General features: G+C 26.8%; 27 protein-coding genes. 12 read left to right on the top strand and 15 right to left on the bottom strand.

Annotated features, from left to right (window positions below):
- Positions 1-1,121 precede the first annotated feature (1,121 nt).
- Positions 1,122-1,604 carry a tRNA adenosine(34) deaminase TadA gene (gene tadA / locus GFV14_RS00400; RefSeq protein WP_457914654.1) on the top strand — a complete coding sequence of 161 codons (483 nt, stop codon included), beginning with the start codon at positions 1,122-1,124 and terminating at the stop codon, positions 1,602-1,604.
- Between the two features lie 601 nt (positions 1,605-2,205).
- Here tadA and GFV14_RS00395 read toward each other — a convergent pair.
- Entirely contained in the window at positions 2,206-2,337 is a 132-nt protein-coding gene (locus GFV14_RS00395; RefSeq protein ID WP_457914384.1) for a hypothetical protein, read from the bottom strand.
- A 1,774-nt stretch (positions 2,338-4,111) separates the two neighbouring features.
- On the opposite strand from GFV14_RS00395, the gene cptA reads away from it, so the two are divergent.
- Both cptA and queC read left to right on the top strand, forming a co-directional pair.
- Positions 4,112-5,821 (top strand): phosphoethanolamine transferase CptA, encoded by a 1,710-nt coding sequence (cptA, locus tag GFV14_RS00390; protein ID WP_457914383.1) that lies wholly within the window; start codon positions 4,112-4,114, stop codon positions 5,819-5,821.
- 7,430 nt (positions 5,822-13,251) lie between these two features.
- Entirely contained in the window at positions 13,252-13,950 is a 699-nt protein-coding gene (queC, locus tag GFV14_RS00385; RefSeq protein WP_457914382.1) for a 7-cyano-7-deazaguanine synthase QueC, read from the top strand.
- Between the two features lie 2,168 nt (positions 13,951-16,118).
- Here queC and ppiD read toward each other — a convergent pair.
- From ppiD to GFV14_RS00355, 6 genes are all read right to left on the bottom strand, one after another.
- Positions 16,119-17,987 carry a peptidylprolyl isomerase gene (ppiD, locus tag GFV14_RS00380; protein ID WP_457914381.1) on the bottom strand — a complete coding sequence of 623 codons (1,869 nt, stop codon included), beginning with the start codon at positions 17,985-17,987 and terminating at the stop codon, positions 16,119-16,121.
- Positions 17,988-18,169: 182 nt separating this feature from the next.
- Entirely contained in the window at positions 18,170-18,307 is a 138-nt protein-coding gene (locus tag GFV14_RS00375; protein WP_457914380.1) for an HU family DNA-binding protein, read from the bottom strand.
- A gap of 334 nt (positions 18,308-18,641) precedes the next feature.
- The gene (gene lon / locus GFV14_RS00370; protein ID WP_457914379.1) at positions 18,642-21,041 is read right to left on the bottom strand and encodes an endopeptidase La; all 2,400 of its coding nucleotides are present in this window, start codon (positions 21,039-21,041) and stop codon (positions 18,642-18,644) included.
- A gap of 219 nt (positions 21,042-21,260) precedes the next feature.
- Positions 21,261-22,532 carry an ATP-dependent protease ATP-binding subunit ClpX gene (gene clpX / locus GFV14_RS00365; protein ID WP_457914378.1) on the bottom strand — a complete coding sequence of 424 codons (1,272 nt, stop codon included), beginning with the start codon at positions 22,530-22,532 and terminating at the stop codon, positions 21,261-21,263.
- A gap of 116 nt (positions 22,533-22,648) precedes the next feature.
- Positions 22,649-23,269: an ATP-dependent Clp endopeptidase proteolytic subunit ClpP gene (clpP, locus tag GFV14_RS00360; RefSeq protein WP_457914377.1), complete on the bottom strand. Its 621-nt coding sequence runs from the start codon at positions 23,267-23,269 to the stop codon at positions 22,649-22,651.
- Between the two features lie 2,073 nt (positions 23,270-25,342).
- A complete protein-coding gene (locus GFV14_RS00355) occupies positions 25,343-25,687 on the bottom strand; it encodes a BolA/IbaG family iron-sulfur metabolism protein (RefSeq protein WP_457914376.1) in 345 nt (114 codons plus the stop codon).
- 1,278 nt (positions 25,688-26,965) lie between these two features.
- On the opposite strand from GFV14_RS00355, the gene cyoA reads away from it, so the two are divergent.
- The 9 genes from cyoA to dxs all read left to right on the top strand — a co-directional run bounded on the left by cyoA (position 26,966) and on the right by dxs (position 40,153).
- Positions 26,966-27,841 (top strand): ubiquinol oxidase subunit II, encoded by an 876-nt coding sequence (gene cyoA / locus GFV14_RS00350; RefSeq protein ID WP_457914375.1) that lies wholly within the window; start codon positions 26,966-26,968, stop codon positions 27,839-27,841.
- 76 nt (positions 27,842-27,917) lie between these two features.
- Complete coding sequence (gene cyoB, locus GFV14_RS00345; RefSeq protein ID WP_457914374.1) at positions 27,918-29,909, top strand: cytochrome o ubiquinol oxidase subunit I; 1,992 nt, start codon at positions 27,918-27,920, stop codon at positions 29,907-29,909.
- Positions 29,809-30,507, top strand: coding sequence for a cytochrome o ubiquinol oxidase subunit III (gene cyoC / locus GFV14_RS00340; RefSeq protein WP_457914373.1), 699 nt, complete (start codon positions 29,809-29,811; stop codon positions 30,505-30,507). Before cyoB ends, cyoC begins: the two co-directional genes overlap by 101 nt.
- Positions 30,508-30,840 carry a cytochrome o ubiquinol oxidase subunit IV gene (gene cyoD / locus GFV14_RS00335; protein ID WP_457914372.1) on the top strand — a complete coding sequence of 111 codons (333 nt, stop codon included), beginning with the start codon at positions 30,508-30,510 and terminating at the stop codon, positions 30,838-30,840.
- A gap of 12 nt (positions 30,841-30,852) precedes the next feature.
- Positions 30,853-31,728: a heme o synthase gene (cyoE, locus tag GFV14_RS00330; RefSeq protein ID WP_457914371.1), complete on the top strand. Its 876-nt coding sequence runs from the start codon at positions 30,853-30,855 to the stop codon at positions 31,726-31,728.
- A 152-nt stretch (positions 31,729-31,880) separates the two neighbouring features.
- Positions 31,881-33,248, top strand: coding sequence for an MFS transporter (locus GFV14_RS00325; RefSeq protein ID WP_457914370.1), 1,368 nt, complete (start codon positions 31,881-31,883; stop codon positions 33,246-33,248).
- A 3,741-nt stretch (positions 33,249-36,989) separates the two neighbouring features.
- Positions 36,990-37,241 (top strand): exodeoxyribonuclease VII small subunit, encoded by a 252-nt coding sequence (gene xseB, locus GFV14_RS00320; RefSeq protein ID WP_457914369.1) that lies wholly within the window; start codon positions 36,990-36,992, stop codon positions 37,239-37,241.
- A gap of 3 nt (positions 37,242-37,244) precedes the next feature.
- Entirely contained in the window at positions 37,245-38,162 is a 918-nt protein-coding gene (ispA, locus tag GFV14_RS00315; protein ID WP_457914368.1) for a (2E,6E)-farnesyl diphosphate synthase, read from the top strand.
- Between the two features lie 125 nt (positions 38,163-38,287).
- Positions 38,288-40,153: a 1-deoxy-D-xylulose-5-phosphate synthase gene (gene dxs / locus GFV14_RS00310; RefSeq protein ID WP_457914367.1), complete on the top strand. Its 1,866-nt coding sequence runs from the start codon at positions 38,288-38,290 to the stop codon at positions 40,151-40,153.
- A gap of 1,180 nt (positions 40,154-41,333) precedes the next feature.
- On the opposite strand, the gene nusB is transcribed toward dxs, so the two are convergent.
- The 8 genes from nusB to GFV14_RS00270 all read right to left on the bottom strand — a co-directional run bounded on the left by nusB (position 41,334) and on the right by GFV14_RS00270 (position 54,208).
- Positions 41,334-41,759: a transcription antitermination factor NusB gene (gene nusB / locus GFV14_RS00305; RefSeq protein ID WP_457914366.1), complete on the bottom strand. Its 426-nt coding sequence runs from the start codon at positions 41,757-41,759 to the stop codon at positions 41,334-41,336.
- A gap of 31 nt (positions 41,760-41,790) precedes the next feature.
- Positions 41,791-42,261 carry a 6,7-dimethyl-8-ribityllumazine synthase gene (gene ribH / locus GFV14_RS00300; RefSeq protein WP_457914365.1) on the bottom strand — a complete coding sequence of 157 codons (471 nt, stop codon included), beginning with the start codon at positions 42,259-42,261 and terminating at the stop codon, positions 41,791-41,793.
- Positions 42,262-42,365: 104 nt separating this feature from the next.
- Positions 42,366-43,478 carry a bifunctional diaminohydroxyphosphoribosylaminopyrimidine deaminase/5-amino-6-(5-phosphoribosylamino)uracil reductase RibD gene (gene ribD, locus GFV14_RS00295; protein ID WP_457914364.1) on the bottom strand — a complete coding sequence of 371 codons (1,113 nt, stop codon included), beginning with the start codon at positions 43,476-43,478 and terminating at the stop codon, positions 42,366-42,368.
- 1,475 nt (positions 43,479-44,953) lie between these two features.
- Entirely contained in the window at positions 44,954-45,847 is an 894-nt protein-coding gene (gene secF, locus GFV14_RS00290; protein ID WP_457914653.1) for a protein translocase subunit SecF, read from the bottom strand.
- 67 nt (positions 45,848-45,914) lie between these two features.
- Complete coding sequence (gene secD / locus GFV14_RS00285; protein ID WP_457914363.1) at positions 45,915-47,762, bottom strand: protein translocase subunit SecD; 1,848 nt, start codon at positions 47,760-47,762, stop codon at positions 45,915-45,917.
- Between the two features lie 576 nt (positions 47,763-48,338).
- Positions 48,339-49,460 carry a tRNA guanosine(34) transglycosylase Tgt gene (gene tgt / locus GFV14_RS00280; protein ID WP_457914362.1) on the bottom strand — a complete coding sequence of 374 codons (1,122 nt, stop codon included), beginning with the start codon at positions 49,458-49,460 and terminating at the stop codon, positions 48,339-48,341.
- Positions 49,461-49,554: 94 nt separating this feature from the next.
- Positions 49,555-50,625, bottom strand: a complete 1,071-nt coding sequence (gene queA, locus GFV14_RS00275; RefSeq protein WP_457914361.1) for a tRNA preQ1(34) S-adenosylmethionine ribosyltransferase-isomerase QueA — start codon at positions 50,623-50,625, stop codon at positions 49,555-49,557.
- Between the two features lie 2,467 nt (positions 50,626-53,092).
- Entirely contained in the window at positions 53,093-54,208 is a 1,116-nt protein-coding gene (locus GFV14_RS00270) for a porin (protein WP_457914360.1), read from the bottom strand.
- Between the last annotated feature and the right edge of the window lie 3,463 nt (positions 54,209-57,671).

Here is a 57,671-nt window from a genome sequence, read left to right as displayed (position 1 = left end):
ATTATAGTTAACACTTTATTTAACACACCGAAAACTTTATGTTTATATTTGTTTGATATACATTAATTGATTGTCACTTATCTGTCAAGTTATATTGCTACCTTAACAATTACACCTATTTTAAATCTCTATCACATCTTTTCCTAAGCAACAGAAAAATTAAATATTCAATCAATAAACTAAAATAGATATTGATAGACTTTAGCGAAATGCTATATATATTAATTATATTTTTTATTCAATCTAACATAACTATAATGATTTATCTCTTAAAGTTCAGTGATTAATATAAAACGTATAATAACTCGTGCTAACAATGATTATACAAACACTGCCAAACACATATCATTCTAGAATCATGTTCTATATATAACCTATTATTTTATAATGCTTTATACAGATTAATTTCTTGTTCAGTCTAAAAGTATTAGGATTTTTCTATATATTACACTACCGTATTCACTACAAATTAATCAAGTTATACTGCAACATATACTATAATCTATTATTTAATTCCGGAAATTTTTACGAACATTATAGTTATTATAGATACGATTCTTTTTTATACGTTTTGTCCCTCTATATTCACGAACATGTTATTCGCATTTTACTATTGATAATACACAGAGCGTTCATGATATTTATCGCGTTTTACAAAAGTTTTAACTCTATTTCAAACGTTCTTATTCTAATGTTTGAACAGTAATAAATACTACTTTTATAGGAAAATATTTAAAACATATTTTACTAAAAATTACTTGTGAGAATATAAAATAGTATAAATATTTTATAAAGTATACTAATAAAGATATATATTAAATTTTTTATAATAAACAATGTAATATATTAAAAGCATTTTTGATTTTTCTCCGGTCTTTAAATATATTTTACAAAATAAAATGTATGAAACAATTACGTTGAAACATAATATTACATGAACTATTTTACAAAATCTTTCTTTTAAATTTTCATGATAGATATTTATATATATCCTACTGTTAATTTGTACGCGTAATATTTTTATCAAACATAGCGGAATTATTTAAGTACAAATTAAGATTGCACTCACACTGATATTGAGTGATAGTCCATGTAAAATTATATAGTTAGAGGTAAATGTGATACAAGAAAAATTTGATCTATATTGGATGACGCAATCTTTAGAATTAGCACGGCGTGCTCAAGATTCTGGCGAAATCCCAGTTGGGGCATTACTTGTTAACAACAACCAATTAATAGCATCTGGATGGAATTGTTCAATTAAAAATCACGATCCCACCGCTCATGCTGAAATTATAGCTTTACAAAAAGCAGGTGTTGTTTTAAAAAACTACCGTTTTCTACATACTACTCTATATGTTACTTTAGAGCCTTGTATTATGTGTGCAGGAGCAATAATTCATAGCAGAATATGTCGATTAGTATACGGTGCAAAAGACTTTAAAACCGGAGCTTGTGGTTCATTTATTAATATTATAAATCGCCCTGGATTGAATCATTATATTAAAGTAAAAAGCGGTGTATTAGAAAATTCTTGCTCAAAAATACTACGTACTTTTTTTAAGATTCGACGGAGAAAAAAAATACAACATTTATCTAATTAAATTTCTTCAAGTTTTAACAAAATTCACAAATAAAATCTCCTAAAAAAATACTCAGAATCTTTTTAAACATCATTATTTTATCTATTCAGTCACAATAGAAAACATACATTGACAACAGTAAACGAAAAATATTTCAATGTATTAAATTGTTATTTCTTATAATTTAAAATACAGATAATCTTAATAGATGCCAGTATACATATGCAATGTTGTATATTTTCAATCGTTTTAAGGAAAAGCGCTTCTCTCAAAAAAACAATCCCATTAAAAATACTTTAGTACTGCATTCACCTTGCTTAACCAGACGTCGCAGTTCAAAAAAATATACTTTTTTATTTGAAGTTATTATAATGTATTATAAAAAATAAAACGTAATATGTATCTTTTAAAATACAAGATAAAGTAAACATAGCTATTTTATTTAAAAATATAATAGATAATCATTTTCAGTATTTCAAAAAAATTAATAAGCTTACATTATTCCAGAGAGCAATTAGTTTTTTGTAACAACATAGTTTATTTTATACAATATAGTTTAATATATTAAACTCATCCTTTAAACTGTCCACTTAGATATCTGTATGTTTAACACTTTAATAATTCAATAAAACCAAACACATGTTTCTTTACGTAAGTCATTAGCTTTTAATTTACCTTCTTCCAATCTGGTAAATATATAAACATGTATTGCTAACCTTAGCTGATGATCTACGATGTGTGAGAATGGATGCATCAAACCAAAATCAAGTAATCTTTTTTTGAATCAGTAAAAACAAAATTAAATTATTAGTTTTAAAAAACAAATACATTAAAATATATATCCCTGCAAATCAGAAATAAATCATTCTAATAATTTAATATGACTTAATATGTGTACTATATATTATTTTAATATAACTCTACTAACTATCGTTAGTATATAATATTGAGAATAAAGAACCATCTCACTCTTTAAATCTTAAAATATAATAACTGTGTATGTTATAAATTCTAAATTTAAACTGTAATAATTTTATCTGTCACACTAAGATCATGATATAAAGTAAACAACTAATTATGATGAATTTTTAATGATTTTAAATAACTCCATACCATCCTATGACATACTTCATATAAAAATGCAGAAGTAGACTTTAATTTTTTTAAAAAAAATCAAGAAAATAGTAAAGCTAAAAATCAATATCAGTTGTTACTGCAGAAATTATTCTTAATCAATTTAAAACTCTTTTACATATAGTTAATAAACTTTTAAAGACAATTAAACACATCTAAATAATTAAATTACTTATTGATTACTTTTGACTTATTACAACGACAATTCTAAAAAAATCTCTTCACAACATTTTTTAATCTTTAAGAGGAGACGCATATCATAAATGTATTGCATAACATTGGTAATAATCATGCAATGTATTAACATAAAACAAAATTATTTAGAATAGAGAAATTTATCTATTACCAGTCAATTTAAAATACAGAGACTGTCATCAAACATTCACTACACAAAAAACTACTAAATATTATCTTTTACAATCTATATATCTAAAACATATTATAGTCATAATCATTGAAAGGCATAGTGATACTCATATTTTATCTCAAATTAAATGACTAAATCGTAATAATATAAAAGTAAACTTACAGTACATAATAGTCAGATAAAGCGTAAATATGAGCTATAAACTCTACATAATCACAGAGAAATATAGTATCAGTCAGTATTAAGATATTTATCTATACTAATATAATAGCGCAATCTTTAAATGAATTAAATAAAATTCAATCATCATATGTGTAAAAAGAGAATAATAAAATAGCTAGTATTTATGAAATAATCATAATGATAACGCTGCTAAATTATCTTAGCGCTAATACAAATAAACTTAATGAAAGTTTTTATAAATATTTTTAAGGAAACCATCGACTGATGTCTAAAAAACGCAACAAAAATGTTGAATGAATTAAATCAGAATAGAGAATAAAAAATAAGAAGATTAAATCACCCCAAAGTAAAAAAAACATAAATATCTAAAAATATTATAAAATCAAGAGATTTTTCACTAATCAGTAAAATATTTAAGTGAACATTAATATAATCTACATAACCTCATTAGATAATATTAATGATCATATCAGTATCTGCAGCAATAAGTATCAATAATATTTATGCAATTAATAAAATCATATCAGAAAAACAGTCAAAGTATCATCTAATATTTTATCCTTAGATCCATTTGACTCTTAATTATTTTGTTACATATTGAATATTAATATTTCTCACCATATCTTTAATGTTTACGATAATAATTTTTTGTATAACATTGTATTAATTTATATAATATTTATCTTAGAATTATTCAAAAACTAACCAGTTAAATATTAGTTAAGTATGAATTAATAGGAAAATTAATTTATTGAACTTAATTTTAACAATCATATCTAAAAAAATGATTTTCACATTTTTTCTTATTTCTAAATACACCTTAAGAATGCGAGTTCAATAAATTATGCTTCATTCTAATAAAGTAAAAAAAATTAACTGCTCAAGATTGCTTTGGTTACTAATCTACTTTGAATATTTTTCCTCATTACTACAAATCTATATTGTTATAACAGGGAGAAGTAATTATATCGGATTAAGAGATTCATTGTTATACAGCGTACTTTGGCTAGTACCTACCTTATTTTTTCCTAGAAGAACTAAATTAGTTGCTGGAATTATTGGTATTATTCTTTGGTTTTCATCTGTTATTGCTTTAGCTTATTTTGTTGTATATGGACAACAAATATCACAAAGTGTCATGTTTATTATATTTGAAACTAACACAAATGAAGCAAATGAATTTCTCAAGCAGTATCTAAGCTGCAAAGTCATAGTTGTAGTCTTGCTTTATACTCTCGTAGGTATGTTTTTATGGACATTTATAAAACCAGTAACACTCCCTATATCAAAGCGCTTAATGATTTCACTTTTAATATTCATACTACTATTTGGCATTCCTTATTATAAAAAGAGTATTCAACAAAATAAATCTTTGATAGATATCATCTCTTATTTAAATAGTAAGCTAGCTTATTCTGCTCCTTGGCAATTTATAAGTAGTTATTTTTTATACAAACATCAATTAGCGCATATAGAAACACTAATTTATGATAATAATAAAATCCTACCATTAAAAAATTTAATTGATACTAATGGAAACAAGACAAGAACATTTGTGCTAGTTATTGGTGAATCCACTAGTCGAGATAGAATGAGTTTATATGGCTATAAGCGTCCAACAACGCCTAAACTTCAGAAAATTAAACGAAACTATCCAAATAATTTTGCAGTTTTTAATAATGTAATCACTTCTCGTCCTTATACTATTGAAGCACTGCAGCAAATTCTCACATTTTCTTCTAAAGACAATCCCGATATTTTTGATTCACATTTTTCTATTATGAATATGATGAAACAAGCTGGATTTAAAACATTTTGGATTACTAATCAACAAACAATAACTGAAAGAAATACGCTATTAACCGCATTTTCCCAACAAACAGATAAAATATATTATTTAAATAACAATATGGCACAAAGCTCTCGTATTTACGATGACGTTGTTTTTGCTCCATTTAAAGAGGCTCTCTCTGATCCTGCCGAGAAAAAATTTATTGTGATACACTTACTTGGTACTCATATGCGGTATGAATTTCGTTACCCTAAAAATAAAGCTATTTTTAAAGTTAAAGATAGCCAGGTGCCAAGTAACTTAAATAATAATCAAGTCAAAGACTATAATGCGTATGATAATGCTCAACATTATAATGACTATATTATTTCAATACTAATTAATAGCTTTCATTTATCAAAAGAAAATGGCTTCTTAGTTTTTTTTTCTGATCACGGTGAAAATGTCTTTGACTCACCACCTCATGAAACTTTAGGTCGCAGTGAAGATAATCCGACACGCGTAATGTATAATATTCCTTTTTTTGTTTGGCAATCACCCAGCTGGCTGAATAGCCATCACTTCAACTTAAATAATAAAATTAACAGACCTTATAGTATGATAGATTTTATCTATTCATGGTCTGATCTAGCAGGACTTCATTATAACGGTTATATTCCAGAAAAAAGCTTATTCAGTGATGAGTTTCAACCTCAACCAAGATATATCGGTGATCCTGAAAAAAAACTCTCACTAATTTTATATGATGACTTAATGTACTAATAGATGTTATTTTCTTCATTCAATAACTAATGTTGCTCTATTTTTAAATACATTAAATATACGTTTAGGTGCGATATACAATAATTCTAATAAAGAAATTCAAGGAGAATATGTAACAAGCATATATCAACATCTATCTAAAACTCACAATATAAGAAAATTAAAATATAATACATATATAAGAAGAATAGGATACTTCTTCTTTATACATTATTAATATACTCACTAAAATATTTTAATGTGTATATTATATCAATTAAATTTTCCCTGTAAAATTAAATCAATAAAATTATATTTTTACGATTAGTATACATCTAATATCTATTGATCACTGTAGAGAATCTTTATTGTTAACATGTCTGTTAACTTATTGATTTTATAACTTCATATTTCATTAAAGATTATTAATAAAATTTTAGTTATATTCAATAATCATGCATTAGTTATCGAATATAATTTATACATATCATATCTTTTAAAATGCATTAATATTCTCTGATTGATCTAAAATTAAAACTTGAATATACATCTTATTTTTACTTAGGAATGTAATTTAATAAAATTTATTTTTATGAATTATAAAATAAGACATAATATAATTCTATTACAAAAATTTTTTAGTCATACCATTAAAACTGAATATAAATTAATAAACAATACATATAACAATGATATTATAACATTACATCACACTATACATTAATCTACTTGTAATACCTTTATAAAAAACTATTTAGTATTTTGTTCACAATGAACATCATAAATACTAATTTATAAACTCAATCTAGGTATTCAAAATACTGCTCACATCTCTTTAATGTTCAGAAGCATATTTTTATCTAACAAAATATAAAATTGATAATTAATACATAGGAAGAAACTAAAACATATAAATTGTATCGCATGTCACTATTTTCAAAAATTCAACCTGAGGATATGATGAGTACTGTCAAAAAATATTATAGTTATATACATCATCATTTATAATAAATTATTTATGTATTAAGTGATTTTCTATAATCAAAAAAACTATTTAAGCTTCCTTTCTGCCCTATATTCTAATATGTATTATCTTTAAATAAAGAAGTAATAAATATTCATTTGTAATGAATAATGTTATTTAATGCTAAAAACTATTTATTTTATGTCATAATATTTTTATAAGATATATCTTTATTTTTAACAATTTTACGCATGATTGATGGCTAGCATGGTGGTGCTATTTTAATTCTTTCTGATACTATTTTCCAACTATATTCTATAACGTTTAAAATGAATTTAGTTTTATTTGCAACAACTGAATTAACTTTGAACTCCACTATCAAGTTATTAATCTCTATTAAAGAGATAATGTTTTTTTGCTAGCGCTATTATAAGATTTAATAAACACACTAAAATATACGAATATATTTTTTGTAATATTACACATTAAGTTAACGGCAATAATTTTGTATAAAAATTATATCTCAAAAATTTTTTACTATAAATTTAAAATCTTAACAAATTGAAATAAATCAAAAAAAATCTTTAAAAACGATAGATTTCCACGACATTCTGATAGTATAACATTCAATTTCTCTTATAAGATTTGCACCTTGCTTATATAAATATTGTGCAATCCAAGTAATAAAAACTCATTCAATAAACTCTGATCTTTATTCCTATCTTAGATAGGCAATGTTCTTTTCAGTTGTACGAAAGAATCTGCGTATATTTATTGATATATTATCACCAATTATCTTACATCTGTTTAAAATGAATCCTTTTTAGTAAAGTTTAATTTAGCTTCTATAATTAACATTAAGATAAAATAAGAATCTTTTTTATACTAATACTTTTTACCTACACTCTTCTTAACTAAAATAGTATCAATAACTTTAATTATAGAAATGCGTTATATCTTATACTAGGGATGAACTATTATAATGATTACATCTTGAACATAATAAAAAATATGTAAATTATTAAAAATCTACGAAGTCTCATGTTGTGCAGTAATGCATGCTTTTAATTGCACTTGTATTATATAAATGTAACTACATCTATAACATCAATAAAACCCACTATAATTATAAAAGTTTTATAATATTAAACGAAAAAAATTTTATTTCATTTTAATCAAAATAGTCTATTTACGTAGGTGTTAACTTTTCAACAAAAGAGATAATAGTAATAAAATTAATATTAGATTTTTCAGAAATTCAATTTCAGTTAATTGCAGTGTTTGTTGATATTCCAGTCAAGAAATCTAGATAATCACTTTTTATGAAAAATCGTAAAAATCTTGTGTAAAATTATGATAAAATCTAATAAAAGAATCAAAATACTTTAATTAAAGTATTAAATTCTCAGTTTAAAAAAATAATTTATATATACTTATCTATAACTCTTTTATTCATAGACTATATCAATATAGTGTGAAAATCTATAGAAAATTAAGATTAGTCTGCAAAATTTCACATGATAAGAAAATTAGCATAAAACATTTTTGTTATGCTTATATAATATATAAGCATATTATCATAAAATTCTCAAAAAAAAACTAAACTACTAAGTTTAATCATAAAACTTTAAACAACTTAAAACTTTTTCTGATTAGATTAATCTGTCATATATAAACATGTGCATTCCCCACGCTATCATCCAGTCAATATATCAATAGACTGCTAGTATTGAATTCACCTGATATAGATTAATTAAAAGATACAAAACAGTCAAATAATACAGAGTGATATTACTTGTAAAAAAATGAAATAACCATTTACTAATAAAAAAACTTATTTTTACAAAGCAATATAGTTCTAATACTACATACAGACAACAGAAAATAATACAAAATAAACCTTAGCTATGGCGTGATACCTTAGATGTAATTTTAAATTTATTTTATTTATGATTTTAATAAAATGAAGAGGTTATGAGTAATTAATAGATTGTGATGATTATTGAGTTTATTTTTATTAAAAATAATATAAATTACAATACCTCGATACTTATTATATAAAAAGTATCTTAACCATCTATTTATTAAAAATTTTTTACAACCTACTATAACTAACACAAAGAATACAATACTAAAAAATAGCCATAAGTTATATTAAGAAATGATATGATATGAAAACAAGTTATAATTTAAATTATATAAATTAAAAAACATAAAAATAAAATCGTAGCTATTACTTAATGAACTAAATTAATAAACACTAAAAACTCAGTCATAATTTTATCGCATAATAACTTAGATAAAGCTTTCAATTATATTCTGCACTTATGATTACAATAATAAATTTATATCAGTAATAGTCTAATCAGTATTAACCATAACATCTCTAAAAGTAACAGCTAAAAGCAACATTCAACTGCACATCACACATCGAAAATAATATTTTCCTACTTTATTAGATAAAAACCATCATGAGTAAGGCTTTATAAATTTTTAATAAACCTTTATATGAAAATATAAATATTACTCTGACTTCTATTATTATTCAGATTAATTATAACATAATGCTAAAGATCAGTTTAGAGTGTTGTTTATACTACTATATAATATTATATTCGATTAAATCATATTTGGTTTAATAATTTATATACTCATGTTTATATTATTTTTTTCAGTCAACTATTATGAATGAAAAAAATCTTTCATATTCTTTAATAGCATTTAATTTCTCATAAGATTAATCATAGCAAATATACTTATTGTCATTGCTTGTATGTATTTTAAATACATCTACAACATCAGAAAAAATATTTAAATAGATCAAGATACATCATCAGTGTTACTAAAAATAAGACAATACTAGTGTTTTGAAATATATATTAATATGTTTGAATCTGTTTACAGTTTTTTAGGCGGTAAATCTATATAAAACTAAAAACATACTACAGAACATACATTTTACGTAGCAATTCAACTATATAAATACGAACTATAATTGTATAAAAACATAAAATTCTTATCTAAAGCATTTAAAACCACTGAACTTTATGATTCATAAGAAAAAGTTAATAACTACAACGTCATTTTTAAAAATTACTATTATTAACCCGATTATTGTATATTATAATTATTCTAAATATAATAAACATTATATGTAAAATATAAGTTAATTACTAAATTAAATTATACTATAATAGTTTATAATAATATATTATTAATTATCTTCTATACAGTACATAATTTATCATATATTCTTTAAAAAATACTTTTTTATCAAGTAACTCATAAATAGTAAATTATTTACTTCCAGAACAATAAATAGCTATACAATACATAACGAATACTACCATTTAATATTAACTATTAAATATTTTCTTATATTATTTACTACGCAAAATGGCTTATTTTATTTTTTGTCATCATAGTAAATATATTTATATTAACTATTAATATATTGAGTCAATCTTGTATCAACCTTTAATCTATTACCAACCTATTCAGAAATAAAAAATCTAGTTGCATCAATAAAAATAAATAATATACATTAATAATTAAGAGCTTATTTTCGTACTAATAGATTTAAAATTGTGCAAAATAATACATTTGTTCTAATCATCAACTGCAGACAATATTATTAAAAATAATAATTTTCTCTTACTATATATTATACCCTTCATGTAAGTTTTTATTTTTTAATAGAAAGTTGATGCATAATTCTCAGACATTGTTATATTTTTAGGAAAAATAAAATATATACTTATATATGGGATCTGTGTAAGTCTCTTAATCATTCTGCGCTAATTGTTTTTAAAATTTTATTTTCAAATAATATTTCCAACCACTGTAGCTAAAAGAATAACAATTAGTGAAGAGCTATAAGGTGAATTTTGATTGATTTATTAGAAGACCAGTTAATAACTTATATTAATAATAATTATCTTATGCAGTAACACTGTATTAAAGTTTAAATAAGGCAGCGAATACCAATTTTCTAACATTTAAAAATTTATATAACTGTAAATATTTGCTAATAATAAAAATATACTGCACTACTGTGTAGCACAGTAGCTTTTTTATTATTACATATTCAATCTTTGAACTTATTATTTTTATATTTCTCAGTGATGAAATGTGATGTTCTAACTACTATGCACTACTAAATACAGTAAAAATAAATTATAAGTTAAGTGATTATATTTAATAATATTGAATATCACGCAAGTGGTCAAAATTAGAAAAATCATTATGATGAATATATTATAATGCTATTTAATTATTAAAATAATAAAAATTTTATACTTAAAAAAATAAACATTATCAATTTAAAATCACCACTTTTCTGAGAAGAATATCGTATTACAATAATTTTATCTTATTAAGACTCGTGCAGATTAATTAGATTAAGGGTATTACGGAGAAAGGACTTATCATTTTCATGTTATAAACTTTTAATAATGTAATGATGAACTAATAAAATATATTATAAAATAAGTAAAGATATAACTGTCATGCATTGACTATACCTAAAAGAATTAAGTAATATTATGTTAAAATCAAAATTCATAAAACATTTTAATTTTTTAATACATATTAATATTCATAATAATTTATACTGCAAAACTATCATAAAGTCATTAAAAATAATTACTTTTTTAATCTGTTTAAAATAACGTAAGCACAACTCTTAGTATTAGGTAAACAAAGAAAATTTATTCTATATATCAAATATAAATGACATTTCTTAACATTGTTAAATATATATTTCTTAGAACAATTCTACTACCAGCTTGTACAATCTATTAAACACTTTTCTATACAATAAAAAATAATAAATACAAAACTGATAAACTATCAGATTAATCTTTTAAAAATCTTTCTTTACTTTTACATATTTTCGAAATGTTTATTTAGCCTAATGAAATTTCATCAATCTAATACGTAGGTTGATATTAAAATATTAAGTATATTTCATTTTGTACTTTTAATAATTTCAAGAAAATATAATATACACCATGTTGACATATTAACTTCTAGAACTCCTATACTAAAAATAACGCGTGCATAAAATTAATTCTTTTATACAGGCTAGACAACTATCACAGCATGCTTATCTCTCTATAAAATTTTTTTGTTTATCATCAAACGTAATGACATATATTAGATCGCGTATTTTACCATTATACCTTCTTTTACCTACTAAAAAATTATCAATTTCATCAAAATGGAATTTTCTAAACTGATATCTATATTTTTAACACGTGAAGTATTTTAAGAACCATTAAAATACTATTAAATTTTCGATTCTATCGAAAAAAATAAACTAGTTATATTTAAATATTTACTGTAACAAGACAATTTTTATTTTAGATATTATCTTTTCTTACAACTTACAATTGTAACATACATAGACACTTGCTAAGCAAGTGTCTATGTGATACTTAGATATAAGGGTAGAATTACTAAAATATTATTAAAAATATTATGAGATGCTATTACAATCTAACAAGATGTATTAAATCATTACTTTTAAAAACGATTTTAAATAAGAACTAGTAAATACTCAACAACAAAATTTTTATCTATAACTCTAACCAATAGATAGTCAATAGAACTTTATAGAATACAGTAAAATAAAAAAATTAACTAACTTATCATAATAGTTGATTAATAAATAGCATTAACAGTAATTCTAATAATCTTTAAAAAAAATCACAATAACAATAATGTTTCAAAACAATTTTACTAAAATAAAGGTAGCTATTCACTAAAAAAATCAGCAAAATTGTAAAATATTACTTAATAGATACATTAAGTAATATTTTTAATCATTCTATTTTATATACTCATAATATTTAAAGTTACATTATATATATTATACAAAATTTGATATTTAAGTAATAAAGTTGCATAATTACATTAATTGATGCAAAATAAATAGTAAATATTTAATCAGTAAATAATATAAATAATTTTGAGTACATTTATGATCATTGCAGTTATCTTTAAAAAGACATATTATTAAAAATAAAGAATATAATTACATATCTCATTGTGCTTTTAAATCTAGATATTACATACTGTATGCCGTAAATACTATAAATAAAATTTCACAAAAGAAAGAATAAAATTGTATGTATTTTAATGCATGTCACATCAAGCAATCACACTCTTCTATTGTGAATTGAGAGATTCAATCTCTAGGAGAATAACATAACTTTTATAAGATTTATTATCATAATACTGTGTCTTATTTCTCAATCTGACTTATCTAAAATTCTAATTTTACACCTACCTATACTAATCATAATATATGATTAACAAACTCTATTTAAAGTTTTATTTTTAAGTTAAAATCTTCACTACATAAAATAATTTATTAAAACATAATAAAACCGAATAATTTTCTATTAATTTTTAATTTTAATCGCTAATATTAATAATTCTAAAATAATAAATGTAAAATTTAAATAAAATACAAGTGATAGTTATGAAACGTGCTATTGTTATTTTCAGTGGCGGACAAGACTCAACTACCTGCTTAATCAAAGCTATACAAGATTATGACGAAGTCCATTGCATCACCTTTGATTACGGCCAACGTCATCGTCTTGAGATTGAAATTTCCAAAAAACTAAGTTTTTTACTAGGTGCAACAGTACACAAAATCTTAGATGTTAAACTGCTAAATGAATTAGCCCTCAGTAGCTTGACACGTGATAATATTCTTGTGCCTAACTTTACTGAAAATAAAGTAAGTAATTTGCCAAATACTTTTGTGCCTGGTAGAAATATTCTATTCCTCACTCTTGCCTCCATCTATGCCTATCAAGTACAATCGGAATCTATTATTACTGGAGTTTGTGAAACTGATTTTTCAGGTTACCCTGATTGCAGAAATGAATTTATTACTTCACTCAATCTTGCTATTAATCTTGGATTATCAAAAAATATTTGTTTTGAAACACCATTAATGTGGATCAACAAAGCGGAAATATGGGCTCTCGCTGATTACTATGGACATTTAGAAACAATCCGTGAACAAACATTAACTTGCTATAACGGAATTCAAGGTGATGGCTGTAAAAAATGCGATGCTTGTTACTTACGCCTTAAAGGCTTATATCAATATTTGAATAATAAAGATGCAGTTTTATGCTCTTTAAAAAAAATTACTCATCTTAATTAATGTTCACTGTAAGCATGATTTATTCTATGATAATATAGTAAAAATTTTTACAATTCTTTTTAGAATATAATTTTTAGTTGAATTAACTATTTCACTGAGCATCGTGTTTATAATAAAAGAACATTACCATAAAAAATTTATATCTAAATACTGATATGTAGATTTTTCATTAAATTTTAAAATATAGCTATAAAGACATTACCATTAATATACTACCAAATTTTCATGATATATTTAGTCATATAATATTTTATATTAAAATCATCTTTTTATAAAATTACATCATGTATTGTGTTTAATATATATAAATCTACATAAAGTAGTAATTTTAGTAGTAAGATTATTTTTGCCTTCATATCAAGAACATAAGATTAAATCACTAAATAATATATTTATAGTTCATTCAAAACAATGTAAAACTAATTAATTATATTATATATTACAGCATAAATTAAACTGCTTAATCTAAGAACATGAGAAGATTATATCTTCATTAGATTTGACATAGTTACATCTATATACTATTATTAGTAATAGTTTAATTTTTAAAAAAATACCACTCTATGCTATATTGTCTGTAAAGTTAAATTCATCAATGTAAAAATCATCACTGTATGAATACACTACCACAGAGCACTTTCCAGTAATCAAGTATCATAGAAAATAACAACCACATGACATCACTTTTAATATAACCTTCAAGTTAATTAATTCTAATATATTTATAATTTCTGTTCCCAGCATATGCTTAACTCTAATCTTAAAACGCTTTTTCATGTATTTAAAGCTGTTAATCTTTCTCATATCATTCTAAATAGAATTTATGATGCATCGTTTATAAATATCAATTTTATCACTTAAATTTTTATTTATATTGATACAAATCTTCTAAGAAGCAATGCTTTATTTATAATAATATAATAAAATCAGAATATTTGAACAGCTATTTAATGTTTTTCTATAAAATTGTAAAGTAGTAAACAAACATTAAGAAATTAAAATTGAATCTTTCAATATTTTCACAGTTTTTTCTATATTCCACACTATTTTCATAATATAAAAATAATTCTATCTTGTTACATAACCTTGCACTCTAAATATGATGCAAACTCTCCTGAAATTTTACTCTTACAACTAATAGGTGCTCATGAATGTTTTCTATAAAAATAACTTTTAAGAATACATCACTATTAAGGTGCTTCATTATCTATAAAACTACCGTGTTCAGCAAAATGATATGATCTAAAGCTTTAATATCAATAATAATATATAATGTAACTACAAAATTATTTGATTCATATTATAAATACGTATCAATTTCTTAATACTTGTTTTATCAATAACAAAAAGAGTGATCTTGTTAGTTAAAACTAACACTAAACAAATCTTATTAATCAGATTTTTTAATTCTTCTTTTAGTAGGTTTTGCGTTATTTTTGAATATTTTATCTTTTTTAAAGTTTAAAATAATAATATCTAGTTCTTCTTTTAAGAATCCTGTTATAAATCCTACATACAGATCACTGATAAATATTTATAATATATATAACAATATACTCAATAGTATATATATCCTCTTTTCAGAAGGAATATACTTTCATTCTAAGAAAAATATAAAAATAATTATATTGCAAGAAAATCCCACTAGACTCTAAATAAATTACTATCGTGAATAAATAAATCTCCTTCATATATTTATAAGAAGCTTAGAAATTAAAATTATTTTTTTCAAAAAATACAAGAATAAATAACGTGCACGTACAATATATTTTTTAACATATTAACAATATTACCTTTCACGATATTCAATAATAATCTTATTTATTTTATATCCTGAATAGCATTAAATTCATTAGAACACTTCTTGTTGAAACTAAATCAATGAACCTTAATTTCATTAAACAGCAATGTTACACTTATATTATTTTGGTACATGAACTAAAATCTTTAATGCAGAATAAGATATTACGAAAACAATTTATACACTATCAAACCTAATTTATTTTATTATTATTTATGTAATAATAATGATCCTTTATAAATGTATTTATCATATCACTAAATTGATAACTGACAAACTGTCTATAAACAAAAAAAAGACGACCATACAAAAGTGATTTTAATAAACTAATTGTTATCATATGCATTATAAAATGCTTGTTAATCTACTACTCCAGTCTAAATACTTTAATCTTTGCATTATTACGCAAAGTTAATAGCATTGCTTCATTAATTGATGTATTTATTATCTCTTGATACTTTCTAGTTAATTTAATTAACTCTTTTCCAGACGCTTTTCCTGGAATAACTCTATCAAGCTGAATAATAACCAAGTTATCTCTTTCATCCATTATTGTCATATAAGTAGGTTGACCCACTTGAGGTGTTTTCATACCCATTGCAGCTGAAATAACAAATGTTTGAGGTGCAAGACGAGAAACAATTTCAGGTGATGAAAATTGAACATCAGTAGTATTTAACATCTTCTTATCAGGATCTTCTTTTAATGCTTCAACTATTTTTTTTCCTTGCAACTTTAATGCTAATATTGCTTTCTGGCGTTTAATTAATCTTTCAACTTTAGATTTAACTATTTCTAATGATTCCTGCTGTGCTGGTTTGAATGCAACTACACGAACAACAAATGCACGATTACCTTCAACATTTATTACATCAGAATTAATGCCAGTTGAACCATATTGGTTAATTAAACGTTCACTAAAAATTTCATTTAATACTTTTTGAAAATTCAATGCAATTGGTGGTGTGTTTTTATCAAACCAATCTGTGGTAATAACTTGTAAACCAAAAGCCTTTTCAATAAAAACTAAATCTTTATTATTATGTGTTATTTCATTACTAATATTTTCCTGTAATTTATAGAATTGATTATTTTTTTTCTCTTCAGATAAAATGTTTTTTATACTATTTTTCACAGAATCAAAAGATTTGATACTAGCTGGTTTGATATCATCTAAACGAAAAATAATAAAATTTGAACCAAATTTAATCGGCTTTGACAGCTGTCCTTTTTCTGAAAGGTTAGCAATAGAGATTTCAGAAAATATTGATTCATCTTCTATCCAACCAATCAATCCTTCATGAGCGGCACTAAATTTATCAGTTGATTTTTGAGTTGCTAATTTTCTAAAATCAGCACCATTTTTTAATTTATTAGAAATTTCTTTGGCTTCTTCTTTAGAAGATACTTGAATCATTCTATAAGATTTTTTCTCCACTGTAGTATAGTTTTTCTGATGATTTTTATAATAAACCTTTAGTTCTTCATCAGTCACTATTACTTCTGGAAGAGCATTAATATTTATGTCAATGTAACTAACTCGCACTTTTTCAGGAGACATAAAGTGGCGATGATTAGCAATATAGTAAGCTTTTACATCTTCTTCTGTCACTACTTGTTTAGCTTGAACATCTTCTAAAAAAAATGTTGCAGTACGAATTTCTCGTTTTTGTAAGAATAATTCAGTATAAGCTTTTAGCTCAGAAGGTAAAGAAAAATCACTTTTCGTAAATAATTGAGATAATTGTTCACGTACTAAATAATTGCGTACTTGTTCTGCGAGATTAGCTGCGTTGATATTATACTGCTTTAATCTTTGACGATACTTATTAGAATTAAAATGTTGATCTTTCTGAAAGATAGGCATTGAAAAAATGACTTTTTCTATCTCTTCATCACTCACAAACAAACGCAAGTCATAAGCATACTGATTAATTAACTCACTATTAATTAGTTTATCTAATACTTGACGACGTAATAACGTCATATTATTCTTATTTTCAGAAAATTCTAAAAACTTATCACCCAAATATTCTTTTAAAGATTGGCATTCCTGAGAAAAAGCTTGTTCTAATTGGCTCCGACTAATTGTCTGTCCATTGACTTGTGCGGCATCATTGCTTGAACCGCTGATAATATAACTTGCAATACCTGTCAGAACGAATGGAAAGATAGTAATAACCAGTATAAATATGTTAAAATAACTTTTCGACTTTGTACATAAATTACCTATCATAAAAAAAGCCTTTCTCTGTTTTTATTGCATGCATTCTAATAATACTAGAATATTACTTCTAATGAAAAGCGCACCATATTTATGATGCGCACCTTTATATATTAGCTACTAAAAATATTGAGTCAGTATAATCTTTGTGAAAAAACTAAAAATAAGACTGAGTTAACGATTAACCACATCTTTTAAACTTTTTCCTGAACGAAAAAAGAAATTGTTGCCAAAGAAATTAAAATTTTTTCACCTATTTCTAGATTACGTCCTATACGAGCAGCACGTTCACGAACTATAAAAACACTGAATCCAAACGAATTTACCTTCACTTAGTGAATTTTTTACGGAAGAAATACATACATCAATAACACGTCATCTGTAACTTTAGAAATATTTACTTCTGACGCTATTAGATTAATCAATTAAGATTTATTCACTTTTATAATCTCCATATTATTTTGATAATAATCTTAATTCAGTTATGAAACTAATTAATGATGAAATCATGATATTAATTCTTCATTCTCATGATAAAAAACAGAATATATCTAAAATACCATTAATATCATTTTGAAATTAACTATAAAGAACTAACAACTTATAAAGTAACTGCTAGTATTATATTTATGCAATTTTTTAATTCAGCATGCTCTTTGGACTTATTTACTCAACTATCATATCAAAAGGTGGGTTTTGTAAAGCTATGGAAAGTACTTCTTCAATTGTTTTTACTGGATGAATTTGCAAATTAGTAATAATATCTTCTGGAATTTCTTCTAAATCGCGTTTGTTTTCAAATGGAATTAATACTGTTTTAATACCACCGCGATGAGCAGCTAATAGTTTTTCTTTCAAACCACCAATAGGTAACACCAAACCTCTCAGTGTAATTTCACCTGTCATTGCTATATCTGATCTAACAGGGTTACCTGTTAAACAGGAAACCAAAGCTGTTGACATTGCAATCCCTGCGCTTGGACCATCTTTTGGTGTTGCACCTTCAGGAACATGAACATGGATATCGCGTTTTTCATAAAAATCACTATTAATGCCTAATATTTCTGCACGAGCTCGTACAACAGTCAATGCAGCCTGAATAGATTCTTGCATAACTTCACCAAGAGAACCAGTATAAGTTAATTTACCTTTACCTGGTACACCAGCAGTTTCGATAGTTAATAAATCACCACCTACTTCAGTCCATGCAAGACCTGTAACTTGACCGACACGACTTTCAGTATTAGCTTGACCATAATCAAACTTACGCACCCCTAAAAATTTTTTTAAATTATCCGCATTAATTTCTATATGTTTAAGTTTTTTATCTATCAATAAAGATTTAACTGCTTTACGACACAATTTTGAAATTTCACGCTCAAGACCACGTACCCCAGCTTCACGAGTATAGTAACGAATAATGCTAATTAATGCGCTATCATCAATTGTTAGCTCACCTTCTTTTAAAGCATTGCGCTGAATTTGCTTCGAAAGTAAATGCTGTTGTGCAATATTCAGCTTTTCATCTTCCGTATAACCAGAAAGACGAATAACTTCCATACGATCTAGTAGAGCTGCTGGGATATTCATTGAGTTCGATGTTGCTACAAACATAACATCAGAAAGGTCGTAATCGACTTCGAGGTAATGATCATTAAATGCAATATTTTGCTCTGGATCTAACACTTCAAGAAAAGCGGATGCTGGATCTCCTCTCATATCAGAAGACATTTTATCTATCTCATCTAAAAGAAACAGTGGATTTTTAACACCAACTTTTGCAATCTTCTGGATAAGTTTTCCGGGCATGGAGCCAATATATGTACGTCGGTGACCACGAATTTCAGCTTCATCACGGACACCACCCAAAGCCATCCTAGTATACTTTCGGCCTGTTGCTTTTGCAATAGACTGACCAAGTGAGGTCTTACCTACCCCAGGAGGTCCAAGCAAACATAAGATTGGCCCTTTAATTTTACTAACTCTGCTTTGAACAGCTAAATACTCTAAAATACGCTCTTTGACACGCTCTAAGCCATAATGGTCTATATCAAGAACTTCTTGTGCTTTTATTAAATTCTTTTTAACTTTACTTCGAGTATTCCAGGGTACTTGAACCATCCAGTCTATATAACCACGCACAACAGTTGCTTCAGCTGACATTGATGACATCATTTTCAACTTCTGTAATTCAGCTTCTGCTTTTTCATGAGCTTCTTTTGGCATTTTTGATTCTGCAATTTTACGTTTTAACGATTCATGCTCATCCGGCAAGTCATCCATCTCACCAAGTTCTTTTTGAATAGCTTTCATCTGTTCATTCAAATAGTACTCACGTTGGCTTTTTTCCATCTGCTTTTTAACACGATGACGAATACGTTTTTCAACTTGTAATAATTCAGTTTCTGATTCCATCATTGCCATTAAAAATTCAACACGTTCAGAAATGTTTGTCATTTCTAACACACGCTGTTTATCTGTTAGTTTTAGTGGCATATGAGAAGCGATTGTATCAGCTAGATTATCTAGCTGATACTGCTCAATAGAATGCAATGATGTCAAAACTTCAGGTGAGATTTTCTTATTTAGTTTAATATAACTTTCAAACTGGCTGACAATAGTACGATATAGTACTTCTTGTTCTTTTTCATCTAAAAATCCTGGAGCTACTTCTGTTTCATGAGTTTCTGATATAATTTTTGTAGATTCTAATGCTAAGTATTCCGCTTGCGCTAAGAAATAATCCCCATTATCTGTTAAGCTAATAATTCGTGCTCTTCTAAATCCTTCTACTAATACTTTTACTGTTCCATCAGGAAGCTTAAGCATTTGAATAACAGAGGAAACAGTACCAACAGAAAATAAGTCATTAACACCAGGTTCATCAGTCGATGCTTCTTTTTGCGCCACTAAAAAAACTTTCTTGTCATGTTCCATTGCTGCTTCTAGACTATGAATAGATTTTTCACGTCCAACAAAAAGTGGAACGACCATATGTGGATATACCACTACATCTCGCAGAGGCAATACAGGTATTTCAATGCGTCCAAAATGTTCAGGATTCATAATGCTCTCTCTTTGTTTAGCTGTCGCTAGTTTAATCGTTTTAACTCTTACTTAAAATCTTTATTTTAAGAACAAAGAAACTACACTTAGAATGAAAACTATGTAGGAAAATTTTCAGCATTCGATGGATACTTAAACATAAAAATACAACATGAGAGATACCCCTCATGTTGTATTAAAACTTATGTAGGTGCTAAACCTTAAGAATTAATTATTATCTTAGGTATGAACATTAAATTTTTTATAGATCAGTACTGGATCAGATTGTTCATAAATGACATTTTCATCAATCACTACTTTTTCTACATTATCTATCGATGGAAGATCATACATTGTATTTAATAATGCACTTTCTACTATAGATCGTAAACCTCTAGCACCAGTTTTACGTGCCATAGCTTTTTTTACAATCGCTTTTAATGCATCCTCATGAAACTCTAATTCAGCGCCTTCAAGACTAAATAGTGCTTGATACTGTTTAGTTAATGCATTTTTCGGTTCTTTCAAAATCTGCATTAATACTTCTTCGCTTAACTCAGTCAGCGTTGCAATAATAGGTAAACGACCTATAAACTCAGGAATTAAACCAAATTTAATTAAATCTCCAGGTTCTACCTTTGCTAATAATGAACTTTCAGTTACGGTTTCTGATGCACCCTTAATTTCAGCGGCAAACCCTATACCTGATCGTGTATTTAAACGTTGACCAATAACCTTGTGCAGTCCCGAAAAAGTCCCACCACAAATAAACAAAATTTTTGAAGTATCAACCTGCAAGAACTCTTGTTGTGGATGCTTACGACCGCCTTGTGGCGGGATAGAAGCAACCGTTCCTTCAATTAATTTCAGCAAGGCCTGTTGTACGCCTTCCCCTGAAACATCACGAGTTATTGATGGATTATCTGATTTACGAGAAATTTTGTCAATTTCATCGATGTAAATAATGCCACATTGAACTTTCTCAATATCGTAATCACATTTTTGTAGCAGTTTCTGAATAATATTTTCAACATCTTCACCTACATAACCTGCTTCTGTTAAAGTTGTTGCATCCGCTATAGTAAATGGTACATTTAAACAACGTGCAAGCGTTTCAGCAAGTAATGTTTTTCCACTACCTGTTGGACCGATTAATAAAATATTACTTTTTCCAATCTCAATACATTCACTTGTTTTTTTTGCATCAGTATTACGTAAACGTTTATAATGATTATATACAGCAACAGCTAAAACTTTCTTAGCTTTTTCTTGACTAATAACATAATCATCAAGATGATCTCGAATATCATGAGGCGTGGGTACTACACTATGCTCTCGATGAGAAGGTAGCTCCTTGATTTCATCACGGACAATATCGAGACATAAGTCAACGCATTCATCACAGATATAAACTGACGGACCGGCAATCAACTTACGAACTTCATGCTGACTTTTCCCGCAGAAGGAGCAATGCAACAATTTATTTACCCCTTCTTTGCGATTCTCTGTCATCAGTTAACCTCACTTATAAGTATCTTGCCTTGTTTATTTTAATTATTATTTAATATAAACAAAACAATAAAATTTTATTATGAATTAAACTATATAGTATCAATATACTAACCAATTTAACGAGTAGTATAAATATGATCTACTAAACCATATTCTTTAGCTTCATTTGACGATAAGAAATAATCACGCTCAGTATCACGATTAATTTCTTTGATAGATTTACCTGTATGATGCGCCATTAATTCATTCATGCGTGATTTTACTTTTAAAATTTCTTGAGCGTGAATTTTAATATCTGTTGCTTGACCGTGATAACCACCTAAAGGTTGATGAATCATAACACGAGAATTAGGTAAGCAAAAACGTTTACCTCTTGTGCCTGAAGCCAGCAAAAACGCACCCATAGAACAAGCTTGCCCCATACAGATTGTACTGACATTAGGTTTAATAAATTGCATAGTATCATAAATAGACATACCTGCAGTAATTACTCCGCCAGGAGCGTTGATATAAAGCTGGATATCTTTCTCTGGATTTTCTGCTTCTAAAAAAAGCATTTGAGCAATAACTAAATTTGCCATGTGATCTTCAATCTGACCAGTTAGAAAAATAATGTGTTCTTTTAACAAACGTGAATAAATATCATATGCACGTTCACCACGAGAAGTTCGTTCAATTACCATTGGCACTAATGCTAGATTTAATTCTAGATTTGTCTGACCGCCAGAATATAGCATCAAAATCTCCTATAAAACATGTCTAATGCTTACGTGTCATTTTGTTTTACTGTCTATCCTAATTGTAAATAAAGCTCATGGCATACATGAATATATATTTTTAATTTTTTATCTTTACCTACTTGACTATTTTCTTATTTTAAAATTTCTATTGAGTGAATTGAAGCATTCTTCTAAAGATCAACGCAAAGGATATAAATAATAAAACAATATATCAAAGCGTTATAAAACAGTTTAACATAAATCTCTATAATTATAGATTTGTAATATCAGATCAAGCGATGTTCACTTAAATAATCACAAATAAGATATGCTTTAAATAATGCATATAAATAAATCGATAACAGCAAACTTTTTATGTAAAATATATAAAATAAATACATATACATGCAACTAAGTTGTATTAACATAGATAAAATTGGAAGTGTAAAAAACATATTAATATAATATATCTATACTCAGAGTATGATTACTATGATTCAAGAAAAAACTGTCTTTTTTTTAGGACTGTTGTATTTTTATTAACTCAGTGTAATTAGTTTTTAGTCACTCTAGATAAATGAACACTTTTTTTTAGAGGTTATTCTTTATAAGAGACTAAGTTGTCATACATCATGTATGATGTAATTATTTTATAACATTACATTATTTTAATATATTTTTATTAATTAGCAGATTGATTCTTCAAATAACATTTTGAGACGTTCTTCACTTTTTGAAGAATATTATATGAATTACTTTTTTGAATAGAAGATTCCTAACGACATAAAATTTAGCTTATTATTTAAATAATTTTCTTAGAAACTTTATTATTCTCTGTTTGTGAACGCTCAATAAGCACTTTCTTGATAATACACAACCTCGATATTACTACATATCCAAATACAACCAGAAATTTAATTTTATTAATTTTAATCAGACCGTTAAAAATTTCAACTTTATATAATTAAGTATCGATTTTAGTTCATATTCCATATTCTATAATTTGTATATGTTATTGTTGATCACTTCATTAGTACGATTGAACTAAAACGCTGACTAAGTTTTTTTATTCACTTTAACGGTTCATACTATTTATTTTTACAAAAAAATGAAAATTTCCAAACTATATCTTTTAATGTATTTAAAAATATTATTTTAAAATTTGACTGAAATATTAACTTATCAAGCTTATTCTATCATTAGAAATAGCACGTGAAAAGTTAAAAACAATAAGATTTTTCAAATGGATAATAAAAATTTTTTTTATATGTTTAAAGTATTCCTTGTCAATACAAAGTACACTTAATAATGATGGATTCATTTTTTTTAATCTGATTCAGACGTCACTATTCACGATTCTTTCTTTATTTATGCAACAAATCTAAATTTATTGGCTAAAGTCTTATCTTTCACTATAAACAGTAATACCTCAACTACAAAGAATTTATGCATATTTTAATTAAATCATAAAACATAACATATATTGAGATTCAATAAAGTAAATACAATTTTAAGCACCTTCGAAAATTACCAACTTATAATTCAATATATTAGAAATATTAATTTTTACTAATAATTATGTATATTACGTGGTGTAGTGTTTTTGTAATATATGCTCCAAAACATTATTGAAACCATATTAATTGATTTTTCTTTTACAAAGATAACTCAATACACTTTTTCGTGTATCTCATTGATTAATAGTAAGAAAAGAGTAGTTATCATGATAACCTATTTCAGACATCAATGACTTGCAACATAAATGATATCCTCTTTCTTTAAAGAAAATTAGCCATTCATCACTTATAATCTATACTATTATATAGCTCTAGTGCTATTTCTTTCAATATCAAGTGATGTTACTTATATGCATAATCTTTATCCCTTAGTATTTGTATAGTATCACCAAGACTTTCAATACATTAAATGAAAATTATATTACATACCGAAGATTTAAATTAACACAGTTAATAAAAATGATAATTTCTCTTAATTTTAACATTTTATTACTAAAAATAATTCATTAAAAAAATAAAAAATATTCAGAAAAATTAATTATAATATCATCATCACAACAAAACCATCAATACTTTAATCAGCTACATATGCCTTATTACTACAGCATTCAGGAGAATGCAATGTCTTATTAATGACTTTTTCCCACTCCAAAAGAGTGTATGTGTGAAGAGCTAATGCATAAATAGCTCCTTTCGTTAATTCATTCGCTAAAATGGTATAAATTTCACGATGACGATTTATCATACTTTTCTTTTCAAATTTTTCACTGATTACAATTACTTTAAAATGACTTTCTGAATGAGGCGCTACATTATGCTGATAACTTTCATTAATAACTTCAAGATAAATAGGCGAATAAACTGTATAAAGTTTTTGTTTAATGCAGTATTGCATGTTCTGAGATGCAGTAGCAAACATAAAACTCCTTAATTCTTTTTTAATTTTACAAATTTTTATATTTTTATATTTTTATATTTTTATAATACATAATAAATAATCATATTTTATGATGTAAAAAATTTACTTCATAAAATTTTTCTTCAATAAAAATATTGCCTAAACAGTTAAAAACAGTCAACATATATACTCTACGTACAATTTTATATTATAAAATAAAAATTAGTTATAATGATTAATGTGGTATTATGTTATTGTATAGCTCATCATGATTAACAAATAAACGAAATTATTAAATACATAAAATATATTATAACATTACAATATCAAGATATACTAAATATAGAACATATTCAGTAAAATCATATCATAATCTGATTACAATCTTTTTAAAATGTAATCACCTTTGTGTTTTATATTATCATGTACAAATTTTACAAAATGATTTCTTCCATCAATAATGAATGCATTGAATGTTCTTGTTATTATTCAATAGTGTGAAATATATAAATTAAAAAGTAGATTTATATGAAGTATTATTTTCCCGTTTCATATCCTCTAAATTAATATTTGTCAGTATTTTGTGCCCTTTATTATTTTCTAGAAAAAAGTATGTATTACTACCGTTAAACTGTAAAAAGAAAAACACTAACAATCACCACTTTAATCTGTTAAAGTCAGCAGTATAATATGTGAGGAAGTTTACTATTTTCATTAATAATTACAAAACTTAATATAACTTTCAGCATCATGAATACGATATTATTAATCACACTGTTCATGAAATAATATATGATATAATACAAAATTTTTTACATCCAACAGATATATAGCATACAAAAACATACAAGATTTATATAACCTGGATACAGCTAAAACACATAATACAATAACAAAAGACACTGTAATACATTTTATCTTACAAAACAATTTCACACATGAAAAATATTTTGAAAAAGTATTAATAAAAATAAAATTGCGCATAATATTTAATATACCTGAATGCTATTTTTCGCAATTATAGAATATCAAAACTCAGTAACTATATACTATTCATATAATTTCGAAAATAGGGTTATTAAAAATACTGTGTTTTTCTGAAAACATTGCTTCATTTATAAATACCTAAAGTCAATTTTACAAACTAGACTATAATTTATACATTGAGCATTTATTGTTTTTCGGTAAGACAAAAAATACTTAATAAGTTCTTACAATAATTTATACTACGATAACCTTACCGTAGAATATTATTACTGATAAAATGACAATTTAATTTTTTATCATTTGAGGTCATAGATGAAATATGTACATTGCAAAAAAATTATTGGAATAATTACCATAATTCTTACTGCTGTATTATTAAGCGGTTGCGATATAGCATTAATCAATCCTAAAGGTGCTGTTGGCATAAAACAAAAAGAATTAATTTTTATTACAGTTGGATTAATGCTAATTATTGTAATTCCAGTAATTTTTATGGCATTTATTTTTCCTATAAAATTTTGTGCATCTAATAAATCATCAATCTACCGTCCAAATTGGGATCATTCGAATACAATTGAGTTAATTTGCTGGATTATTCCTATTATTATGATCATTATTTTGGGCACTATTACTTGGAAAACAACTCATGAGCTCGACCCTTATAAGCCATTAGTTAATAACCAAAAACCTGTTACTATTGAGGTAATTTCCACTAACTGGAAATGGATATTTATCTATCCAGAAGAAGGTATTGCAACAGTTAACGAAATAGCATTTCCTGCCAATGTACCAGTTAACTTTAAAATTACGTCTAATTCAGTCATGAACTCTTTTTTTATTCCATCATTAGGAAGTCAGATTTATGCAATGGCAGGCATGCAAACTAAGTTGCATTTAATGGCTAATGAGCCTGGAACATATAAAGGTTTTTCAGCGAGTTATAGTGGAAAAGGCTTCTCTAATATGAAATTTCATGCAATAGCTACATTAGATCGACAAGGTTTTGATCAGTGGGTAAAAAAAGTAAAAACTTCACTAAAAAGTATAGATACCATACAAACTTTTAACGAAGTTGCTCGACCAAGTATTAATGAACCTGTCACTTATTTCTCTGCTGTAAAACCTAACCTTTATGAAGATATTGTTCTCAAATTTGACCATAATAATCATAACAATCACCCCTTGTAAATGTAAAAGAAAAATCCACAGGTCATTCTATGTATATAACATAGACTGGTCATAGAAATGAAGGAGCAATAAGAATATGTTTGGCAAATTAACACTCAATGCTATTCCATTTCATGAACCTATTATTATGTTTACGCTTTATATAATAATGTTCAGTGGATTAGCGTTAATAGGCGCAATAAGTTATTATAATAAATGGAAATGGTTGTGGAAAGAGTGGTTAACAACTGTTGACCATAAAAAAATTGGTATTATGTACATCATTGTAGCGATAATTATGCTATTCCGTGGTTTCACGGATGCTATTATGATGCGCGGACAGCAAGCTCTAGTCTCTGCTGGTAAACCTGGATTCCTAGACCCTCATCACTATGATCAAATATTTACTGCGCACGGTGTTATCATGATCTTCTTCATGGCTACTCCATTTGTTGTAGGTTTAATGAACTGCATTGTTCCATTGCAAGTTGGTGCTCGTGATGTTGCTTTTCCATTTCTAAACTCACTGAGTTTTTGGTTATTTGTTGTTGGTGTCGTACTAATTAATATCTCTTTAGGAATAGGTGAATTTGCACAAACAGGTTGGTTAGCATATCCACCATTATCCGGGTTAGAGTACAATCCTGGCGTTGGGGTTGATTATTGGATCTGGAGCATCCAGATAGCTGGTGTCGGAACACTATTAACAGGAGTGAACTTCTTTTCAACGATCATCCATATGCGCGCACCTGGTATGTCTATGATGAAAATGCCAGTATTTAGCTGGACAGCTTTCTGTACAAATATTTTAATTATCGCCGCATTTCCTATTCTGACAGTCACAATCGCTCTGTTAACATTAGACCGTTATCTTGGAACTCACTTTTTCACAAATGATATGGGTGGTAACATGATGATGTACATTAATTTAATTTGGGCGTGGGGTCATCCAGAGGTATATATTCTTGTTCTTCCAGTATTTGGTATATTCTCTGAAATTACAGCAACTTTTTCAAAAAAAAGCCTATTTGGTTACACTTCACTAGTATGGGCAACTATCGCTATTACTGTTATGTCATTCGTCGTTTGGCTTCACCATTTTTTTACAATGGGGTCAGGAGCAAATGTTAACGCTTTCTTTGGTATCGCAACTATGATCATTGCGATCCCAACAGGGGTAAAGATATTTAACTGGCTATTCACTATGTATCAAGGTCATATTGAGCTTAAATCACCAATGTTGTGGTCCATAGGATTCATCATTACTTTTTCTGTTGGTGGTATGACAGGTGTTCTTCTTGCAGTGCCTGGTGCTAACTTTGTGTTACATAATAGCTTATTCTTAATTGGTCATTTTCATAATGTTATTATTGGCGGTGTAGTATTTGGTTGCTTCGCAGGAATGACTTATTGGTTTCCGAAAATTTGTGGTTTCAAATTAAATGAAAAATGGGGAATTGCAGCTTTTTGGTTTTGGATTATCGGTTTTTTCTTTGCCTTTATGCCATTATATGCTCTTGGTTTGATGGGTATGACTCGCCGTTTAAGTCAAGACATTGACCCAACTTACAATACAATGCTAATGATTTCTGCATTCGGTACTGTAATTATTGCCATGGGTATTATGTGTCAAGTGATTCAAATTATTCTTAGCATTCGTGACCGATATGAAAATACTGACGTCACTGGTGATCCATGGGATGGACGTACATTAGAATGGGCAACCTCTTCTCCACCACCTTTTTATAATTTTGCTGTACAGCCGAAGATCCAAACTCGTGATGCTTGGTGGAATATGAAAGAAAAAGGTATTGCTCACAAAGAACCTGTTAAATATGAAGAAATTCATATGCAAAAAAATACAAGCGTAGGTATAATTATCGCTGGATTCAGTTTATTATTAGGCTTCTCAATGATTTGGCACATGTGGTGGCTAGCAATCATTAGTTTTACTGGCATCATTATTACTTGGATTGCAAAAAGTTTCAATGAAGATATTAATTGCTACGTGCCTATTACTAAAATCGAGGAAATACAACATAAACATTTTAACGATTTACGTAAAGCAGGTATGCACAATGTCAAGTAACACTATTATCACAAATAATAACACTAAAAAAATAGAACATACGCAAAACAATACTAAGATAATCGGTTTTTGGGTTTATATCATGAGTGACTTAATTCTCTTTGCCTGTTTATTTTCGACTTATATTGTTTTATCTCCAGGCACTGCTGGAGGCCCTACTGGTAAAAATATTTTTAATCTCCAGTTTGTTTTATATGAAACATTCTTACTGTTATTTAGCAGTATCACTTACGGTTTTTCCATGATAGCAATGTATAAAGAGAAAATTTCGACAGTAAATTTATACCTTTTTCTAACTTTCTTGCTAGGTTTTGGATTTGTTATGATGGAAATTTATGAATTTCATGAACTCATTCGACAAGATTTAGGGCCTGATCATAGTGGATTCTTATCTGGCTTCTTTGGATTGGTAGGAACTCACGGTCTCCACGTAATTGCTGGTTTAATTTGGATTATTATCATGATGATTCATATTACTCTCAGTGGTCTAACCGAAGTAAACCAAACTCGATTACACTGTCTAAGCTTATTTTGGCACATTTTAGACATTGTATGGATTTGTGTATTTACCGTTGTTTATCTTCTGGGAGCAATTTAAATGAGACATATAAAAGATATTTATATAAAGTCTAGCCATGGTAATATCAAGACTTATATTATTGGCTTTATCCTCTCGGTTATTCTTACGATTATACCTTTTTGGATAATAATGAAAAATATTGCATCACAAGATTCTGTTTTTTGGATTGTTATTAGTCTAAGTGTACTACAGATTTTTGTGCATTTAATATGTTTCTTGCATATAAATATATCATCAAATGAACACTGGAACTTCGTTGCATTACTATTCACTATACTCATCATAAGTATTATCGTCATTGGCTCTTTGTGGATTATGCATAACGTAAACATAAATATGATGCTTAATTAAAGAGTTGTTAATATGTTTAAACAATATCTGCAAATTACAAAGCCAGGAATTATTTTTGGAAATGCAATTTCTTTAATAGGTGGTTTTCTACTTGCCTCAAAAGATGTTATTGATTGTTCACTGTTTATTATCACTGTTTTAAGTACATCACTAATTGTAGCTTCTGGTTGCGTCTTTAATAACTACATTGATCGTGATATTGATTATATTATGGAAAGGACTAAGAATCGTCCTTTAGTAAAAGGCTTTCTTGACCTAAAAATTACTCTAATTTACGCTTCCGTATTAGGTGTCATTGGAACACTTCTACTTTTCATAGTAACTAATGCGTTAATTGTTCTCCTTGCAATTATTGGTTTTTTTATTTATGTAGTCGTTTACAGCTTGTGTATGAAGCGTACATCAGTTTATGGAACACTAATCGGGAGCTTGTCTGGCGGAACTCTACCGGTTATAGGTTACTGTGCTGTTACAAACCAGTTTGATTCAGGAGCATTTATTTTACTATTTATTTTTAGCTTGTGGCAAATACCGCATTCATATGCCATTGCTATTTTTCGTTTTCAAGACTATAAGAAAGCTAATATTCCTATTTTACCGGTTATAAAAGGCATCTTTATCACAAAAACACATATTATCTTGTATATTTTAGCTTTTATAATTGCAGTATTTATGTTGTTTATTAATGGATATGCTGGTTATAAATATTTAATTATTACTGAAACTATAAATTTTGTGTGGCTTGTCATAGCTGCTTCCGGGTTTAAAAATCACAATGATGATCATGTTTGGTCAAGGAATTTATTTCTCTTCTCTCTCGTTACAATAACATCTTTGAGTATAATGATATCAATAGATTCAACAATATCTACTAATACTCTGATGTGATTTTTGTGAAATAATTTTAGCTTTATTAGTTAAAATAATACTTATCTTTTGTTAGATTGTTTTTTACTGCTATTATTATTAATAATAAAAAATTATTTTCCTATCCTTGCGTTCCTCGTTAGAATGATATTTTCTATATTCAAGGCGTTACCATGAATGACAACAAAATGACCTCCTCTGAATTAAATGCAACACTTAGTCTAAGTTTTATTTTTTTCCTTCGTATGCTAGGAATGTTCATGATTTTGCCTATTATCACTAGTTACGGTTTGCAATTACAAGGTTCCACTAAATTTTTAATTGGTGTAGCTATTGGTATTTATGGATTTAGTCAAGCTATTTTTCAAATTCCTTTTGGTTTAACATCTGATCAAATAGGACGAAAACCATTAATTGTATTCGGTCTGATCATCTTTATTCTTGGTAGTGTATTGGCTGCATTAAGTGAGTCGATCTGGGGTGTTATTATTGGGAGAGCTTTGCAAGGGTCAGGAGCTATTTCTGGTGTTATTATGGCGCTACTATCTGACTTAACTCGAGAGCAACATCGCACTAAAGCAATGGCATTTTTAGGGATTGGCTGTGGTGTCACCTTCTCTATCGCGCTTGTAATTGGCCCTATTATAACTCAATGGGTTGGTTTAAGTGGACTATTTTGGGGGATTACATTTTTAACAGGTTCTGCAATTATAATTACTATATTTATAGTGCCAAATAGTTATCAACAAATCACTAACCGCGAGTCTTCTTTTATTAAAAATAACTTAAATTCAGTACTTACACACCCTCAACTTCTAAAACTCAACTTTGGTATTTTGAATTTACATACTTTACTTATGACAATCTTTATCGCCCTCCCATTTATTATGACAGAAGCAGGCGCTTTCGCTAAAGATCATTGGAAAATTTATCTTATTACTATGGTGATCGCCTTAATATCTTCTTTTCCTTTTATTATTTATGCAGAAAAAAAACGTCAAATAAAAGCAGTTTTCTTATTTTGCATTAGCTTATTAGCGCTAAGCGAAATCATCTTATGGCTTTCAAAAAGTCATTTATGGATAATATTTTTAGGCCTTCAGTTATTTTTTATCGCCTTTAATGTTCTGGAAGCTATTTTACCATCTCTTATTAGCAAAGAATCTCCTGCAAGTTGTAAAGGTACTGCAATGGGAGTTTACTCTACTAGCCAATTTTTAGGGGTTGCAATCGGAGGATTTGTAGGAGGGTGGTTATATGATATAAATAGTGCTGACACAGTATTTATCGCTGGATTATTTTTGACAATAGTTTGGTTTATCATTAGCTTAACCATGAAACAACCTTCTTATCTCACCAGTATTCGCTTGGAATTACCAAAACACTATACTAATATTATTCAGCTACAAAAAGCGCTCACATCTCAACCAGGTGTTGTTGATTTTGTTATTATAAAAAAGGAAAAAAGCATTTATCTTAAAGTAGACAGAAAGTTAATAGTAAGAGAACAGTTGGAAACCATTGTTCAATCTTGTTTGTGATAATTAAATAAAACAGGCTTGTATTAATAAAAAACCTGATAAATAATATAATATTGATTTAACTATAAAATAAACGTAATCAATAAATTATATAAGTAAAATAACAAAACTCTAAATCATGGTGAGAATTCCCATTTACATATGTACTGATTTAATTTAACTTAATGTTTATAATTTTATCATGCGGTTTTTACTTAATTTTATTATTATTCTTTAACACTTGAAGAAGAATTAAGTTTTGTTATTTTTTATAACAATATCTAAAAATATAATCAACTATTATTATAATTGACTAATTATTTTGAGAAACTTATTTTATCATTTAATACACAAGTTAGTGTGCATATTTAAATCTTACTAGTGAATCTATAACCAGAATTTTTTAAATGCATTGCACACAGGTATTCATTATTTAAATAATATCACATAATAATATATTTACTATATTTAGTAAAATAAATGTAGTAAATAAAAAGTCACACCTTTAATTAGAAACACTTCACTTTACTAAAAAACACAAAGAGATATATTATTATCTATCATCATACTACAACTTATAATTCATAATGAATTTAATAAACAAATATTTTCATTTATATATTTTATTATCATAACACTAAAATAGTATACTATAAGCACTATTCTAAGCACACTAAAAATATTGAATAGATTTATATAAAAGAATTAAAATAAAACTCATTAGTGTTTTGTTAACTATCTACATAATATCTCACTTCACAGGACTCATTCAAAAAGAATGAGATTTAATATTATTAATACATATCAGAAATCTAATTTACCTGAATTATATTAACAATGCTAACAATAACACCTTGAAATTTTATCTTATATAAGAATATTAGTACACTGTATCATAGTAAAACTATTAATTATTCTCTATTAGATAATAAGATATTCTGATAAAACCACCTTATGTTTTATAAATAAAAGGTCAAGATTGATTTGATCTTAAAAAGATATAATACAGTTAAATCATAAATTTTGTCTCGTAATGGTTATTTCTAAAGACGAAAATAGTCATATACTATATTCTTTCTGAATAAGTCACAACATAACATTTTTAATATTTTTGAGTATTTTTTATAAAACATAAACCAGTGTATAAAAACCTACATATTAATTACTCAAAAGAAAAAGAAATTGTTAGCTGATGAATAATGCATTTTCAATTTATTAAAATTTTATCAAAAATACCAATAATGTAGTTTATACGCATACTAAATTCTTTTTTATTTTAGGGAATTAACCTATGTATTATACTGACACAATAAAAGATACATCATATATGACAAACTTTGATATCATTACATGATTGTTTTTTAAGTTAAGCACTTTTGATTAACTAATTACATATCACCACATATAATAAATATATTTTCTTTTAGCAATATAAAAAATAAGAAAGCACCTCAGTACAACTAAATATATTTAACGTTAAGAGTTTTATCAAAGATAAAGATATTTCCTCATCCAGTAAAGTATGAAAAGATAGTTTTATTTTAACTCATAAGTTGACAATACTTTCAAGCACTTAAATTTTATGATGAATAAATCATGTTATTTAGAAAACACCCATATTAAATAATTTTTTATTACTTATCTACAATGCTAAAATAAAATATATTTCTTACAAATTCATTTTAATTTTAGCTATTTTAACGATTAAAATTTTTAAAATTATACTACAATATTTAAGCATTATTTTAGTATGATACCATTTATAAATTAAATCATCTAATTTTATAAAATTTTTATTAAATAATAATTTTTAATATCAATACTAAAATATCAGAATAATAATCAATCAGATGTAAATTGTAATTAGAATCTGTATTAAAGATTTTAATAATACTTTAAGTATAAATAATCACTTAAAATTATAACACTTAAATAGTTGAGATTCTATACGAAAAATAATTTATTTTAATATGATGTTATTTCACTACCATCAATTATTTGAAGTATCTTCAGTATCTTACAGATAAAGCACTTGACAAAAATAGTCAGAATACTTACTTTCAGTAAATTAAAAAAGTATTTACATAGTATATTATTTTATTAATTTTAATTGAATATTTTTCTAAGTTAGATCAAATAAACAATAGTATATATAATAAACACAACACATTAAGATACTTTTATAAACCCTGAGTTGAAACTACTAAATATAAGTAATAAATATATTATTAATTTCAATCCACTATCTAATAATTTCTTAATATCATAATTTAAAAGATAATATCTCATATCATTTTATATATACTGTAATATCTAAATTTTAGATTCTAATTTTACATATAAATATGAATTTAATTCTGAGTTTAAATAGCATGTTATTTTAAATTAAAGTAAATTTATCTTTATATCTTTATATATTTATATATTTATTTTTATATTTATCTACATATCTAATTTTGTATTATTTAATAAAATTAAATAAAAGCTTCTCCCCATTTGATATGTGAGAACAAAAAAGAATGCAGTACTTTCTTGAGTATATTATAAGTTTTATTCAATTATATTTCTCATTTAATAAATACTCACATCTTGCTAAAACTACGAATAACTACTTTTTTTACTCCTAATGAGCTTAGTATATTAAGGGTATTCCTGATTAGAAAGTGTAATAAATCATCATTTTATTGTTTAGATTTTAATTATAATTTTTATAATTTAATTAATGATAAATTATATATATTATAAAATATATATATTCTAAAAACATATATACAAACACAAAATTATTGATAATATAGATATTAGCACTATTTGCCTGAAACATCTAAACATCTATTTAATATTTTTACTCAATAGCAATAGAATTAGTACCAGAGTAAAAATACAGCACTAATATTACACCGATCTCATAGTTCTTCTAGATGTTTCGTAAGTTTTTTCTCAACTAATTGCATTGTGCACGATCTAATGCTTATTAATTACATTAAAAGTATTAAGTACATGATTTTATAATTTCTTAATAATACAATCCAATTTTATTATACACATTGCCTGAAAATATTTTACTGATATAATAGGAATTTTAAAATTACATTGAGTAGCTTTAAGCTATCTGTAATAAAATGTAAAGTTATGAAGAGATGTTATATTAATAAAGTTACATAGTAACTATAATTGTATTAGATTAATCTTTAATATTCAATGTACTATATCATGTGATAAAAGCTTCTTTATACAGATCATAACCTTCGAATTATATATACGCTAAACATTCTCTATATTAATGATTCAAATAGTGCAATCGTTTTAATGATTTCGTATACAGTGCTAACTACATATACTTAACATCTATTGTAATAAACTTTCATTTTTTAAACAGTTTTTCTTTACAAAGTTTACCATAATAATATACAGTTATATTAAATAAAAATCTTTAGGGAAGATTGTCCTGTACACAAATGATGTTTAAATATAAATCAAAATATAAAATACCTTATCCATATCTACGGTATGGAAAATATGTATATTTTTAGTTTTTCAAGATAAACAGATTCAATTTATTGAAATATTTTTTCAAAAATATTCATACTATTAAATTTTCTAGCTAAAATAAATATATAAAAATTATTATATTTTAAAATATTTTAATAACATTTAAAATACTAATAAATTATCTCTATAACAAGAAGCCGTTAGTCTGCTAATGAATGACATCCTTTCAACTAAATAATAAAATAATTTCATATTTCTATTTAACTAATCATGTGTAAAGAAAAAAATAAAAAAAAACAATCGACTAGCTTTGAAAGTTCACTTAAAGAACTTGAAGAAATTGTATCTCACCTTGAACCAGGTTCACTATCTTTAGAGGAAGCGCTCAATGAGTTTGAGCGTGGAATTCAAATCGCTAAACAAGCTCAAAAAGTTTTGAAAGAAGCTGAACAACGAGTAAAAATTTTACTGATTGATGATGAAAATCAATCACTTGATGATTTTTCAGTAGATACAGAATAAATTATGCCTAAACAACAGCATGATCATTTTATAACTCAACAAAAACATGCATGCGAACGTGTTAACCAATGCATTTTAAATACTTTAAATGCGCTTCCATTTTCAGATTTACCTCTATCTGCTGCTATGCGATATAGTACATTACTTGGTGGAAAACGTTTACGTCCATTTTTAACCTACACTGTAGGAAAAATGCTGGGAGTTAATCTAGAAAACCTAGATTCTGCTGCCGCAGCTATCGAATGTATTCATGCTTACTCTCTGATTCATGATGACCTTCCAGCTATGGATAATGATAATCTACGACGTGGGAAACCAACGTGTCATATCAAATTTGGTGAAAGTAATGCTATTTTAGCAGGTGACGCTTTACAAACTTTAGCTTTTCAACTACTCGCATCCGGTACAATGCCAGATGTGACCTATAAAGATAGGATTTCCATGTTGTCTGAACTAGCTAGTGCTAGTGGTTTATCTGGAATGTGCGGTGGACAAGCATTAGATCTTGATTCTGAAGGTAAAGACATTAATCTCGAATCTCTTAAACAAATCCATCAACATAAAACTGGAGCACTAATACGTGCCGCTATTCGTATTGGCGCATATGCCGCAGGTAAAAAAGGATATACAATATTACCTTTATTAGATAAATATGCTAATTCTATTGGTCTTGCCTTTCAAGTTCGGAACGATATTTTAGATGTAATTGGTGATAGCGCGTTGACTGGTAAACAACAAGGAACTGATATTAAGCATAAAAAAAATACGTATCCTGCTTTGTTAGGACTGAAATCTTCACAAAAAAAAGCTAATGACTTGTATTATGATAGCCTTGATGCTTTAAAAACTATTGAAACTCAAGGATATAATACGAAAACACTAGCAAATCTAGCAAATTTCATTATTCAACGTAAAAACTAATAATATGCAATGTGGCTCATTTATTCAGGTAATTCATCTTCAAGTGGCATATTAAGTAATGCAAGCGCTAATTTTAACAAAAAAGAGCAGTGTATTCATCATTATAAACAATCATGGGACTCCGAATGAGTATTAATATCGCTAAGTACCCAATTCTAGCGCTTGCAGAAAAACCTGATGCACTTCGTCTTCTACCAAAAAAAAATCTACCTAAGCTATGTGATGAACTTAGACAATTTTTATTAAACAGTGTTGCACGATCTAGCGGTCACTTTGCCTCTGGACTAGGCGCCATTGAAATTACTGTTGCATTACATTATATCTATAATACTCCTTTTGATAACCTTGTATGGGATGTTGGGCATCAAGCATATCCCCATAAAATATTAACAGGTCGCCGTGATCGAATTGATACTATTCGTCAAAAAAATGGATTACATCCCTTCCCTTGCCGTACAGAAAGTCAGTATGATGTACTCAGCGTTGGCCATTCCTCAACATCAATTAGTGCTGGTTTAGGTATGGCGATAGCTGCTAAAAAAGAAAAGAAAAATCGTAAAACAGTCTGTATTATCGGTGATGGTGCAATTACCGGAGGTATGGCATTTGAAGCTATGAATCACACAGGTGATGTTGCTCCTGATATCTTAGTTGTTCTTAATGATAATGCCATGTCAATTTCTGAAAATGTTGGTGCGCTCAATAAGCATCTTGCACATTTACTTTCTGGTAAATTATATACAACATTACGTGAAAGCGGAAAAAAAGTTTTCTCTAATATTCCTCCTATCAAAGAACTATTAAAAAAAACTGAAGAACATATTAAAGGTATGGTTGTCCCTAGCACTATGTTTGAGGAATTGGGTTTTAATTATATAGGTCCTATTGATGGTCATGATATAGACATATTAGTACACACACTAAAAAATATGCGCGATCTTAAAGGTCCACAATTTTTACATATTATGACGAAAAAAGGTCGTGGTTATAAGCCTGCCGAAAAAGATCCTATCAGCTGGCATGCAGTCCCTAAATTTGATCTAAGTACTTTTACTTTGCCAAAAAATAAAGACATTCATCCAACATTCTCTAGAATTTTTGGCGATTGGTTATGTGATGAAGCTAAAAACGATAAAAAATTAATGGCTATCACACCAGCAATGCGTGAAGGATCAGGAATGGTTCGTTTTTCCAAAGAGCATCCAGATCAATATTTTGATGTGGCTATTGCAGAACAACATGCAATCACTTTCGCTGCAGGGTTAGCTATTGGTGGTTACAATCCTGTTGTAGCAATTTATTCAACTTTTTTACAGCGTGGTTATGACCAAGTAATCCACGATATAGCTATTCAAGGCATTCCTCTGTTATTTGCCATTGATCGCGCAGGTATTGTTGGGGCTGATGGTCAGACTCATCAAGGTGCATTTGATTTATCTTTTCTGCGCTGCATCCCAAGATTTATTATCATGACACCAAGTGATGAAAATGAATGTCGTCAAATGCTACATACGGGTTATCATTATAAAAAAGGACCTAGTGCAGTTCGATACCCTCGTAGTACAGGCACAGGATCTAAATTTCAATCCTTAACAACTTTACCCATTGGAAAAGGTGTTATACGTCTCAAAGGGAAAAAAATTGCGATATTATGCTTCGGAACATTATTAAACCATGCTTTAATTGCTGCGAAACAATTGAATGCAACTGTTGTTGACATGCGTTTTGTTAAGCCATTAGATGAAGCGTTAATTCTTGAAATGGCAAATCATCATCAATTATTAGTAACACTTGAAGAAAACGCAATTATAGGTGGTGCAGGAAGTGGTGTCAATGAATTTTTAATGCATGAAAAAAAAATACTACCAATATTAAATCTTGGATTACCAGACTTTTTTATATCTCAAGGTACTCAGGAAGAGCTGATGTCTGATTTAGGTATAGATAGCAAAGGTATTATTAATGCTATTATTCAGTACCAACAAAAATAATTAAACATAAAGCGATTACATTTCTTTTTATTATAGTGAATACTTGATACTTATATCATTTTTACAAAAATAGTTTATTAATTTATTAGTGTTACTATCTATATTTTAAAATATCAGATAACATTTTATCTAAAAATGCCTTAAAAATTTCATCCATGTTCTATTAGATAGAAATACCACATTTCTAAATATATTTTAAAAATTTTTATATATATCTTTTAACGATCATTTAAATAGTACGATGTATTTTAAATCTAAAAGACAAAAACTCGCATAAAATTAATATAGAAAAATAAATTACTTAAATATTATAATGACTTATTATAAATACTTTTTCATAAGTTCATTTATAATTACTACCAATAATTATAAAACTATACTTACCTTTTCAATGAAATAATTTTATTTATACACTAAATAAAAAGCAAGCATTAAAATTATATATTTAATAAATAATTTACCTTTTTAAAACCTGCATGTATGGTCATAAATATTTCTGAATTAATAAAAATGTTACACTAACTATATCAGTAAAAAATACTTTATTTATATTACAATATAACAAGATTTATTATACTCTCAGCAAGCATGGCACTATTACATCAAGCTACTTTCTGTTATATATGCTAGAGCGTATACTTAAACTTTTTCTCAATAAATCTAGACAGTATATATTAATCTACTGAGGATATCCTGATGTTATTATTAAGTAACTATATAGTATGAGAATTCATCTTTTTAATAAATGATTGATAAAGTTTATAATTAATGTAAATTAAACTACATAGTATCACTACAAAAGAGACTATAAAAAATTTTCTTCTATTTTAGAAAAATTGCTATGATTAAATAATCAATAATTTATCGTTAATTTAATAAGAAAAATTTCAGGAAAAAATAAATACTAGAAAACTCATGTATCCTATAATTATTAATAATTTATATTTTTATAATATTATTATAAATAATATAATTCTTATAAATATTCATACTGCATATCCTGTTAATTATTTTCATAATTACAGTAACTCACAAAATACCATTTGATATATAACTTGGTAAATTCTTTTTGCTTCTATATCTTATTATAAATTTATTAACTAAATAATAAACATTATAGTATAAGAATAAATTAGAAACAAACTTACTTGATTATTATTATCATCTTATCAAAGATATCTTAAGCATTATTATGTCTATAACGAACGAGTGGTACTACTTTATCAAGCACTCCATTTATAAATTTATGACTATCTGAAGAACCAAAAACTTTAGCTAGTTCAATACCTTCATTTATAGTGACTTTATAAGGTACATCTTTTCGATAATTAAGTTCATACATCGCAATCCGTAAAATTGCTTTCTCTATTTGTCCTAACTCTTCAATTTGACGAGATAAGAATGGTTTCATTAATTGATCAAGTGTGATTACATGATCGACCACTCCTAACAATAATGCATGAAAGTAAATGACATCAACCTTAGACATATCTTGTTCATTAATAAACTGTTCCTCTACATCAGAAATGTTATTATCAGATAATTGCCATGAATAAATAGCTTGGACAGCACACTCTCGAGCACTACGACGAAAAGCAGGATTCATAAAACTTTTCCCTTTAAATAACAAAATATAATTAACCTTTTATAGCTTTAATGATATTAATCATTTCTAATGCAGTTAATGCAGCTTCAGAGCCTTTGTTACCTGCTTTGGTACCAGCACGTTCAAAAGCTTGCTCAATATTTTCAGTTATTAAAACACCAAAAGTAATAGGGACTTCACTATTAATTCCTATATGAGATAAACCTGCACTACATTCACTTGCTATAAACTTGAAATGGGATGTACAACCACGAATCACTGTGCCTAATGCAATAATAGCATTATATTTTTTTGTTGCCGCCAGTATTTTCACTGTTAATGGTAACTCGTAGGCACCGGGTACCCAAACAACAGTAATATTATCATTCGATACTTGACCAATACGTTCTAATGTATCAATAGCGCCGTTTAGTAGACTGTCATTAATAAAATTATTAAATCGAGAAACTACAATGGCTACACGTGCTTTTGATGCTATCACCATACCTTTAATGATGTCCATGGACTTCCTTTAGTATTAATTGTTTTTCAGAAAAAAGGTGATTATCTTTCGCTCTTAAGAACGTTGTCATTCAGTTTTCGAAAATGATCACAGATTGCGCTATATTATATAGGACGTAGCCTAACACGCAAGTCATCTCCTAATTTATTCACATCCATAAATTCAAATTTAAGCGCATCAGACAATTGTTCTAACGGAGAAAAATTAACTAAATTTCTTGCGCTATCTCCTAACAATTTTGGAGCAATATATACAATAAGTTCATCAACTAAACCAAGTTTTAACAAAGATCCAGCCAGATTCGGTCCCACTTCCAGCCATATACTATTAAGATTTCGTGCAGCTAATTGTTTCATTAAAATCACTAAATCAATACCAGCATCATCTGCAGGGATCTCAATTTGCTCAACATTACCTTTCCAGATTCTATTAGTGTCAGGTTTTGGACGAATTAACCAACATTTTCCCGATAATTGAGTGACTTTGTACTTAGCTGTTACACGATTGTGAGTGTCTAATATTACTCTAATTGGTTGACGCACATTTTCTTTTGGGTAATGACTCTGAATATTCATAGGGAGCTCATTCCAGCGAATAGTTAATGATGGATTATCAGCTAACACTGTACTACTAGTGCTTAATATTGCACTTGCTTGTGCACGTAACATCTGTACATCTTGTCTTGATACCACAGAGCTAATCCATTTACTCTCACCAGACTTTAATGCTGTTTTGCCATCAAGCGAGGCTGCAAGCTTCAATTGGAGGTATGGAAATGCTGTACGCATACGTTTAAAAAAACCACGGTTAAGTAACTCAGCTTGCTCTGTTAATACACCAGTTACAGTTTCTACTCCGGCTTTTGATAACATATATAAACCACGTCCAGCTACCTGAGGATTTGGATCTTGGACCGCTACCACAACACGACTAACACCTGCATTAATTAATGCTTCAGCGCAGGGTGGTGTAGCGCCATAATAACTACAAGGTTCTAACGTCACGTAAGCAGTTGCTCCTTTTGCTTTTTCACCAGCCATACGAAGTGCATATACTTCAGCGTGAGGTTCACCAGCTTTCTGATGAAAACCTTCACCAACAATTTTTTCATCACGAACAATCACAGAGCCAACATTTGGATTAGGAGATGTAGTAAAACGGCCCTTCTTTGCAAGAGTCAGCGCTCGTTTCATATAAATATAGTCTTTTTCAATCATAGAATTAATCCTTTAATATCAGCCTTTCCTTACTAAATTGCTATATATTCTAAATATCAACAATATAGAAAGAGAAAATAAATACAATTAGCTTTCTTTCACTTGCTAAATTTATATATTACTAAAGTATTAATAATTTTAAAGGAAGCATCTTTTCCAAATCACGACATGATGATTTAATAAAAATTGTTTCTTATTCTAAATAAATATAGAACTAATACGATCATTATTTATGTTTATTTATAATTTCTGCATAATAGAACAAAAAGACAAGAATTTTAAACTTACAAACTAAAAATTAACATTTAGATACCTCATAAAGTTTTATATTCAATATTTTTTTCAGAAACTTTTTATACATTTAACTACCTTATTCTAAAAAAATAAAAACACAAACACAAAACCTATTGTACAATAACTATTTTAAATATCGTTTATAACATATAATACATATATCCAAAATATTTTAACCTGAAAAATTTTTTTCTAATATATTATTCACTTATATACATAATTTTATGCAAAGACCACAAGTCATTAAAACACTTTTCTATGCCTGATATTATTTATTGTTACTGAAATGACGTAAAATTTTCCCTTAAGTATCCACAATACTCTGAGCTTCATGTTAAAAGCTTTTATGATTATCATAATCTTTTTTGTATGAGATGTGTTCCTATTTTTATAATTTTACGCAATCTTTCTCACATAAGAAAAACTAGTATATACACTAGTTCTGATAAAATCTTTCTAACTAATTTTAAGACTCACTATAGAAAACTATTATCTTTTTCTAATATTTTCTCTTTACAAGGTTGTGAATATATAATCAATGTATAATGCTATTTTTAAAAAAATTTTTACAAGCATATTTTACACTGATACTAGATTGTAATAGAATACCACCATACAAAAATACTTTATATATATCAATATCATATTAATTTTTACTTCTGAATAAAAAATTTGACTCATTAAATGATTTGTTCAATTAACCTTTATTCTAGACTGCTCTGATTTTAAAACAACATATACTTATCACTATGCTTCACAACTCTTAATAAAATCTCTAAAGATTTTCCAGGTTTCTAAAATATTTCTATTAATCACAATACAATTACGTATTTTTATTGAATATAATTATTATAAAAATAAAAAGCTCAAACGCTGTTAAAATTATAAAGAGTTGAAATATAATTAAATAATTATATTGTCTCATTATTCACTCCTTATATTTAAACAAATATCAATCAAGAATATTACTATCTATAAGTGCACAATATGAATAATGAATAGTATTCTTAATTCTATTTTTTAAGAAATTAATAGCATTTTATTATAAAATAAATATTTTATAATCTATGCTCGAGTTATTTATTCTTTATTTTATATAACTTTATAACACATATATCTGTACTATATTAATTAGGCATAATATTCATATATAATTATGAGAATTAATGCAATAATAATTCTTAATTAATCCCTTCTTTCTCAATTTTTAACAAAAGTAAATCTTTACGTTTTATTCCCATCTTCAATGCTAACGCAGAAGCAATGTAAATAGATGAAACAGTCCCTATGGTTACACCAATTAACATAACTAGTGAAAAACCTTCTAACATTGAGCCACCAAATATATATAATATTAGAGCTACCACTAAAACAGTTCCTGATGTCATAATAGTGCGACTTAAAGTTTGAGTTAAAGAAATATTTATTATCTCATATGACGTACCGAAACGGATCTTACGGAAGTTTTCACGAATACGGTCAAATACTACGATACTGTCGTTCAATGAATAACCAATAACAGACATTAAGGATGCTATAATTGTCATATCTATCTCAATATATAATAACGATAACACACCTAACGTAATTATAACATCATGTATCAGCGCTAATACTGAACCATAAGCTAAGCGCCATGAAAAACGCAGTCCAACATAAATCAAAATACAAATTAGCGCAGCTAACAATGCCAATGCACTGGTTTGTACTAACTCAGCCCCAATAGTTGGCCCCACAAATTCAATACGTTTTACTATTGCCTTATTATCAATATCATGATTTATGACTGAAATCATATTTTTACTAATTCGCTCACCTGAAACACCTTGAGTTGGTGGTAAACGGATTATAATATCGCGACTACTACCAAAATTTTGAATCACTGGTTTTTTGTATTTTAAGTCTGAAAAAGTCGCTCTAATTTTTTCTAAATTTATTGTTTGGCTTAAAGTAATTTCTACTATAGTACCACCTGTAAAATCTAACCCCCAGTTAAAGCCCTTGACTCCAATAACTGAAAAAGAAGTAATTAATAATATAATAGAAATACAAAAAGCCACTTTATCCCAACACATAAAATTATAAACTTTACAGCCATAATTTAATTGTTCAACAGTATAATTCTCTAATACATAATTATTTTTAGATTGACAATTTTTTAACACGTTTACCACCGTATAATAAATTTACAATCGCACGTGTACCTATAATAGCTGTAAACATAGATGTAGCAATACCTATAGTTGTTGTAATTGCAAATCCTTTAATGGAACCAGCACCTACTGCATAAAGAATTACAGCAGTAATTAATGTTGTTAAGTTTGCGTCAATAATACTTGAAAACGCATTTTTATATCCTTCATGAATCGAGTTTTGAACAGAACGACCATGTTTTAGTTCTTCTTTAATTCGTTCATTGATTAAAACATTAGCATCGACTGAAACAGCAAGAGTTAATACAATACCCGCAATACCTGCCATAGTCAGTGTTGCTCCAGGTAACAGAGACATAATACCAATGATCATAACTAAATTTACTATCAGAGCCGCACTCGCAATCAAACCAAACTTACGATAATAAATAGTCATAAATAAAACAGATACTAACAGACTCGCAATACAATTTTTTAAACCTTTTTCGATATTCTTTATACCTAGTGTTGGTCCAATAGTCCGCTCTCCAACAACTTGAATTGGCGCAGTTAATGCACCAGCACGCAGTAACAAAGATAACTGTCGAGCTTCATTTTGATCACGTATTCCAGTAATACGGAATTGACTACCAAAATTTGCAGAAATACTAGCTATATTAATCACTTTTTCGTCTTTTACTAAGATTACACGACCAGTCGTATCTTTTTTGCCACTATCTTTATATTCAATAAATAATGTTGCCATGAATTTATTTTGATTATTTCGAGTAAAATTAGACATCATTAATCCACTATCACTATCTAAATTAACATTTACTTGTGGCGCACCGTTTTCATCACTACTAAATGATGAATTAGTGATATGATCTCCTGTTAAAATAACACGCTTATAAAGAAGATAAGGCACACCATTACGGCTATACTTAATTTCAGAATCAAACGGAACACGAAGATTTTGGGTCGTAGTAAGATCAATATTTGAATTAACTAAACGGAATTCAAGAGTTGCCGTCGCACCTAAGATATCTTTTGCACGTACGGTATCTTGAATACCAGGCAACTCAACAATAATGCGCTTTAAACCTTGACGTTGTACCAAAGGTTCAGAAACACCTAGTTGGTTTACGCGATTACGAATAATAATAATATTTTGAGATACAGCATAGTTATGAATTTCACGTAAACGCTCATCAGTCATAGAGGCAGTCATGATATTATTATCATAAGAGAACACTAGATCTTGAAATTTATCTGTTAGTATTTTTTCTGCTTTACGACGCTCGTACTCATTACGAAAATTCATTTCAATACTATAGTTATTAGTACCTTTTCGAAGAAAACAGTACGAAATTCCTGTTTGGTGAAAATTGTTACGTAACCTATTTATATTTTGTTCTTGTAATTTATCCAATACAGAGTTGATATCAACTTCTATTAAAAAATGAACGCCACCACGCAAATCAAGACCTAGTTTCATAGGCTTTCCGCCAAGTTTATCTAGCCATTTAGGAGTAGAAGGTGCAAGATGTAGTGCAGCAATATATTGCTTACCTAATGAGTTCACTAATATTTCAAGGGTGCGCAATTGAATATCAGTGTTATTAAATCGAACCAATATTATCCCATTCTTTAAAGTAATAGATTTACTTTTTATGTTTTCTTTTTCTAACGTTTTTTGAACTTGAGCCATCGTTTTTTCATGAGATACAGTTCCTCGCACACCAGTAATTTGAATAGATGGATCTTCACCATATAAATTTGGAAGTGCATAAAGAAAACTGATGCAAATCGTAAAAATCAACATCAGATACTTCCACAAAGGATAACGATTTAGCACAAGAAATTTCCCTTCGGGAAAATAAAAAATTAAATAAGTTTCATTATACTGTGAGTTAGGTAAAATAATAATAATGAAATCACGTTTGATAGTTACTTGAGTTTTTTTTGCTTAATTAAAAAAACAATATAGACTATATTAAAATTTTGACTATAAGTGAATGTAAAAGATTTGTTATTAAAATTACTACTCTTAAAACATGGTGGTAATTTATAATATTTTCTTACTTTTTTTAGAGATAGAGTTATAACATTAAAGACCTTAAAAAAAGATCAAAATAATGATTATCAGATACGTTCTAATCTATACTAATCATCTGAAGTACTTATGTATGTGCTGAGATTTTAAAATTAAAGAACTGATTTAAGTTCAATAAACATATAACCAATACATAATAATTTTAAAGTAAAATAAACTATCACTTAATAAATTAAGTAAAAATGATCAAAAAATTACCTTCAAAAGCATGAAGTATATAATTCAAATCATGCATATAACAAAGACATTTATCCCACATTATAAAGATCAGAATTATTATGCTCAATTAATTATAATAACTCAAAATCTACATTAATTCTATATAAAACAAAAATTATCTTTCGCAATTTTTTGATAAAAATTTTGAGCAAATTCTGTAAAGGTATTTTTTTCAATTGCTTGACGTATACCCGACATTAAGCACTGATAATAACATAAATTATGAATAGTATTCAGTCTTGCACTCAGCATTTCATTACAACGATCAAGATGATGTAAATATGCTCGGCTATAATTCTGACAAGTATAACAATCGCAGTCTAAATCTAATTTTGAAATATCGGATTTATACTTTGCATTGCGAATTTTTACTACACCATGCGTGACAAACAAATACCCATTTCTAGCATGTCGAGTTGGCATAACACAATCAAACATATCAATACCATGACGTACACCTTCAATCAAATCCTCTGGTTTACCAACACCCATTAAATAGCGCGGTTTCTCAGTAGGCATTTTAGGACAAAGATGCTTTAAAATACGGTGCATATCTTTTTTAGGTTCACCAACTGCCAAACCACCTACAGCATATCCATTAAATCCAATATCTACAAGACCCTGAAAAGAAATATCACGTAAGTCTTCATAAATACCACCTTGAATAATACCAAATAATGCATTTTTATTGTTTAATTCATCAAAACGTTGACGACTACGATAAGCCCATCGTAATGACAATTCCATCGATTTTTTTACATCACCCCAGCTAGCAGGATAGGACATGCATTCGTCAAAAATCATCACAATATCAGAACCAAGATTGTATTGAATGTCTATTGACGTCTCAGGACTAAAAAAAATTTTTGTTCCGTTAATTGGATTATAAAAATGTACACCTTCTTCTTTAATTTTACATATTTTACTTAAACTAAATACTTGAAAACCACCTGAATCAGTCAGGATTGGACCTTTCCACTTTATAAAATTATGTAAATCTCCATGCAACTTTATGATCTCTTGTCCTGGACGTAACGATAAATGAAATGTATTGCTTAACAAAATCTGTGTACCAGTTTTTTCTACTTCTTCAGCGGTCATTCCTTTAACTGTACCATAGGTAGCTACTGGTATGAATACTGGTGTCTCAACTATACCACGCTCAAAAACTAAACGACCACGACGTGCTTTTCCATCAGTAGTTTTTAATTCATATTTCACATTAGTTTCCTAAAATCAGAAAATAGTCTACTATTGATCTTAATTTAACAGATGATCAGATCAATTTTAGCTATCGAGCTACAATTTTTAATTATTATTCTCCAATTTTTTCTATATGAGCAATTGGATTGCGAGTAATAAACATGGCATCACCATAACTAAAAAAACGATATTTATGTGCTATAGCTTCTTTGTATGCTTGCATAGTATTTTGATATCCTGCAAATGCAGAGACTAACATTATGAGTGTTGATTCTGGTAAATGAAAATTAGTAATTAATCCATCGACGATCTGATCTTCAAACCCTGGATAAATAAAGATCTGAGTATTATTAAAAAAAGGAGAAATAAGAACCTCTTGATTGGATTTTGCTGCACTTGCTAAAGAGCGTACAGACGTTGTACCAACCGCAATGACTCGGTTACCTCGCACTTTACAAGCTAACACCGCATCAACGACATTTTGTGATACTTCTACATATTCAGAATGCATGACATGATCTTCAATTCTGTCTACACGGACAGGTTGAAAAGTTCCAGCACCCACATGTAATGTCACAAAAGTCATTTTTACGCCTTTTTTGTAGAGCGCTTTAAGTAATGGTTGATCAAAATGCAACCCCGCAGTCGGTGCAGCAACAGCACCGAGACGGTGACTATAAACGGTCTGATAAAGTTCTTTATCTAACTCATAATCAGGACGATTGATATAGTGTGGAAGAGGAATATGGCCAATTTTATTAAGGATACTAATCACATCAAGTTCACTCTCAAAGCATAATTCAAAGAGCGCATTATGACGAGACATTACTACTGCATGAATACTTTTATCTTTACTCAATACTATCGAAGCACCTTCTTTTAACACTTTAGAAGAATTAATGTGGGCAAGCACTCGACGCTCATTCAGTATTCTTTCAACAAGTATCTCAATCTTACCACCACTTACCTTTCGACCAAAGAGTCTTGCAGGAATAACCCGAGTATTGTTCAACACTAATAAATCACCAGATTCCAATTTATCAAAAATATCAGTAAATACACCATGAGTAATTTTCCCACTTCGACCGTCAATACTTAATAGTTTGCACGCGCTCCTCTTTTTTTGAGGATACTGAGCAATTAGTTGTTTAGGCACTTCAAAACTGAAATTAGAAACACGCATGATATTAAGATCAACAATAATAGTAAAATAGTTTAGTGAAAATCATAGAACGATACAAAAAATAAGCATTACTTCAGATAAAATAATATTTATTATTTAATAAATGCTAAAATAACAAAGAAAATTTTCTTTACATACTTACTATTTTATTCAATTATTTAATTTTTATTGTTTTTAATGCAATGAAGGAGAAATTTCAAATTACATAAATTATAAGTAAATAATGTAAACATAAGTCGTCCAGAAGATATAAAAAAAATCTTTTAAAGTATAATTGTTATCATGTCTCTTCTTAACACAAGAACTAACAGTATTAAAATTAGTTAAAAACTATTTAATCAATTAAATTAATATTCTTCAAAATAAACGAAAATATATACATTTCAAGAAGTGGTGTATATAAGAATGTTTTATATAATATTTATATCCCACATTTTTCCTGAAAAATATGTTATCTAGTAATTTTTAGTGAAATTATTTTATATTCATGTTTTAAATTTTCAAAATAAAAATTCTTCAAAAACAGAATTAATATGCTAAAACGTATAAAAGTATTTAGTTAGAAAATTCCTTGTTAATCACAATAACAATGAGAAATATAGCTTACGTAATCATGCATTACAAACAATCAAACACAAATATAATTCTGTAAAATATAGGTAACAATAAAAATATTATATTTATTAGTGTGTTATGAATTATAAAATATAATTTTGATAAATTTTATCTTGCATACAAATCACTTAATACTTGAAATTATCTTAAAGATAAAGATGATACAACTGTGATATTAACAGATATTCTCTATTTAATGCAATAAAATAAAATAATTAAACTAATAAAACTTAATTAATTCAATTAAATTCATAGGTTACTTTATTTTGTACTTGAAAGTGAATGATCTTTTTATATATTGAAATATTTAATATACTTTTTATGAGATAAATGCATAGATGAGATTTATTTTAAAAAATACCGCACGATACTAAACAAAATATTAAATAAAATTCTTCAACTAAGATATTAAAAATAAATTTAATTATTTAATATGATAACTAGTAGATTAGATTTATGATGTAATTACTATATTAAATATAATTATTACCTATAAGATCATTGGTCTTATTATCAATATCACACATAATAAAAAAATATAAATCAATGAATAACGTATACTGATATAGTTTTTCTTTCTTACAGGATTAATCTAATATTTCACAGTAAAACTCTAAAAAATAAATAAAACTACGCAATAAGAGTCTTAAATATTATAAATTATGATAATTATCTCAAATATGATAATACAATATTATCAGCGTTAATATTACTAATTGTTTAAAGAAAATTATTTAAATATAGCTAAAATCAATAAAAATACCCAATATTAAATACAAAGAAAAATCACTAAATATCAGATATTACACAAAATTAAACTAGAACTAAATATATTAATGAGCAGGAAATATTAAGAGTTTACTTATAATAGTATTTAAAAAAACAATACATATTAAATCAATTAAAAAAAGATAGATATTGAAATATTTTTTACAATATTTACATTTAGAAATCTTTATCAAAAGGACTAAAACTACATACTTTCATCCCAAGATCATAATGTTATATTATATACACGGCATTCATGACGTTTCTTATCTCAACTATAAAAAGGTATTATGTAATAACAAACTATTTTTACTACGTCACTTATATAATCTTTCGCTTTTAAAAAATTGTAACATAGAAAAATGCTTTAGAAAACTAACAAATACAAAACTTTTTATCTACTACTTCATTCGTTATTGATGTAATTTAATAAATAAAAATTAAGTATTTTCTTGGATTTGTTTATTTAATTGTCATAATCTTTTACACATTGGGTATTCATATATTCTTAATAATTTTGTCATGTGCTGATAACTAAAATAATAGTATTTTGATAGAGAATGCAACTAGTTTAGACCTTAGTTGTTAATGTGATCTCTTTTTATCTAGTCAAGAGACTCTCTTTATCATACATTTCTAATTAAAATAATAATCATACAGTGCTATTTTAACCTTAGTGCTAAAAGAAAGGCTATTTAATAACTTCTTACAAGAACCTATAGCAGTTAAAAGAACGTATCATACACGTATCTACACGTCTCGAAGAGAAACACTATTTATTTGTAGAGTAATCAAGGTTTCATTTGTTAAAATATTTTTATTGATGATGGAAGTATAAATTTTCTTGTTTTTATTAAAGATATAAAATTTACCCTTTGAAAAGTTATTAAATATAAAATAATGAATATTACAATAAATTCACTCTTTATATACAACTAAATAAAATAAATAAAATAAATAAAAACAGTATATTAATTAAAATTAAAACAATTTATTCTACAATGCACAAGCTAAAAAGCAACGCCCAGGCGTTGCTTTTTAGAATAGATTTTCAGTTTAGTCTAAGTGATTATTTAATCAATGATTAGAACTCGTAAACCAGACCGAACCCAACTACATTATCAGTATTAATACCATTATCTTTAGTAAAATTATTGTTGTTCAGCAAATTGATTTTATAGTCCACAACTGCAGAAACATTTTTATTAAAATAGTAATAAGAACCAAGAGAAACATATTTAACTAGGTCTTGCTGACCTTGGTTATTGGATAAACCTTTACCTTTTGATTGATTATAACCAATCGATGGTTTTAGGCCAAAATCAAATAAGTATTGAACAACGAATTCAACGTTTTCAGTTTTATTAGCCACATCATCTTTTGAGCCGTAATGAGTCATGTTCATAGTTTGACCATACATAGCTGCTACATAAACGTTGTTAGCTTTAAATTTACCACCAATATTCCATGCTGTAGCATATTGACCAGAAAGAGAAGGTTCATATTTTTGCACTTCAGTAAGAGTAGAGTAAGAATAACCAGCACCTAATGTTACACCCCAGCCCAAATCATATGCAGTAGAAAGACCGTAACCATCGCCGTTATTTTTGACTGTTTTTAAAGTACCATGAACATCATAGACATTATTTCCAGTATTTTCACCTTGATATTGCAGAGCAAAACTCAGACCATCAACATAACCAAATGCGTTTTTATTACGATAAGTTAATAGATTACTGCTAGTGCTAGTCATAAAAGTATCAGTTTGAGCCATGGTATCCGCACCCCAAAGTGGGAAAACATCAGTCCATGCGTTCGTGTCGTATATTACACCGTAATTCCGACCATAATTAACTGAACCAAAATCAGAAAATTTTAAACCAGCATATGCTAAACGAGTCCTATTTTCACTATCGTCTTCAGAATAGCTAGTTTTAGTTCCTAGCTCGAAAAGAGCAAAACCACTAAGTTGGTCAGTGATTTGAGTGGTACCTTCAGCACCTAAATGAAAACGTGAATAATCACCACTTTGGCTCTTCATCTTATCACTACTTTTACCATTAGTAAAATAGTGACGAACGTCAATTTTACCGTAAACATCTAACTTATTGCCATCTTTGTTGTATGCTTCAGTTGCGTTTGCTGAACTTGCAACTAACAGAACTGGCATAACTATTGCAAGAATATTGCGTTTTATCATTATTATTACCCTCATTGGTGTTATTCAGACACTTTCCACTGCCAAAAACAATTATCAAATTTTTTAGAACCATTCATGATAGATTAGTGTCGTCTATGCCTGCGTCCAGTGTTCCACTGGTAAATAAATTTATCTACCTTCAAAGTGATACAAAAACGAAGATTCTGTAACAAATAGTAATTAAGTGTTTCAAAATAAAAAAATAGCTCAATAAATAATCATTTTTTATGATTTATTAAAAATAAAATTAGCTATTTTTTAAAAAATCAAATTAAATGTTTTTAAATAACTTAAATAAATATAAATGATATTTAATGAGTTTCAAAAGTAATATAAAATTATTTTATTAGAATCTAATTAATATTTTTTCTATAAAAAAACAAAATAATCAATGCTAAATTAATAAATTTGAGACAATATTTAAATATTTCTTACATCGCTTCTAGATTTGACGAATTTTTTAAACAATTTAATATTTGTTTAATTCTATCAAGATGTAGGATTATTTTACAGCTACATAGTATGTTATGTTTAATGATTATAAAACACAGGATAATTTTATAATAGACATTATCATCAATATTTGGCTAGTATTCATTTCATTTAATGATATATCGTACATAAAATATTTTATATCAAATAAAGACTATGAAGACATTTTTATTCGAAATCTTAAAAAAATTTAATGTAATTATCATAGAATAAATCTAATACTACTAAGATTTGTCTGGTAATTTTGGAAATCTTACTTATATAAGATTTTTTATGAATATATCCATGTTTTTATTCTATCTAAAGCACTAATTAAGAAAGTTATGAATGTTTTTAAAATTATTAACAAACTTACTCATTACAGTTTTTTAACTTTCTTTCCAGAATAAATAAATTTATTACTAATAATGACTCTTTCTAAATTAACAATAGCAATATATAGTTACTTTGTCCAGAACAATTACTATAGAGCATATTTCAGTAAAATAATTTTTAGATATGTAGCGATTATATCATACACCTTATATACGTTTCGCATCCTCTAAGAGGATGAATAATTATTAATTAATAAGAAAATTAAATTTATTGCAATATTTTTAAACTAAAATAACTATTTTAAACTTTTTTATTATGAAATAGATAAATAACTACACTAAAAAAGATTTTAAATAAATTTAAAAACTTTAAGTTTTACTCATGATAATTAGAAGCATTATTAATTTAAGCTATTCATACCTTTTTGACAATGAATATATGCAATTCACTATAGTAAAAATAAAGTTAAATAACCGCACAAACTTCAAACACAACAAACAAAAAATATCAAACAGTAATTAAATAGTTACGAATAAACTTATTAAAACCAATAACATGTTTAACACAGATACTGTTCAATGGTTTATTATATTAATAACTAATTAAAAAAATCTAAATAACTTATTAAAAATATCATATTATATACAAAGCACTTAAAAAATGTTTCATGGCTATATGTAAAAGATATTATTAAAAATTGTAGAAACCTATTTGTGTAAATCATACTCTAATAAAAACTCCATAAAATATTCTCATCAATAAAAACACTCAATAGAATATTTATATTAAATAATATAAAGCTCGTATTGATCATTAGTACTTAATTAACTGATTTAATTATCAAGCTTGATTTAGATACAAATACTGTTTTCTAGAAGAATTATTTGCACTAATATGAATATATACATTTGTTAAAGGTTTTTTTGAAAAATACCAGTACAATAAATACATAGTATCTATTTTTTTATTTAAATCATTTACAGTCACTAACTTTTAGTAGTGAATAACCATGCAGAGACATTAAATAACGTAGGAATAAATTTTACTGTCATTTCACAAAACAACAGTACAACTTCATTTGATCAAATTATTACATGAAGTTACCTTTTGAAGGTCTATTCACTTCAGTGACTTGTTGTATTGTTCACTAAAATAACTGAAAATTAGCTACATTCAGGTCTATATTTATCTTTAATTTTTAATGCTTCTCATGAAAAAAGCAGGTTGAGTTTCTATAATTTTCTATACAATAAAATCAAAATTATATTTTTACAATATAAATATGTTTTCAGTTAAAATAATTTAGACTAAAAATAAACAATTGCAATACTTTAAACATATTAAATAACATTTTTATAGCATAAAATTTTAGATTTATGAACTGTTATTAACGTTTCACCTAGAATAAAAAATCATTATTCAGTCTTAAACAATTCCTGAAATATCATAATACATACTGATCACTAATTTTAATATATAAGATATTGATTAGTCAACCTAACACTATAATATTCATTATAATGTAAGATCATAATAAATTTTTTCATAATGTTTCTAAGTTTAATTTAAATTACTTTAAGTATGTTGCATAATACTATATTCAAAAATATTTAATTCTCAAAAAAAAGATCATGATATTAAAAATTAAGATTGATTTTTTTAGTTAAGAAAGTTAATTTTAATAAAACTAAGCATGATAACTTAGTGTAAGCTAGTATCAAACATTATAGTTAATCAAACAAAAAAATACAATAGGCTATGTGCATTTTATAGCTCAATATAAAGAGATTAAAACATTTTTCAATACCATGAAAGTGAAATCTATACGTATAAACTAAAAATGCGACTTGACATAACTATTAAAAGTGTACATTACATTAAATGCATTATACAAGACAGCATTAAAAATTAATCATTTTCTCTTTAAAATTATATTGATATATAAACAAAGATAAATATATCTATAGTGATGTCACTGTACAAATATTCATAAAAATACCTAAACAAGATACAGAATTAAATTATCAGCTAATTATTACTATTTTCAGATAATAAATTAAAATAATATTGAACTCGTTCCGAGTATATTGAAATTAATTAATATTAAAACTAATTAATAATTAAAATTTTTTATAGAACTAATAATACATAATTCATTACATAAAATCTTATTGAAAATAATCAAACCAAATAACAACATATAAAAGTTCTTTAAACAAAAAAATAAGTCTTTTGCATGCATGGAAGTATAGAGTTTGCAGGTAAATTACATCCATATCTCTATCGACTAATGAAGTGTGAATAAGTCATGAAATTTTTAATAAAGTTTTAAATAATGATCATTATCCTTTATAATACGAATAGATAAGAACAAAGTGATACTTTGCAAATTTAATGAGATCAAGTAGGAATTACTCATAGATGCATAAAAAATTGATTAAAATCTAATATAAAAAACTTAAGAAATAAAGTAGGTAAAAATTTAAAATTATATAAGAATGTTATACGATATTGAATGAAAAACCGGCATATAAATGCAAAAAATAAATAATAATTTGAGATTATTACTTGATTAGTGAATTCACAGAAATTAATTAGTGTATATAATATCACCTGAAATACAAGTTAACTATTTCTTAAATAAAATTTAAATTAG

Origin of the sequence: Candidatus Hartigia pinicola (assembly GCA_020541205.1) — a bacterium.
GTDB lineage: Bacteria > Pseudomonadota > Gammaproteobacteria > Enterobacterales > Enterobacteriaceae > Hartigia > Hartigia pinicola.
The sequence above is the reverse complement of the archived record's forward strand: the minus strand, read 5'-3'. Positions and strand labels throughout refer to the sequence as shown.

Coding starts and splice junctions, on each gene's coding strand:
- ppiD (WP_457914381.1), bottom strand. CDS start 17,987: ATGATAGGTAATTTATGTACAAAGTCGAAAAGTTATTTTAACATATTT.
- ispA (WP_457914368.1), top strand. CDS start 37,245: ATGCCTAAACAACAGCATGATCATTTTATAACTCAACAAAAACATGCA.
- nusB (WP_457914366.1), bottom strand. CDS start 41,759: ATGAATCCTGCTTTTCGTCGTAGTGCTCGAGAGTGTGCTGTCCAAGCT.
- clpP (WP_457914377.1), bottom strand. CDS start 23,269: ATGCTATATTCTGGCGGTCAGACAAATCTAGAATTAAATCTAGCATTA.
- clpX (WP_457914378.1), bottom strand. CDS start 22,532: ATGACAGAGAATCGCAAAGAAGGGGTAAATAAATTGTTGCATTGCTCC.
- GFV14_RS00355 (WP_457914376.1), bottom strand. CDS start 25,687: ATGTTTGCTACTGCATCTCAGAACATGCAATACTGCATTAAACAAAAA.
- GFV14_RS00395 (WP_457914384.1), bottom strand. CDS start 2,337: ATGCATCCATTCTCACACATCGTAGATCATCAGCTAAGGTTAGCAATA.
- ribH (WP_457914365.1), bottom strand. CDS start 42,261: ATGGACATCATTAAAGGTATGGTGATAGCATCAAAAGCACGTGTAGCC.
- queC (WP_457914382.1), top strand. CDS start 13,252: ATGAAACGTGCTATTGTTATTTTCAGTGGCGGACAAGACTCAACTACC.
- dxs (WP_457914367.1), top strand. CDS start 38,288: ATGAGTATTAATATCGCTAAGTACCCAATTCTAGCGCTTGCAGAAAAA.
- lon (WP_457914379.1), bottom strand. CDS start 21,041: ATGAATCCTGAACATTTTGGACGCATTGAAATACCTGTATTGCCTCTG.
- cyoC (WP_457914373.1), top strand. CDS start 29,809: ATGAAGATATTAATTGCTACGTGCCTATTACTAAAATCGAGGAAATAC.
- GFV14_RS00270 (WP_457914360.1), bottom strand. CDS start 54,208: ATGATAAAACGCAATATTCTTGCAATAGTTATGCCAGTTCTGTTAGTT.
- cyoA (WP_457914375.1), top strand. CDS start 26,966: ATGAAATATGTACATTGCAAAAAAATTATTGGAATAATTACCATAATT.
- queA (WP_457914361.1), bottom strand. CDS start 50,625: ATGCGTGTTTCTAATTTCAGTTTTGAAGTGCCTAAACAACTAATTGCT.
- GFV14_RS00325 (WP_457914370.1), top strand. CDS start 31,881: ATGAATGACAACAAAATGACCTCCTCTGAATTAAATGCAACACTTAGT.
- xseB (WP_457914369.1), top strand. CDS start 36,990: ATGTGTAAAGAAAAAAATAAAAAAAAACAATCGACTAGCTTTGAAAGT.
- cptA (WP_457914383.1), top strand. CDS start 4,112: ATGCTTCATTCTAATAAAGTAAAAAAAATTAACTGCTCAAGATTGCTT.
- ribD (WP_457914364.1), bottom strand. CDS start 43,478: ATGATTGAAAAAGACTATATTTATATGAAACGAGCGCTGACTCTTGCA.
- secF (WP_457914653.1), bottom strand. CDS start 45,847: ATGTGTTGGGATAAAGTGGCTTTTTGTATTTCTATTATATTATTAATT.
- cyoE (WP_457914371.1), top strand. CDS start 30,853: ATGTTTAAACAATATCTGCAAATTACAAAGCCAGGAATTATTTTTGGA.
- cyoB (WP_457914374.1), top strand. CDS start 27,918: ATGTTTGGCAAATTAACACTCAATGCTATTCCATTTCATGAACCTATT.
- cyoD (WP_457914372.1), top strand. CDS start 30,508: ATGAGACATATAAAAGATATTTATATAAAGTCTAGCCATGGTAATATC.